The organism is Tenacibaculum sp. AWR4_210 (genome assembly GCF_056160945.1).
Map to the genome: position 1 here is coordinate 1 of NZ_JBSWYF010000011.1, position 57,671 is coordinate 57,671.

55 protein-coding genes and 2 tRNA genes (1 of these 57 running past the window's edge) are annotated in these 57,671 nt (G+C 39.7%); 34 read left to right on the forward strand and 23 right to left on the reverse strand.

All coding sequences use genetic code 11. The features are described 5' to 3' along the window. From ACXAG7_RS17115 to ACXAG7_RS17145, 7 genes are all read right to left on the reverse strand, one after another. On the reverse strand, positions 1-145 hold a 145-nt coding region (locus tag ACXAG7_RS17115; protein WP_476667654.1), incomplete at its 3' end, for a class I lanthipeptide. 51 nt (positions 146-196) lie between these two features. Beyond that, positions 197-367: a class I lanthipeptide gene (locus tag ACXAG7_RS17120; protein WP_476667586.1), complete on the reverse strand. Its 171-nt coding sequence runs from the start codon at positions 365-367 to the stop codon at positions 197-199. 49 nt (positions 368-416) lie between these two features. Then, positions 417-575: a class I lanthipeptide gene (locus ACXAG7_RS17125; RefSeq protein WP_408045128.1), complete on the reverse strand. Its 159-nt coding sequence runs from the start codon at positions 573-575 to the stop codon at positions 417-419. 181 nt (positions 576-756) lie between these two features. Next, a complete protein-coding gene (locus ACXAG7_RS17130; RefSeq protein WP_408045129.1) occupies positions 757-933 on the reverse strand; it encodes a class I lanthipeptide in 177 nt (58 codons plus the stop codon). Between the two features lie 38 nt (positions 934-971). Then, positions 972-1,133, reverse strand: a complete 162-nt coding sequence (locus ACXAG7_RS17135) for a class I lanthipeptide (protein ID WP_408045130.1) — start codon at positions 1,131-1,133, stop codon at positions 972-974. 68 nt (positions 1,134-1,201) lie between these two features. After that, positions 1,202-3,571, reverse strand: a complete 2,370-nt coding sequence (locus tag ACXAG7_RS17140) for a TonB-dependent receptor domain-containing protein (protein WP_408045131.1) — start codon at positions 3,569-3,571, stop codon at positions 1,202-1,204. A gap of 52 nt (positions 3,572-3,623) precedes the next feature. After that, entirely contained in the window at positions 3,624-4,310 is a 687-nt protein-coding gene (locus tag ACXAG7_RS17145; protein ID WP_476667587.1) for a hypothetical protein, read from the reverse strand. A gap of 176 nt (positions 4,311-4,486) precedes the next feature. Here ACXAG7_RS17145 and ACXAG7_RS17150 point away from each other — a divergent pair, with 176 nt between their 5' ends. Continuing rightward, positions 4,487-5,248, forward strand: a complete 762-nt coding sequence (locus ACXAG7_RS17150) for a response regulator transcription factor (RefSeq protein WP_408045133.1) — start codon at positions 4,487-4,489, stop codon at positions 5,246-5,248. Here ACXAG7_RS17150 and ACXAG7_RS17155 read toward each other — a convergent pair. Beyond that, positions 5,245-6,000, reverse strand: coding sequence for a ThiF family adenylyltransferase (locus ACXAG7_RS17155; RefSeq protein ID WP_408045134.1), 756 nt, complete (start codon positions 5,998-6,000; stop codon positions 5,245-5,247). The genes ACXAG7_RS17150 and ACXAG7_RS17155 overlap by 4 nt on opposite strands. A gap of 249 nt (positions 6,001-6,249) precedes the next feature. Here ACXAG7_RS17155 and ACXAG7_RS17160 point away from each other — a divergent pair, with 249 nt between their 5' ends. The 6 genes from ACXAG7_RS17160 to ACXAG7_RS17185 all read left to right on the forward strand — a co-directional run bounded on the left by ACXAG7_RS17160 (position 6,250) and on the right by ACXAG7_RS17185 (position 13,443). Continuing rightward, positions 6,250-7,761: a helix-turn-helix transcriptional regulator gene (locus ACXAG7_RS17160; RefSeq protein WP_476667588.1), complete on the forward strand. Its 1,512-nt coding sequence runs from the start codon at positions 6,250-6,252 to the stop codon at positions 7,759-7,761. A 143-nt stretch (positions 7,762-7,904) separates the two neighbouring features. Beyond that, entirely contained in the window at positions 7,905-10,766 is a 2,862-nt protein-coding gene (locus ACXAG7_RS17165) for a TonB-dependent receptor (protein WP_476667589.1), read from the forward strand. 32 nt (positions 10,767-10,798) lie between these two features. Further along, positions 10,799-11,818, forward strand: coding sequence for a phytase (locus ACXAG7_RS17170; protein ID WP_476667590.1), 1,020 nt, complete (start codon positions 10,799-10,801; stop codon positions 11,816-11,818). A gap of 96 nt (positions 11,819-11,914) precedes the next feature. Beyond that, entirely contained in the window at positions 11,915-12,532 is a 618-nt protein-coding gene (locus ACXAG7_RS17175; protein WP_408045138.1) for a DUF4230 domain-containing protein, read from the forward strand. Then, the gene (locus ACXAG7_RS17180; RefSeq protein WP_476667591.1) at positions 12,529-12,894 is read left to right on the forward strand and encodes an MmcQ/YjbR family DNA-binding protein; all 366 of its coding nucleotides are present in this window, start codon (positions 12,529-12,531) and stop codon (positions 12,892-12,894) included. Before ACXAG7_RS17175 ends, ACXAG7_RS17180 begins: the two co-directional genes overlap by 4 nt. Then, the gene (locus tag ACXAG7_RS17185) at positions 12,895-13,443 is read left to right on the forward strand and encodes a 5-formyltetrahydrofolate cyclo-ligase (RefSeq protein WP_476667592.1); all 549 of its coding nucleotides are present in this window, start codon (positions 12,895-12,897) and stop codon (positions 13,441-13,443) included. A 52-nt stretch (positions 13,444-13,495) separates the two neighbouring features. On the opposite strand, the gene rho is transcribed toward ACXAG7_RS17185, so the two are convergent. Further along, positions 13,496-15,163, reverse strand: a complete 1,668-nt coding sequence (gene rho / locus ACXAG7_RS17190; protein WP_408045141.1) for a transcription termination factor Rho — start codon at positions 15,161-15,163, stop codon at positions 13,496-13,498. 201 nt (positions 15,164-15,364) lie between these two features. Here rho and ACXAG7_RS17195 point away from each other — a divergent pair, with 201 nt between their 5' ends. From ACXAG7_RS17195 to ACXAG7_RS17210, 4 genes are all read left to right on the forward strand, one after another. Next, on the forward strand, positions 15,365-15,802 hold the full coding sequence (locus ACXAG7_RS17195) for a DUF4293 domain-containing protein (protein ID WP_476667593.1): 438 nt from the start codon (positions 15,365-15,367) through the stop codon (positions 15,800-15,802). Between the two features lie 351 nt (positions 15,803-16,153). Continuing rightward, a complete protein-coding gene (locus tag ACXAG7_RS17200) occupies positions 16,154-16,807 on the forward strand; it encodes a response regulator (protein WP_408045143.1) in 654 nt (217 codons plus the stop codon). Positions 16,808-17,082: 275 nt separating this feature from the next. Beyond that, complete coding sequence (locus ACXAG7_RS17205; protein WP_408045144.1) at positions 17,083-17,790, forward strand: hypothetical protein; 708 nt, start codon at positions 17,083-17,085, stop codon at positions 17,788-17,790. Positions 17,791-17,903: 113 nt separating this feature from the next. Next, positions 17,904-19,691, forward strand: a complete 1,788-nt coding sequence (locus ACXAG7_RS17210) for a tetratricopeptide repeat-containing sensor histidine kinase (protein WP_476667594.1) — start codon at positions 17,904-17,906, stop codon at positions 19,689-19,691. Here the strand turns inward: ACXAG7_RS17210 and ACXAG7_RS17215 are convergent. After that, positions 19,678-20,175: a metallophosphoesterase family protein gene (locus tag ACXAG7_RS17215; protein ID WP_408045146.1), complete on the reverse strand. Its 498-nt coding sequence runs from the start codon at positions 20,173-20,175 to the stop codon at positions 19,678-19,680. The genes ACXAG7_RS17210 and ACXAG7_RS17215 overlap by 14 nt on opposite strands. Positions 20,176-20,433: 258 nt before the next feature. On the opposite strand from ACXAG7_RS17215, the gene truA reads away from it, so the two are divergent. From truA to ACXAG7_RS17230, 3 genes are all read left to right on the forward strand, one after another. After that, positions 20,434-21,171 carry a tRNA pseudouridine(38-40) synthase TruA gene (gene truA, locus ACXAG7_RS17220; protein ID WP_408045147.1) on the forward strand — a complete coding sequence of 246 codons (738 nt, stop codon included), beginning with the start codon at positions 20,434-20,436 and terminating at the stop codon, positions 21,169-21,171. A gap of 47 nt (positions 21,172-21,218) precedes the next feature. After that, the gene (locus tag ACXAG7_RS17225) at positions 21,219-22,931 is read left to right on the forward strand and encodes an ABC transporter ATP-binding protein (protein WP_476667595.1); all 1,713 of its coding nucleotides are present in this window, start codon (positions 21,219-21,221) and stop codon (positions 22,929-22,931) included. Between the two features lie 119 nt (positions 22,932-23,050). Beyond that, a complete protein-coding gene (locus ACXAG7_RS17230) occupies positions 23,051-23,521 on the forward strand; it encodes a hypothetical protein (RefSeq protein WP_408045149.1) in 471 nt (156 codons plus the stop codon). A gap of 44 nt (positions 23,522-23,565) precedes the next feature. Here ACXAG7_RS17230 and cdaA read toward each other — a convergent pair whose 3' ends face one another. From cdaA to ACXAG7_RS17250, 4 genes are read right to left on the reverse strand one after another with little or no spacing between them, the layout of a single operon-like run. Then, positions 23,566-24,348 (reverse strand): diadenylate cyclase CdaA, encoded by a 783-nt coding sequence (cdaA, locus tag ACXAG7_RS17235; protein WP_408045150.1) that lies wholly within the window; start codon positions 24,346-24,348, stop codon positions 23,566-23,568. 27 nt (positions 24,349-24,375) lie between these two features. Then, positions 24,376-25,218 carry a metallophosphoesterase gene (locus tag ACXAG7_RS17240; RefSeq protein WP_476667596.1) on the reverse strand — a complete coding sequence of 281 codons (843 nt, stop codon included), beginning with the start codon at positions 25,216-25,218 and terminating at the stop codon, positions 24,376-24,378. 7 nt (positions 25,219-25,225) lie between these two features. After that, entirely contained in the window at positions 25,226-26,047 is an 822-nt protein-coding gene (folP, locus tag ACXAG7_RS17245; protein WP_408045152.1) for a dihydropteroate synthase, read from the reverse strand. Then, positions 26,031-26,636 (reverse strand): LOG family protein, encoded by a 606-nt coding sequence (locus tag ACXAG7_RS17250; RefSeq protein WP_476667597.1) that lies wholly within the window; start codon positions 26,634-26,636, stop codon positions 26,031-26,033. Before ACXAG7_RS17250 ends, folP begins: the two co-directional genes overlap by 17 nt. An 85-nt stretch (positions 26,637-26,721) precedes the next feature. Here ACXAG7_RS17250 and ACXAG7_RS17255 point away from each other — a divergent pair, with 85 nt between their 5' ends. The 4 genes from ACXAG7_RS17255 to ACXAG7_RS17270 all read left to right on the forward strand — a co-directional run bounded on the left by ACXAG7_RS17255 (position 26,722) and on the right by ACXAG7_RS17270 (position 29,401). After that, complete coding sequence (locus ACXAG7_RS17255; RefSeq protein WP_408045154.1) at positions 26,722-27,267, forward strand: DUF1599 domain-containing protein; 546 nt, start codon at positions 26,722-26,724, stop codon at positions 27,265-27,267. 22 nt (positions 27,268-27,289) lie between these two features. Beyond that, positions 27,290-28,255, forward strand: a complete 966-nt coding sequence (locus ACXAG7_RS17260) for a DoxX family protein (RefSeq protein ID WP_408045155.1) — start codon at positions 27,290-27,292, stop codon at positions 28,253-28,255. A gap of 66 nt (positions 28,256-28,321) precedes the next feature. Further along, positions 28,322-28,696 (forward strand): fluoride efflux transporter CrcB, encoded by a 375-nt coding sequence (crcB, locus tag ACXAG7_RS17265; RefSeq protein ID WP_476667598.1) that lies wholly within the window; start codon positions 28,322-28,324, stop codon positions 28,694-28,696. Continuing rightward, the gene (locus ACXAG7_RS17270; protein ID WP_408045157.1) at positions 28,697-29,401 is read left to right on the forward strand and encodes a crotonase/enoyl-CoA hydratase family protein; all 705 of its coding nucleotides are present in this window, start codon (positions 28,697-28,699) and stop codon (positions 29,399-29,401) included. It begins immediately after the preceding gene. Positions 29,402-29,461: 60 nt separating this feature from the next. Here the strand turns inward: ACXAG7_RS17270 and ACXAG7_RS17275 are convergent, their stop codons facing one another. Next, positions 29,462-30,067 carry a DUF1684 domain-containing protein gene (locus ACXAG7_RS17275; RefSeq protein ID WP_408045158.1) on the reverse strand — a complete coding sequence of 202 codons (606 nt, stop codon included), beginning with the start codon at positions 30,065-30,067 and terminating at the stop codon, positions 29,462-29,464. A 406-nt stretch (positions 30,068-30,473) separates the two neighbouring features. On the opposite strand from ACXAG7_RS17275, the gene ACXAG7_RS17280 reads away from it, so the two are divergent. The 4 genes from ACXAG7_RS17280 (at position 30,474) to ACXAG7_RS17295 (ending at position 32,635) form a co-directional block, all read left to right on the forward strand. Continuing rightward, on the forward strand, positions 30,474-30,704 hold the full coding sequence (locus tag ACXAG7_RS17280; protein WP_408045159.1) for a hypothetical protein: 231 nt from the start codon (positions 30,474-30,476) through the stop codon (positions 30,702-30,704). Positions 30,705-30,838: 134 nt separating this feature from the next. Next, a tRNA-Pro gene (locus ACXAG7_RS17285) sits at positions 30,839-30,913 on the forward strand. 121 nt (positions 30,914-31,034) lie between these two features. Then, on the forward strand, positions 31,035-31,595 hold the full coding sequence (locus tag ACXAG7_RS17290) for a TetR/AcrR family transcriptional regulator (protein WP_476667599.1): 561 nt from the start codon (positions 31,035-31,037) through the stop codon (positions 31,593-31,595). An 11-nt stretch (positions 31,596-31,606) separates the two neighbouring features. Continuing rightward, positions 31,607-32,635: an NAD(P)/FAD-dependent oxidoreductase gene (locus tag ACXAG7_RS17295; protein WP_476667600.1), complete on the forward strand. Its 1,029-nt coding sequence runs from the start codon at positions 31,607-31,609 to the stop codon at positions 32,633-32,635. A gap of 80 nt (positions 32,636-32,715) precedes the next feature. On the opposite strand, the gene ACXAG7_RS17300 is transcribed toward ACXAG7_RS17295, so the two are convergent. The 8 genes from ACXAG7_RS17300 to ACXAG7_RS17335 all read right to left on the reverse strand — a co-directional run bounded on the left by ACXAG7_RS17300 (position 32,716) and on the right by ACXAG7_RS17335 (position 46,121). Then, positions 32,716-34,932, reverse strand: a complete 2,217-nt coding sequence (locus tag ACXAG7_RS17300) for a nitric-oxide reductase large subunit (RefSeq protein ID WP_476667601.1) — start codon at positions 34,930-34,932, stop codon at positions 32,716-32,718. Continuing rightward, entirely contained in the window at positions 34,929-35,651 is a 723-nt protein-coding gene (locus ACXAG7_RS17305) for a hemerythrin domain-containing protein (RefSeq protein ID WP_476667602.1), read from the reverse strand. The genes ACXAG7_RS17300 and ACXAG7_RS17305 overlap by 4 nt, the downstream gene beginning before the upstream one ends. 203 nt (positions 35,652-35,854) lie before the next feature. Then, on the reverse strand, positions 35,855-36,292 hold the full coding sequence (locus tag ACXAG7_RS17310; protein ID WP_408045164.1) for an RrF2 family transcriptional regulator: 438 nt from the start codon (positions 36,290-36,292) through the stop codon (positions 35,855-35,857). 69 nt (positions 36,293-36,361) lie between these two features. Next, positions 36,362-37,132: an N-acetylglucosamine kinase gene (locus ACXAG7_RS17315; protein WP_476667603.1), complete on the reverse strand. Its 771-nt coding sequence runs from the start codon at positions 37,130-37,132 to the stop codon at positions 36,362-36,364. A gap of 123 nt (positions 37,133-37,255) precedes the next feature. Continuing rightward, positions 37,256-39,310, reverse strand: a complete 2,055-nt coding sequence (locus ACXAG7_RS17320) for a beta-N-acetylhexosaminidase (RefSeq protein WP_476667604.1) — start codon at positions 39,308-39,310, stop codon at positions 37,256-37,258. A gap of 62 nt (positions 39,311-39,372) precedes the next feature. Then, positions 39,373-41,289, reverse strand: a complete 1,917-nt coding sequence (nagB, locus tag ACXAG7_RS17325; protein WP_476667655.1) for a glucosamine-6-phosphate deaminase — start codon at positions 41,287-41,289, stop codon at positions 39,373-39,375. A 151-nt stretch (positions 41,290-41,440) separates the two neighbouring features. Beyond that, complete coding sequence (locus ACXAG7_RS17330) at positions 41,441-43,033, reverse strand: SusD/RagB family nutrient-binding outer membrane lipoprotein (RefSeq protein ID WP_476667605.1); 1,593 nt, start codon at positions 43,031-43,033, stop codon at positions 41,441-41,443. Positions 43,034-43,037: 4 nt separating this feature from the next. Then, the gene (locus ACXAG7_RS17335) at positions 43,038-46,121 is read right to left on the reverse strand and encodes a SusC/RagA family TonB-linked outer membrane protein (RefSeq protein WP_476667606.1); all 3,084 of its coding nucleotides are present in this window, start codon (positions 46,119-46,121) and stop codon (positions 43,038-43,040) included. 370 nt (positions 46,122-46,491) lie between these two features. Between ACXAG7_RS17335 and ACXAG7_RS17340 the strand changes: the two genes are divergently transcribed. The 12 genes from ACXAG7_RS17340 to ACXAG7_RS17395 form a co-directional block, all read left to right on the forward strand. Further along, a complete protein-coding gene (locus ACXAG7_RS17340; RefSeq protein WP_408045169.1) occupies positions 46,492-47,553 on the forward strand; it encodes a sensor histidine kinase in 1,062 nt (353 codons plus the stop codon). Then, complete coding sequence (locus ACXAG7_RS17345; RefSeq protein WP_408045170.1) at positions 47,550-48,263, forward strand: LytR/AlgR family response regulator transcription factor; 714 nt, start codon at positions 47,550-47,552, stop codon at positions 48,261-48,263. The genes ACXAG7_RS17340 and ACXAG7_RS17345 overlap by 4 nt, the downstream gene beginning before the upstream one ends. Positions 48,264-48,383: 120 nt before the next feature. Then, the gene (locus ACXAG7_RS17350; protein WP_476667607.1) at positions 48,384-50,195 is read left to right on the forward strand and encodes a sodium:solute symporter family protein; all 1,812 of its coding nucleotides are present in this window, start codon (positions 48,384-48,386) and stop codon (positions 50,193-50,195) included. Between the two features lie 2 nt (positions 50,196-50,197). Next, a complete protein-coding gene (locus ACXAG7_RS17355) occupies positions 50,198-51,283 on the forward strand; it encodes an acyltransferase family protein (protein WP_476667608.1) in 1,086 nt (361 codons plus the stop codon). 4 nt (positions 51,284-51,287) lie between these two features. Continuing rightward, the gene (locus tag ACXAG7_RS17360) at positions 51,288-51,635 is read left to right on the forward strand and encodes a hypothetical protein (protein WP_476667609.1); all 348 of its coding nucleotides are present in this window, start codon (positions 51,288-51,290) and stop codon (positions 51,633-51,635) included. 107 nt (positions 51,636-51,742) lie between these two features. Further along, positions 51,743-51,816 (forward strand) — tRNA-Thr (locus tag ACXAG7_RS17365). Positions 51,817-51,915: 99 nt separating this feature from the next. Further along, entirely contained in the window at positions 51,916-52,521 is a 606-nt protein-coding gene (gene udk / locus ACXAG7_RS17370) for a uridine kinase (protein ID WP_476667656.1), read from the forward strand. Positions 52,522-52,523: 2 nt separating this feature from the next. After that, positions 52,524-52,838: an FtsB family cell division protein gene (locus tag ACXAG7_RS17375; RefSeq protein WP_408045175.1), complete on the forward strand. Its 315-nt coding sequence runs from the start codon at positions 52,524-52,526 to the stop codon at positions 52,836-52,838. A 2-nt stretch (positions 52,839-52,840) separates the two neighbouring features. After that, on the forward strand, positions 52,841-54,190 hold the full coding sequence (locus ACXAG7_RS17380; protein WP_476667610.1) for a methylmalonyl-CoA mutase subunit beta: 1,350 nt from the start codon (positions 52,841-52,843) through the stop codon (positions 54,188-54,190). After that, positions 54,183-56,246: a methylmalonyl-CoA mutase gene (gene scpA, locus ACXAG7_RS17385; RefSeq protein ID WP_408045177.1), complete on the forward strand. Its 2,064-nt coding sequence runs from the start codon at positions 54,183-54,185 to the stop codon at positions 56,244-56,246. The genes ACXAG7_RS17380 and scpA overlap by 8 nt, the downstream gene beginning before the upstream one ends. 2 nt (positions 56,247-56,248) lie before the next feature. Then, positions 56,249-57,127, forward strand: a complete 879-nt coding sequence (gene asd / locus ACXAG7_RS17390) for an archaetidylserine decarboxylase (RefSeq protein ID WP_408045178.1) — start codon at positions 56,249-56,251, stop codon at positions 57,125-57,127. A gap of 138 nt (positions 57,128-57,265) precedes the next feature. Beyond that, positions 57,266-57,671, forward strand: partial view of a cytochrome c biogenesis protein gene (locus ACXAG7_RS17395; RefSeq protein WP_476667611.1) — the 5' end (the start) only. The gene runs 2,741 nt beyond the window's last position; the window shows 406 of its 3,147 coding nt (coding positions 1-406); it begins with the start codon at positions 57,266-57,268; the stop codon falls past the right edge of the window.

Sequence of the window (57,671 nt, forward strand, 5' to 3'; positions counted from 1 at the left end):
CTTTGTCACAAGACAATAACAAACAAGATCCTGCTGGTGCCTTTTCTCCAGCTCCTCCTTTTAAGTTTGCCAATTGTGAGTCTTGTAATTTCGTTACGGCCTCTTTGTTTAATTTCAATCCTTTGGTGATGTTGATTTTGTTCATCGTTTCTAGTTTTTTGGTTATTTTATTGTGTGATTTTTTTGGGATGCGTGATTAACGCTCAATTGATTGCTCTGATGCTTTGTCACAAGACAATAACAAACAAGATTTTGCTGGTGCCTTTTCTCCAGCTCCTCCTTTTAAGTTTGCCAATTGTGAATCTTGTAATTTCGTTACAGCTTCTTTGTTTAATTTCAATCCTTTGGTGATGTTGATTTTGTTCATCGTTTCTAGTTTTTTGGTTATTTAATTATTGAATGCTTGATAGTTACTCCTATTTATCGTCCTCCTTCTTACACGAAATAAAGAAGCAAGAGTAGTTGGGTGTTTGATCACCTACACCACCTTTAAGCTTGCTCAACTGGCTTTCTTGTAATTTGGTAATGCGTTCCTTGGTTAATGTAAGGCGTTGCCTGGTGTGAATTTTATTCATAATCTATCGGTGTTTTCTGGTAAAAAAAGTATACCCCCTATACCTCTGAATTCTCCTTACCATGAATTCAGTTAAGCTCCTTGTGAAACAGCTCTCCGAAATTTTATCAATTGGCTCCCCGAGTCCTTTCTTCTCAGTTGCAAAATTTCATTTCGACAGGTTCCACCCGAAAATCCATTCTTTATCGGTTAATTGTATTATCTTCTTCTTGCTGTCCGTCACAGGAGAAAAACAAACATGATGAAGCAGGTGCTGCTCCTTGTTTTCCTCCTCGAATATGCTCCATTTGAGAGTCTTGTAATTTGGTGATGACAGCCTTATTTAATTTTAATCCCTTTTCTAATCTTATTTTTTTCATGATCTTATATGTTTTTAGTTCAGTATTCGTAGTTCGTTTTAGTTTCTTGCTTGCTCTTCATCACACGATAAAAGGAGACACGACGATGCTGGTGCGGCCTTTTGTCGCCCTCCTCGAATGTCCTCCATTTGAGAATCTTGTAATTTGGTGATGACTGCTTTGTTCAATTTTAATCCGTTGGTCAGTTTGATTTTTTTCATGGTGTTCTATTTTTCAGGGTTGTTCTATAATTGTATTGTAATTCAGTACTATGTTACTCACCGGGTAGCTACCTGGCGCGGTTCTGGATATCTTTGTTTCCTGCTCGATTTCTCTTCGTTCGAATTTTATTATTTCCAAAGGTGTAGCGTACACTGAAACTCACCGATCGAGCATCGAAATAATTGTCATAACGGGTACGTACGTTGTTGTAAATGGTAGTTGCCCTCGTTCGATACGTTTTTAAGACATCGTTGAAATTCACAGCCAAATTCAAGTTTCCTTCCATCAGTTTCATTCGAAACGAAAGATCTAAGGGGCCATAACCTTCTATCTCGGCTACGTTTTGTCGGGATGGAAAAATGTAGTAATAGTTAATTCCAAGAGACATTTTATTCTTCGGAGCCAGTTTGATAAAGTTTTGACTTTGTACAAACGCATTCGCTCCTTCTTGTTGTCCGATCGTTTGTGGGATTGATGATTTTATTTTTGAATACCCCACATCAACAGTATTGTACGACGTTAACCAACTCCAAGAATCAAACACATAGGTATCTCTAAATCCAAACGATTGGATGTTGAGGTGGTTGTAGTAAGTGTAATTCACTACTTTGGTTGTCGGATTCACTTCACTCAACTGCTCGTAATCATTTTCGATATCCTTGAAGTAAAACTTTAATTCGTTCTTTTTACTGTTGAAGTTAAATTCGTAGTTGGTGATAAATGCCGGTTGTAAAAAAGGGTTTCCTTGTACCGTTTTAAACGGATTTACCACAATTTTAAACGGATCCAGACTTTCGAATTGAGGCCTGTCTATACGTCTGCTTACATTGAGCCCTATCGAATTGTGCTCACTTAACTTATAGTTTAAGTAGACCGTAGGAAACAACTTGGTGTAGTCGTTGGTGTTGGTCTGATTTCCTGACTTCGAATAGGCTTTGGTCTCAGTACTCTCCATTCGTAGTCCTACTTTTGCACTCAGTTTATCTGTGATGTTTTTAGATGCTGACACGTACAAGGCGTAGATATTTTCATCGTATTGAAACATGTTTGACTGATTCGGATCTAAAACAGGGCTCCCCGAAAAACTATTGTAAAATTTGAAATCATTATTCGTTTTTGACAAGGCTAGTTTTCCACCGGTCTTTAAGGTGATGGCCTCAAGTGGTAAGGTCAGGTCAACTCGTCCGGACCAATTTTCAAAATTGTACTCCACGCCGGTCTGATTTGCAAAGGTCGGTTGCAGTACCCCTGCCGTTTGTCGTTCACCGCTATTGCCGCCGTCTTGAGTAGACCCCGATCTAAAATAATCGACATCTATAGAAAGTTTTTTACCTAAGGTATCCAAGGCGATGGTATTGTTTAAATTCACCGCATGTGTGGTCGCATCCTTAGCGCTATTTCCTCTGGAAATCAATGCGTACTTTAACTGATTATTTAAATCAAATACCTCATCGATATTGCTATTGATCTTTTCAATATCCGTATTGCTTCCGGTATATCCGATACCGAGTTCCCAGGCATCTGTGAGTTCTTGTGATAAAGAGATTCGGTAATTCCAATACTTGTTGGAATAATCTAAAGGACCTTTTCCTTCCCAACGTTCATCGCTGAAGTAATTGGTATTCTGAAATGTATTTCTCTTTTTGTACACCCCATTAGAAGCACTAATGCTCAAATAGGTTTTGTTTTGCTTATAATTAAACGCTAAACTACGAGCATGTGAAAACAAGGTTCTCTGAGTACTCGAGACTCTCGCTACTGCACTCCAAAAGTCATTTCGTTGTTTTTTGAGAACGATGTTGACAATTCCTCCGTTACCTTCTGCCTCGTACTCTGAAGGCGGGATGGTAATTACCTCGATACGTTCGATATTTTCACTGTTGATAGCCGACAAATACCCTCTCAGTTCATCGCCTTGTAACGGCAACATTTTTCCATTGACCATTAAGCGAACAAAACTCTTCCCTAGCATACTCAACTTGTCGTCTCTAATCACGAGGTTCGGTGTTACTCGTAAAACCTCTACGGCCGATCCTAAATCCTGAGCAACGCTCTCCTTTACGTTGAATACCAATCGATCACTGCGCCTTACCAAAGTCTTTTTCTTCTGAGTAATCACAACTTCACTCAAAACGCTGGAATCTTCTTTTAGCTCAACGGTTCCTAAATCAGGAGCTTTGACGGGTACTTTTTGCGTTTGAAATCCCATAAAACTCACCTCTATATACGCGGGTTTTTGCGCTAAGCTCAATCGAAACTCTCCGACCTCATCGGTCACAGCTCCTCCTATGAAATCTGCCGTCTCTGTAAACGCGACAACATTGGCAAAAGGCACCGCTATTTTTTCCGAATCAACAACCTTTCCAGTATAGGTGTTTTGTGCTGTCAGCACGGTAGAAATTAGCGTTAATAAGATGGTGAATATTAGGTTTTTCATGGTTTACTTTTTAATGACAATTCAAAGGTACAGCGGGTTCGTAGCTAAGCTGTTACACTAAAGTGTAGTTGGCGTTTTGTGGAGTAGAAACTACACTTTGGGGTAGTGTGTAAGCTTCGTTTTGGTTCGTTGATGTAGCGGTAGCCACTAAGTGCTTATTGCGCTCGTAAAAAGAAATCAATCCCTCATGGCTCATACATACAGGAATGGTCTCTGAACCTAAATAATCTACGCTTTCTCCTACTACTGTTGCTTTGATTCCCAAAGCGCGTAATACGCGTAAAAGTTTACTATCAATTTCTGCAAAAGCTACAGCGTTCTCTCGGGCGCAAATTGGGGCGATTGCGCAAACCATTAGTTTTTTAAATAATTGTACATCGCTGGCTTCTTTTTTGATCGCAAAACGCCCGATGTGGTAAATGTGCTTCATCGGTGACATCCCGGCAATCTCAATTGGATTAATTCCGAAGATTTTTTGAATAGGCAATACTGATTGGTAATTCCAACGCAAAACGCGAATCGATCCTTCTATTTCTCCTTGAGCTGATTTAGCAACAAAAGTTTGAGAAGCATCAAAAAACTGTAACTCTTCATTGTAAATCTCCTCGACATCAGATCTGAAATTATCAGGTAAATTTCCTGCCGCATGGTGCTTAAAATTCTCTTTTACGATAAATTCTGAAAGTGCTAAGATTTCTGACTTAGATAATTGTTGTAAAGCGTTGTTATTGAATCCCATAATAGTTTGATTTATACTTCAAAACTATCTCCAAGCTGAGCCTCTCTCATTACACGAAAGTGTAGTTAAGTTACACAGTATCAAAAAACTACACAAAAGTGTAGTTTTTTGATTACCTAATAATTAACTTTTTATTAGATTTGTTAAAATTTTAGACAAAAGCAATAAATTTTCACATGGATAAGAATATAAATGACTTCTTTTCTAACAAGAACACCGTAAATGATATTTCTGATTCAGAACGCCTACAAACTTCTGATTATTTAGCCCCTATCAAAGCATTCGCACGGACCACTTATAAGAGCATTTATATCATCGATTATCAGAAAAAAGGTTTTGAGTACGTTTCGGACAACCCTCTTTTCCTCTGCGGACATACAGCCGAAGAGGTCAAAGAAATGGGCTATGCCTTTTATTTTAAATACGTCACGGAGTCGGACCTAGACCTGCTGCTAAAAATCAATACGATCGGCTTTGATTTTTATGAAAAGCTACCTGTTGAAGAGCGCTTGTCTTATACCATTTCGTACGATTTTAACCTCAAAAATCAAGAGAACAAAAAGATCCTAATCAATCAGAAGCTAACACCGCTTTTCTTGAGCAATGACGGTAAGGTTTGGAAAGCTATTTGTATCATTTCAATGTCGACAGAACACAACTCTGGGAACATCAAAATCTACAAGCAAGGTGATAATACCATGCACAAATACGATTTAGAGGGTGATTTTTGGAAGAAAGTGGATAAGATAACCCTAACCACAAGAGAGAAGGAAATACTGCAGTATTCGGCAAGAGGATTCAAAATTAACGAAATTGCTGAAACCATCTTTGTGTCGCCAGATACCGTGAAGTTTCACAGAAAGAAACTCTTCGATAAATTGGAAGTTGCCAATATTACCGAAGCTATTTCTTTTGCGACCAATAACAAGTTGATCTAATGGAGGTCTTCCTCTAGTTTGGTGAGGTAAAATTCTGGAAACTGTTTTACGTTGTTGCCCGTAGCGATATCAATCGCTATATGAGTACTTATTTTCGCGACCAATTGTGAAGCTCTGAGCATTTGCGCTTTGGATATATCCGTACCTGCTCGATATTCACGTGCTGCCTCTTCTATCCAATCTTGAGGTTTTCCCCAAAACTTCATATAACTCGTCACGTATTCAACTACCTTGGAAGCGTTGAGTAACTCTCCTTCCTTTACAATGGTTTCGAGTGATAAACTTTCTGGACTCACCACCACAACTAACGATCCCCACCCTAAATTATAAGGGTGAATCACAGGTATCCCTGCATCGTTGCAAGCCCTATCAAATTGCATAGGGACGTTTGATGCATCATCAAATGCGTTTACCGCCAAGCTTTGACCCGCCAGTACTTCTGAAAAAAGGGATGCTTCCATTGTACCGCGATGCCAGGTAAGCATGGCTTCTGGATTTACTTCTTGTAGTTGGGCTATGTGTTCTTTAACTTGTTCTGGACTGAGTAGTTCTTCTCGAAAATGGTCATTTTCAGGCTCATCAGCCGTTTCTATACCATCGACGATAGTGATGTTTTCAAATCCGTTCTGCAATGCCTGTTTGGCAATTGTCATCCCTAAATTACTCCCTCCGATTAAAAGCCGAGTCCGCTTTATAACCGCAAGGTTATCAGGGGTCATTGATAGGTTGTTTCTGCTATATTTAGGTTCCATAGTAATGGTTTTACTGCAAAAATAACCCGCTGCCAATCAAAACGAACTACACAAAAGGGTAGTTTCTTAATTTTAACACAAAACACTCACTAACAATACATTACCTCAAGCAAACACATAAAAAGGTAAGATTACCCTAACATTTTGGACATATTTCTGGCAAACGTTACCTACAAATTAACCGAGTCCCCTTCTTTTGATAACCTTTACTTAATCCGTTTTCTATTGCGGAGCTATTGCTTTGTAAGTATGGCTAAAATTTACTTCTATTACATTTTTTTTCTGTGTTACGCTGCTGTTCAAACTCTTTCTGCTGCTCCTCGAGAAGAAAACTTCCAACAACCTTCACAAGCAGTTCAACTGTATGAAAAAGCAAAGAACTTTGCTTCGCATAATTTATATGCTCAAGCACTGGAATATTACAATCAAAGCTTGCAGGCCCAACCGGACCACGAGCTATTCACTGCCCTGCAACTCGCCATCAGCGAGCTCTATCTGACCGTAAAAAACATCGCTTTAGCAAAAGAACACGGTCAACTAGCACTGCGCTCAGCCGTCAAATATGAATACCGACCGTTAATAGCCAATGCACATGCTCAACTAGGACAAATCAATGAAAAAGAAGGCAATTACCTAGAAGCCATTGAACACCAACAAAAGAGTTTGCGTTTATTCTGGGAACTAAAGGATACACTAGGACTCGCACAAACCAAGCGCAACCTCGGTAGTATTTATGAAGATTTAAACCAGGTACAAAAATCGTTTCAGTACTTTGAAGAAGCCTATGCCCTCGTTAAAAACTGTCGTTCTACAGCAGCCTGCGACATCCTCAATAATCTCGGTGATACCTACCGAAAAAACAACCAGTTACCACAGGCCTTACATTATACTCAGAAGGCCTTGCAACTAGCCCTCGAGCTCAACGATTCCCATTTGCTTGAAAGTGCCTATAAAGATTTAGCCAAAACCTATGCAGCCTTAGAAAATTACAAAGAGGCCTACCGACATCGGTTACAAGCGGCTCACTACAAAAACCGAAGTCTACAGCAACAAAATACGCGACAAATTAACTTTTTACAAGCCCGGTATAGCCTCGCTCAAAAAAAAGCAGAAATTTCCTTACTCAAAGAAAAAACCAAGGTGAATTCAGGACGACAAAAACTACTTTTATTGGCATTAATCGCAGTGATATCCTATGGGATAATCGCGGGATATCTCGTTAAAAAACGACGAAAATCAGATCGTAAATTACAGCAATATAAAGAGCGAACACTCCAAGCAGAACTCGAACAAAAACAAATACAGGAAACCCTCCTACAACAAACTCTCGAAACTAAAACCGCTTCCCTCTCTACCTACAGCTTGCAACTCTCACAAAAAAACAACCTGCTCCAAGCAATAGCCGAGCGCTTAAAAAAATTGAGCCAACGCAAGAATACGGACCTCTCTTCGGTACTCAAAAAACTCGTTTCAGAAATTGAATTCAATATCAAACAGGATACAGAATGGGAAGATTTCAGTAATTTTTTTAACGAAATTCACCCGAGTTTCAATCAGCAACTAAACGCAATCGCATCCGACAAGCTTTCACCGGCAGAACTCAAACTAGGCATGCTCCTACGCCTCAATTTATCGTCAAAAGAGATTGCTGCCATTCTCAGAGTAACCCCTGACAGCGTCCGAGTAGCTCGCTACCGATTGCGCAAAAAACTGCCCATCGATCCCAAGGAAGAACTGGTTTCTTTTATGCTCAATATCTAAGCATTACCGCGGGGTTACAGCAATGTAAATTTTACCTTAATGTTGCCTTCTTGTTGCCTTTATATGCACACTTTGTTGCCTTCAAAAAAACAGTTAACCTCCTTGTTAATACTAGTTTTGGAACGAAAACAAAATCAACATCAATGACACATTCAAATTTCTTACAACTACTCTTTGTAACGATTATTTCTTTGTTTTTACAGCAAAAAGTCTCCGCCCAAAAAGGAGGACTCAAAGGAATAATCATCGACGAAAGCGGGCTTTATTTACCCGGTGCCAATGTTACTATTAAAAGTATCAACAAAGGAGCTTTTACAGATTTTAACGGTCAGTTTACCTTAGTAAATATCCCCGCAGGTCAGTACGACTTAAGCGTGAGTTTTATCGGTTTTCAGCCCTATACTAAATCGGTTACCATTAGTGCTCATCGAACCCAATTTCTAAAAATCACCTTACTTCCTGACAGCAATGTTTTGGACGAAGTTACCATTGCCACTGCCATTGGGGGTGAAGCGAAAGCACTCAACAAACAACAAGCAAATACCAACATCACCAATGTCATTGCCACGGAGCAAATTGGGAAGTTCCCAGATGCGAATATTGGAGATGCTGTAAAACGCGTTCCCGGAATTACCATGCAAGTAGATCAAGGAGAAGCGCGAAACATTATCATCCGTGGACTAGCACCTCAATTGAATTCAGTGACTTTGAACGGGAGCCGTATCCCCTCAGCCGAAGGAGACAACAGAAATGTTCAAATGGATCTTATTCCTTCTGATATGATTCAATCCATTCAAGTCAACAAGGCTATCACTCCTGATATGGATGGTGATGCTCTCGGTGGGTCGGTAAATTTAGTTACCCGAACAGCACCTCAAAACTTTCGTTTGGCAGCAATGGCTGGATCGGGAATCAGCTTTATTACCAACAAACGAATTCTCAACGGTTCCTTGTTACTCGGGAATCGAACAAAAGACAAAAAGTTTGGATGGATGTTAGCCGGTTCGTGGAACGATACCGATTTCGGATCTGACAATATAGAAGCTGAATGGAGCAATCAATTCGAATTCAACAACGGTAGTACAACAGAAAAAAGAGCTGTTAATCCCTATACCAAAGAATTTGAACAACGCAATTACCTAGTTCAACGCATACGACGAAGTTTCTCTGTAAACCTGGATTACCAAATTGACCCCAACCACAACCTGTATTTAAAAACCATGTACAATTGGCGTGATGATCGCGAAAATAGGTTTCGCTCGAAATACAGTATGTTAGACGGCGAAGACATTGCTATCGGTGACTTCACACTTACCAACAATACTCCTACGCAGTTTCCAGTAAAGGTTAAACGTGAAACTAAAGGAGGAATAAGCAACTCGCGCAATAAAAATAGACGATTGGAGGACCAACGCATGCAAAACTATAGCTTGGGAGGAGATCACTTGTTGGGCGCTCTCAAAATAAACTGGCTCGGATCCTTTTCCAAAGCTTCCGAAGAACGACTCAACGAACGCTATGCCGTATTTAAAAATGAATACCGCGTACACAATGACATTCGAAATTCGAGATTTCCGCTGTATACTCCAGTATCTGCCAGTGACGCAAATACACTGGCTAACTTTGAATACGATGAGATTACGGAAGAAAACAAATACACCGACGAAACCAATTACAATATTGCAACGCATTTTACCCTACCTTCTCCCTTATTTAACAGTCCAAACGGGTTTATCAAATTCGGATTTAGAACGCGTTTAAAGCAAAAGCAACGCACGAATGATTTTTACGAATACGATTTGGAAAGCACCTTTCCAACCATGGCGGCCGTCTCAACAGAAAATTTGAGTTCCGACACCTTCCTTGCAGGTACGCAATATCAGGCAGGTTATTTTGTCAAACCTTCTTGGTTGGGAGCACTTGCCTTAACTGAGCGTACTCCGAGAACTTTAAAATACGACGAATTTTTAGGCGATAATTATCAGGCCCGTGAAAATGTATATGCAGGCTACCTTATGACCGAGCAGCAACTCACCCCTCAACTTACCCTACTAGCAGGTGTGAGAATTGAGCAAACAAGAATTACTGCAACAGGAAATCTAGTTAACTATGATAATGACGGTGATTACGTGAATCATCAAACCATTACTCACAGTCATCAATACACCAACTACTTACCCGGAATCCACCTAAAATACACCCTAAAACCCAATAGCATACTCCGATTTGCCTTCACCAATACACTGGCACGTCCGAACTATGTCGATTTGGTACCTTATAGAAATATATTACGAGAAGATGGGGAAATACAACTCGGAAATCCAAATTTAAAGCCCGCCGAATCCATGAATTTTGACTTTATGGCTGAACATTACTTTTCAAACATCGGAATCCTATCGGCAGGAGCATTTTTCAAAAACATCAGCAACTTTAGTTATACGTATATTTCCAAAGCAAGTGATAACGCGTTGGGAAGCAATACCAAAGGCTACGATGTTAAACGCCCACAAAATGGTGAAGATGCCTACGTATTAGGTGCTGAAGTCTCTTTTCAAAGAAAACTCAGCTTCCTCCCTGGCTTTGCTAAGAATTTTGCCGTAATGACCAACTATACTTTCCTAAAATCGAAAGCAAAAGGGATCAATAATGAAGATGGTGATGAACGTCAAGAAATGACTTTACCAAACACCGCTCCTCATATGTTTAACGGTTCTTTGAGCTACGATGACGGGAGTTTTACCGCCAGAATATCTGCAAACTACTCCGCTGCCTACATCGATGAAATTGGCAAAAGTAACTTCTACGATCGCTATTACGACCAACAGTTTTTTATCGATATCAATGCTGGATATTCTATCAACAAAAACATCCGCGTATACGCAGATCTTACCAATATTACCAATCAACCCCTTCGATATTACCAACAAACAGCGAACAGAACCATGCAAGCTGAATACTACGGAAGTAGGTTCAATATCGGTATCAAATACGACCTATTCCGATAGGTCCATACAATAATATTTAAAGAAAAATCATCATGAAGAACTATATATACAGTTGTTTAATCCTCCTATTAACCCTGGGCTCTAGTTGTAAAACTGGCTCAAAACTTCCTAAAATTACCCCCGCCGTCATTACTGAAAAAACGGGATATGACAGTGATGATCCAGCGATATGGTACAACGAAAAAGCTCCCGAGAAAAGCATCGTATTCGGAACGGACAAATCGAGTGATGGTGCTGTTTACGCCTTTGACCTCTCTGGTAAAATTTTGCCGGAGAAAACACTCAAAAACATCCGTCGTCCCAACAATGTTGACATTGCCTATAAGGTTAAAATTAACGACAGTACTTATTCGGCAGTACTCGCATTTACCGAACGCGAAAAACGCCAAATACGCCTGTATAGTATTCCCGAAATGAAACCTTTAGACAACGGAGGATTTCCCGTATTTAGTGACGAAACTACGGTCGATTTTGACCTCCCAATGGGGATAGCACTTTACCGTCCTTCGAATTCTGAAAAACTCTACGCCATTGTCAGCAGAAAACAAGGCCCGAAAAGCAACTATCTTCACCAATACGAACTAACTGCTAATCAAGGAGTTTTTCAATCAAAACTCGTCAGAAAATTTGGTGCTTTCAGCGGTAAAAAAGAAATTGAAGCCATCGTCGTTGATAATGAACTGGGACATGTGTATTACTCTGATGAACAACACGGGATTCGAAAATACTACGCAGACCCCAAAAAAGGTTCAGAAGAACTCGCTTGTTTCGGAGGTGAGTACTTTGAAGAGGACATCGAAGGTATTGCCTTGATAAAAACTACCGATACCCAAGGCTACCTCATTGTTTCGAATCAGCAAAAAGGAGAATTCAACCTCTTTAACCGTGAGAATAACGCATTTGTTAAAGCTGTAAACCTCGGAACGACTGCCACAGATGGCTGTGATGGATACCACCGCAGTATGGGCCCCTTGTTCCCCAATGGAATTTTCGTCGCTATGAACGATGATAAAAATTTCTATTTCTACGACTTGGCAACCATCATCCCCTAAATCCTTGCGATAATCAATATTAACCAGTATCAACAAAGAGCAGTCGTTCAGCGATTGCTCTTTTTCGTTTACCTACTTTTACTTAACTTCGTCGTTATGGAGTTACTTTTTATGGGCTTGGCTGCAGGTGCCGTGCTTTCGTATTTTATATTTTCAAAATTTGCAACGCGTTCAAAACGACAACGCGCCAACCAGCAATCGATTATTTTGCTCGAAAAAATTAAACGAGTCTCAAAATTGATTAGTGTCGAAGGGGAATTTGCAGAAATTTACCACCATGAAAATACAAAAGAGAAACTTTTAGGACTGATTAGCAGCAAAAAAAAAGCTATTGTTATCATCAATGCCAAAGTACATATAGGCTTTGATTTTACTAAAATCCAAATGGAATCGGACCTCGAAGAAAAATGTATTCGACTCCTGGCTTTTCCCGAACCAGAAATTATCTCGGTTGAGCCTACCTTGCGTTACTACGACATACAAAATGGCTTGCTCAATAAGTTTAACTCTGACGACCTAACCGCGGTGAATGCCGCTGCCAAGGAACACATTATTAACAAAGTGCCAGACAGCAATCTAATTCCTATGGCGAATACCGAAGCGCTACAAGCACTACAAGTATTAAACAACCTTGCCGAAACTATTGGATGGCGATTAGACATCAGTGCTCTCGAACTTCCCAATCACACACAAAAAAAACTCACAACATCATGAATGTCGAACAATTACGAAACTACTGTATTCAAAAAAAAGGAGTCACCGAACATTTTCCGTTCGATGAAGTAACCTTGGTGTTTAAGGTGATGGGAAAGATGTTTGCCCTTACTGGATTAGACAAATGGGAAGCTGGAATTCCCAGCGTCAACCTAAAATGTGATCCTGAATGGTCATTGGAACTTCGCGGAACCTACGATGGTATTAACCCGGGATTTCACATGAATAAAAAGCATTGGAATACCGTAACCATAAACGAAGACGTAGACGATGCCATGCTCAGAGAATTAATCGACCATTCCTACGAAACCGTTGTAAAAGGACTACCTAAAAAAACGCAAGCCTCGTTAAACGAACTATAAATGGACAAAAAAGCACTGCGCCAAGTGTATAAGCAAAAACGAAAACAACTTAGCGCTGATCAAATAATAGCAATAGAAACTTCTATACTGGAACAATTACAAGCCATCAATTTTGATTCGGCTTTGTACTTTCACGTGTTTCTACCGATAAAAAAACAGCTGGAAATAAACACCTACCCTATTATTGACTACTTAAAGCGCCTTGATAAAAAAATCATTATCAGTCGGAGTAATTTTGACGATTTTAGTTTAGAACATTTCATTTATGATAACAATACCCAAATAGCGTTAAACGCTTATGGAATTCCGGAACCCGTTACAGGAACCCCAATAGCTGTCAATAAAATCGATGTCGTGTTGGTACCCTTACTCATCTCCGATCGAGAAAATTACCGAGTGGGATATGGCAAAGGGTTTTACGACCGCTTTTTAGCCGACTGCCGTCAAGACATCCAAACGATAGGAATCAACTATTTTGCTCCTATCGATAAAATTACCGATCGAGACGCATACGACATAGCTCTAGATAGGGTAATTTATCCCAAATAAAAAAGCCTGTAGAACAACTACAGGCTTTTTTATTTATTTATTTTTCAGGCTCTTAACCATTCATTGAAATCAAAAATTCTTCATTATTGAGCGAAGTCTTTATGCGTTGCTGAATAAATTCCATCGCTTCAATAGGATTCATATCTGCTAGGTATTTACGCAACACCCACATGCGTTGTACGGTTTTCTCGTCTAAGAGTAAATCGTCGCGACGCGTACTTGACTTGATCAAATCGATAGCAGGATAAATTCTTCTATTTGCAATATTACGCTCTAACTGAAGTTCCATGTTACCCGTACCTTTAAATTCTTCAAAGATTACCTCGTCCATTTTAGATCCAGTTTCAGTTAATGCTGTAGCAATAATTGTCAATGACCCTCCATTTTCGATATTTCTGGCCGCTCCAAAGAAACGCTTTGGCTTGTGCAATGCATTGGCGTCGATACCTCCTGATAATATTTTACCTGATGCCGGAGCTACTGTATTGTAAGCTCTTGCCAAACGCGTGATAGAATCTAATAAGATGACCACATCATGTCCACACTCTACCAATCGCTTCGCTTTTTCCAAAACGATGTTGGCAACACGAACGTGCTTGTCTGCAGGCTCATCAAAAGTAGAAGCAACTACTTCACCACGTACACTTCGTTGCATATCCGTAACTTCTTCCGGACGTTCATCGATGAGTAATACAATTTGATATACTTCAGGGTGATTTGCAGCAATGGCATTGGCCACATCTTTCAACAACATGGTTTTACCCGTTTTAGGTTGTGCTACAATCATCCCACGCTGTCCTTTTCCGATCGGTGAAAACAAATCAATAATTCTCGTCGACAACGAACTTCCTTTTTGTGCTAAATTGAAACGTTCATTCGCAAACAAAGGAGTAAGGTGCTCAAAAGACACGCGATCACGTACAATGTTCGGATTCAATCCGTTGATTTTCGAAACGCGGATCAGCGGAAAATACTTTTCTCCTTCTTTAGGAGGACGCACATTTCCACGAACCGTATCACCGGTTTTTAAGCCGAATAACTTGATCTGTGATTGAGAAACGTAAATATCATCAGGTGAAGACAAATAATTATAATCAGAAGAACGCAAAAATCCATAACCATCAGGCATCATTTCTAACACCCCTTCACTTTCGATAATTCCGTCGAATTCAAAATCAGGATCGCGGTATTTGTTACCACTTTTGTGGTGTTGCTTCCCTTTATTTTGGTTGTTATGATGTTGTTTTCCTTTGTTTTGGTTTTGGTTATTGCGTTGACGATTGTTGTTCTGGTTCGTATTTTGATTTGACTGACCTTGCTTTTTATCGTCGTTCCCACTGCGCTTAGTTTCATCTTCACGCTTCTCCTCTTTCTGATTTTGAACCGTTTTTGAGCGCGCTGGGGCTTTGGGTTTATCTTGAGCTGCCACCTCCTTTTTTGCAGGAGCTGGTTTGGTACTTTTCTTTTCCGTAGCTTGTTCAACCTTAGACTCTTTAGGAGCTTCTGCCTTTTTAGAAATACGTTTTCTCTTAGGCTTTTCTTTGACCTCCTTTACTTCTGCTGGCTTCTCTTCTTTATTTGAAGATTCTGCCTGCGCGTCTAAAATTTTATACACTAAATCTAACTTCTTTAACTGACTAATTCTAGTCAAACCAATGCCTTTCGCAATGGCCTGTAAATCCGTAAGTTTTTTAGCTTTTAATTCCGAAATTTCGAACATTCGTAAAAAATATTAGGTTAAATAATTCTGTTGTGACTGAAGAATTAAATATTTATTATTTGTTTCCTGATTGCTTAGCTATATATGAGGTATATAACTGTAAAGTGCGGTTACTTATATCGCAAATATATACAAATAATTTAACTTCTAATATTTCTTTTTAAAAAAAGAAGTGTTATTTTTGCTACCCAAATTCAGAAAATGATACAGAGAATACAAAGCATATATTTGTTGATAGCTAGCTTACTAGCGGGTGTTTTAGCACCAAACGTAAGTTTGTGGACACAAGAATCAGCTGACGCTTCCGTGTTTATTACGGACTTGTTAAGCAGTGACCAGATTGCTTTAAAAGGAATTCCTGTACTGTTTTTTGCCTCGGCCCTAGTAGCTTTAACAGCTATCTTTTTGTTTAAAAATAGACAGTTGCAATTTGTGCTTGGTCGAGTAGTAATCTTGATTAATCTTTTTTTAGTAGGATTATTGATTTATTTGTCACTAACATTATCTGGAGAAACTGCGGTTTCTGAGAAAGGTATTGGGATGCTCGTTCCTATTTTTGTTATCTTGTTAGTAGTTCTAGCAAACAAAGCCATTAGAAAGGACGAAGATCTTGTAAAATCTGTTGACAGATTGCGATAAGCCTAACATCTTAGTATATTTAGTGCGACAAAGCCGAGTATGAACTCGGCTTTTTTTTTGCCTTTTCCCCTTCTTCATCCCTTTGAATTTAAAAACAAGCACTTATAAAATTGTCTCGTTTTTATAGCTAAATATTCTTAAAATTATTTTAGTTTTATATTCGGAAAAAAGAAACCACCCCCACAAAAAATATATTTAAAAAACTGACATTCAGTGTTTTGGTAAGTTTTATTAACAAAAAAACTAGGGTTAACCCTGATACCGTAAGTAGAAACCCTTAAAAACCGTTTAGGGATTCTGAGTATTGTACAAAACACAGTTGTCACATAAATTTGTAAACGTAAACAACAAATGAGTTACAAGATTAAAGTTCATATAGCCGACGATCACAAAATTCTAATTGAAGGAGTGATGGCTCTTATAAATATCGAAGATGACATTGAAGTTGAAGGCTTCTCTTTAACAGGAAAAGAAGTTGTAAACTGGTCAAGCACCAATACTGCCGATGTATTAGTATTAGACATCAACATGCCAGAAATGGATGGAATTGACGTTTTAAAAGTTTTCAAACAACGAGACGTACAAATAAAAACCATCATTCTTTCTAGTTTGAGTGATCCTAAGCTAGTTCAGGAAATGATCGCTTTAGGCGCAAATGGGTTCTTGGAAAAGAGCTGTGCCAGCGAACATATCGTGGAAGCCATCAGAGCAGTGCACAAAGGGTTGCAATACTTTAATGAAGACATTAAAAGTAAATTGTTCAACTTGTATGTGGCGAGTACCAAAAACGAAAACAACAAGGAAGAATCTCACAAAGATTTGACAGAAAGAGAAATTGAAGTCCTCAAATTAATAGCTCAAGAAAAAAGTTCATCTGAAATCGCAGATATGCTTCGCATCAGTGTAAAAACCGTTGAATCGTATCGAAGAAACCTATATAAAAAATTGAAAGTAAAAAATGTAGTAGGTTTAGCGATGTACGCAGTTAGGAATAAGATAGTATAATCCTTTCATTCTATTTTTCTTTGCCCCCAAAGAAAATACTCCCCCCATCCTATAATTCCTGATGAAATACATCGCTAAGAACTACAGCTAAGATATATACATGGCGATGTGCGCTGTTATTAAAACATAACATAGTTTAGAAAACCCCTTCATTTTGTTTTCTTTATCCCCTAACTTTTGAGAACGTCCCCCGTATCTCCATCTGTCTATACTAAGTGCATCGCCTTTGTAATTTTATTAACGAAATTCCTTAAATTAAAAAAAAATCAAAAACCATGAAAAAATTTACCGTTCTTTTCTCAGCATTAAGTATTGCCTTTTTAAGCTCTTGCTCTAACAACGACACCGACCCACAATTATCTCACGATTTAAGACAGCCAACGAGCTATTTAAAGTCGTATACCTTAAAGAAGAATACCAGTGGAAGCTATTATATTGATTTTGATCTAGAAGAAAACAGTAAAGTAGATAGCTACAAAAATACAGACTTGTCAAACGACTTAGTGATTAGCGAAGGTAGCAATACCGCAGCTCGCTCAAACAGTACAGCTCTTGAGTTAAACGACGATGTTTTAAAGGTAAATATCTTGGAAACAAACAATGGTAAAAAGACGAGAATCATCGTTGAAGACGACGAAGTGACTAAAGCTCGTGGTATTACTGAATTCTTAAACAACTACAGCATCAGTAAGAACGAAGATGACTCGTACAATTTAAAGTTTCAAGTAAATACGAATGTTCAAACGGAATTCATTTTTAATGAAGATACCAACACTCATGAAATTCACTTATCTTTGGGAACAGCAACCGTTCAGAATTTCTCTAGAGATTTAAAAATGACTAACGGACGCTTAGAAATTGGATTTATCAATCACAAAGAGGACGGAGCTTCGAATGCAGCCAACCGCGCCAACAGAAGTCTTGAAAAACCAAACAAGCCAAAAATTGTAATTTTCTATGACGGAAGTAGTTCTGTAGAATAAAAGTAAAAAAACATATGAGATACATTGTTATACTGACGATTCTTTTCTTTGCAAGTATATCATTATCTTACGCTAATAACCATTCACCCAAGTTTGATCAATCACGAACAAACTTGGGTGAATTAGTAGTAAGTAAAAAAGATTCGCTCACCTACGTACAGTACCAGAAAATTGTTGTCAAACACGAAAAAGGGAATTACAGAGATGCCTTAAAAGAAGCCTTGGTACTACTTGAACAGTGTAACAAAACGAATAATACAACGCTCAAATCAGCTGTTGCTGAACTCATTGCTGATATCTATCGCGAAATTGGGGAAATCGCCATATCAACCGAATACTACAAAAGAAGCTTACAGGATTTACACGCCTTTAACCATGATCAAACAGCCTTATCAAACGATACTATCGCTAATATTAAGGCTCGTATGTTTTTAAAAATCGGAGGGAATTTTCAACGTACCTTCACCCGTCAGAAATTCCGATTAAACAAGTTTTACAGTCGTGAAGACAAAGATTTTGACGCGATAAATGCACTTAAAGAAATCACTGCTCAAAATAGAGATAGTGCCATTTACTACTACGATCAGCTCGAACAAATTCAAACCTTAAACACGAATATACAACACCAAAGAGCTAAAGGATATATCAACATCGCCGGAATCTATCAAATGGATTCTACCTTTACCAAAGCTGAACATTACATTTTAAAATCAATTGAGATCAACAAAACAAATAATGATTCAATAGTGCTCGCAGGTGCCTATTGTAATTTGGGCAATGTTTTTCTAATGCAAAACAAGTTTGAGTTAGCAAAGAAAAACTATTTTGAAGGTATCAATTACGTCCACGATATCAAGAGTCCAAAAGCCATACGAATCAGCGCTAAACTATATTACAACCTGGCTTGGGCGATGCGCAATTTAAATGAAGTAAAAGCCTACGACAACCTTGAAACTTCGTACGAATTTGAAGAAGATTTACGAAAAAGAGACTTAAAGAAGATCATTAAACAGATTGAAACGGATCACAATGCAACGCTCAAGAAGCTCGAAAACGAAAAGGAAATCAATATCGCTAAACTGAAAAAGAAAAACACGACGTATTTATTTGCTGCACTCACTGCATTGATTTTAATTGCCTCGGCAGTTGTCATCTATAATATTCGATTGAGACAACGCAACTTACAACTAAAACTCAAACAAAATAAGTTATTAGAAAAACAGAATATTGATCGTCTAAAATCAGAATCGCAAATAAAAATACTAAACGCAACCATTGACGGAAAGGAAACAGAACGGAAACAAATTGCCGAAACACTGCACGACAGTGTCAGCGCCCTACTCTCTTCAGCGAACATGCACCTCAGTGCCACCAAAAAGCAGTTCGACGGAGAACCTCCGGTTGAATTGGAAAAAACACGTGAAATTATCTTAGAAGCTTCACAAAAAGTACGCGACCTATCGCACAACCTCGTGTCGTCTATCTTATTAAAATTTGGACTGGAGTACGCCCTGAAAGACATCACTAAAAAATATTCTAACACCGAACTTAGTTTTCATTCTGAGTTCAATAATATCAACAGGTACAATCAGGAATTTGAAATCAAGATCTACAATGTTATTCACGAGCTAATCAACAATATTATCAAACACAGTTTAGCCAGCAATGCCTATATTGTTTTGGAAGAACAAAACGAGTTTTTATCCATTTTAATCGAAGATGATGGCGTTGGATTTAATTACCGCAAAAGCACGACGAAATCAGGACTTGGACTCAATCAAATTGAAGCGAGGATACAAATGATGAACGGAAATTTCTTAATTGAAACCGCTACTAACAAAGGTACCAAAATAACGATTTCGGTCCCCGCTCCTAAAAAAACTGCCGTTAGCCTCGTGTAGCGAGCTCTATAACCTCCAAATCGCCAATTTCTCCTTGGTCGAGCACAAAGCGCAACATCGTACGCACTTTGTGAAAACCGTGATTTCCGGCAGCTCCTGGGTTCAGATGTAATAATTGATGCGTCGCGTCAAATTGCACCTTTAAAATATGCGAATGCCCGCAAATAAAGAGCTTTGGGCGTTCTTTTTTAATGAACGCTTGCACTTTGGGTTTATAACGGCCTGGGTAGCCTCCAATATGCGTAATGTATACCTTTACCCCCTCTACGACAAATAAATTGTTTAGAGGGAATTCCAAACGAGCATCCTTATCATCAATATTTCCGTACACCGCTCGCAGTGGCTTTAGTGCTTTAATAGCGTCTGTAACCGATAAATCACCAATATCTCCTGCATGCCATACCTCATCTGCTTGACGTACAAACTTGAGTATTTGCTCGTCGAGATAACTGTGTGTATCCGATAACAACAAAATTTTCTTCATTTCATTTTCCTATTGGTCAGGCAATATCAAAAAAATAAACTCGCAATCAAAATTACGAGTTTATCTTCTGAAGGATAGACATGCGGGGGGACTATTCAATACCTACCTATAAGATACTAAAAAACAAACCAATACTCCTTATACTATGTTAAGCAACTACTACGACAGCCAAAATTCTCATAGCCTAAACTCCACAAAATTTTATACGATAATAACCAGTAAAATTCCATAATTTAGCTGTCTAAAATTTTTACTTTTTTGAGATATTTTTTAGAGTTAGCATACCACGGAAAACACTATCATGGATGGCAAGTACAACCCGATGCCATTAGTGTTCAAGAAAAAATCAGCACCGCGATGAGCACCATCATGAGAGAACCCATCACTATAGTTGGTGCAGGACGCACGGACGCAGGTGTTCACGCTTCACAGATGTTCGCTCATTTTGATACGGAAAAATTACTCGATGAGAATTTCACATATAAATTGAACGCTATACTACCCAATGATATCGTCATTTATAGAACCCTCCCTGTAGCGGACGATGCACATGCGCGTTTTGATGCCACTAGCAGGAGTTATGAGTATAAAATACAGTTAGGCAGAAACCCTTTTTCACTGGATACTACGTGGCAATTACACCATACGAATATTGATATCGCCGCGATGAATGAAGCTGCTAAGGTTTTGTATGACTACAGAGATTTTGAATGTTTTTCAAAAGTAAAAACGGATGTAAACACTTTTTTTTGCGAAATTAGTCATGCCGAATGGCGATTGGATGGTCAAGAACTCACTTTTTATATCAGTGCCGATCGATTTTTGAGAAACATGGTACGCGCCATCGTGGGCACCTTACTCGAAGTGGGACTGGGCAAAAAAACGCGTTCCGATTTTATCGCCGTGATTGAAAGTAAAAACAGAGGAAAAGCAGGTGTTTCAGTGCCTGCAAAAGGATTATTTTTAACGAACGTAGCATACCCATATATATCGTGAGTAAAACAACAGGAAAAGCATTTGATCTAAAAATATTTGCAAGGCTCATGAGCTTTGCAAAAAATTACAAGTTAAAATTTAGTATTGCCGTTATCGCTACGGTTTTACTTGCTGTAGCGGCCGCGGCAGATCCGTATATACTAATGTATACTATCAACGAATTTACGGCCTCAAAAGACATCAATCAACTGCTGGACAATACCCTGCTGTTAATTGCCGTACTCTTGTTGCAAGTACTACTTCAATTTGCCTTTATCTATTACGCAAATTGGGTAGGTCAGCATATTATACGAGATATTAGAGCCAAGACCTTTCGAAAAATCATGGGCTTTAAAATGGCATATTTCGATACGACTTCCGTGGGTAAATTAGTAACCCGCGTGGTTTCGGATATAGAAACCATTGCCAACTTTTTCACTCAAGGTGTATTTATGATCGTAAGTGACATTTTAAAAATGCTCGTCGTTGCGGTCTTGATGGTAGTCATCAACTGGAAATTGGCCCTGATCAGCTTGGCAGTACTCCCTATATTGATCTACGCTACCAAGTTGTTTCAAATTGCGATTAAAGCTACCTTTCAAGACGTGCGTAATCAGGTAGCAAACCTCAACGGTTTTGTACAGGAACGCGTTACGGGAATGAAAATCGTCCAACTGTTTAACAGAGAGAAAATCGAATATGACAATTTCGTCGCTATCAACGATAAACACAAAAAAGCCCACGTCAAAACCGTTTGGTATTATTCCATCTTTTTTCCAATTGCTGAAATTTTATCTTCTATTGCTATCGGACTCATTGTTTGGTATGGAGGGCTGCAAGTAGTGACGGATAATGCCGTAACCGTTGGAGCAATTATCGGATTTATAAAAATGGCGCAAATGCTATTCCGTCCCCTACGTCAGATAGCGGATAAGTTTAACCAATTACAAATGGGAATCGTGTCGGGAGAACGTGTTTTTGCCGTACTCGATACCGAAAGCAGTATTGCTCAAAAAGGCAATCAGCCCGCCACAGCCCTTGAGGGCAGCATTAAATTCGATCAAGTTCGTTTTAGCTACATTCCTGGAGAAGAAGTTTTGAAAGGCATTAGTTTCAATGTTGAAAAAGGACAGACCATCGCCATCGTCGGGGCTACTGGAGCAGGAAAATCTACCATTATCAATCTTATAAATCGCTTTTATGAAATTGACAGTGGTACCATTACCGTCGATGGAATCAACGTCGAAAATTTTGACATCAGCTCACTACGCCATCAAATTGCTGTAGTACTACAGGACGTCTTTTTGTTTTCGGATAGCATACTCAATAATATCACCTTAAAAAATGAGGCTATTTCCTTAGAAGAAGTTCAAGAGGCCGCTAAAAAAATCGGTATTCACGACTTTATCATGAGTCTCCCTGACAATTACCACTACAACGTCAAAGAACGAGGAAGTATGCTTTCGTCAGGACAGCGTCAGCTAATTGCATTTTTAAGAGCCTATGTCAGTAATCCTAGTATTTTAATTCTGGATGAAGCAACCTCATCGGTTGACTCCTACGCAGAACAAATGATTCAATATGCTACGGACCAACTCACAGAAGGAAGGACCTCTATTGTTATTGCCCACCGACTGGCAACCATCAAGAAGGCCGACCGTATTATCGTTATGGATAAAGGAACCATTGTGGAACAAGGAAACCACCAAGAACTCCTACAAATCGCTAATGGTTACTACAAAAACCTCTATGAGGTACAATTTCAAGAGGCGCAGTCCTAAGCGGCTAGCTTTCTGAATTGCAGAGAATTTACACCAATTAAAACTGTGTTGTATTTGGAAAATTCATTCGTTTTGTTACATTTGTTACTCAATCTATTAAAACTAAAAATCATAATACGATGAAAAAAGTAATCTTATCTGCCTTAGTAGTTGGTGCTTTAGTAGCAACTTCATGTAAAAACACGAAAGAGGAAACTACCAAAGCCGCAGAAGCAGCCGTAGAAGCGACAGAAAAAGCAACTGAAAAGGCAGCAGAAGCAGCTACCGAAGCAGCGACAAAAGTTGTAGAAGCAACAGAAGAAGCAGCGACAAAAACTACCGAAGCTGTTGCATCGGCTTTAGAAGGTGTAAGCATCCCTCATTTTGACAACGAAAAAGTTGAGGAATACCTTAAAGAGTACGCTGCTCATGCAAAAGAATACATCGCTGCGAAAGGAGATGTAGTAAAAAATTCAGCATTAGCCGTTAAAGGAACTGAATTAGCTAAAAAAGGAGAAGAGTTAGTTAAAACCTTAGACGAAGAAGGAGTTAAAAAATTCAAAAGCGTAATGAGCGCTATCCAATCTAAAATGGCTCCTGCCACTAAATAATATTTTTCTAAAAAAAAAGCTCTTCTTTATTGAAGAGCTTTTTTTTATGTCATAACATCTGCGTGCAATTTCTTTCGCAGTACGTCTACGGAATCGTAGAGTTCAAACCCACCATCCTTTATATAAGATATCTCACCTGTTTCTTCTGAAACCAATAAGCACAAGGCATCCGTACGTTCTGAAACTCCAATAGCAGCGCGATGTCGCAGCCCAAAACGCGCCGGAATCTGCGGATTGTCAGAAATTGGCAATACCACTCGTGTAGCAATGATACTATTGTCGCGAATCAGTGTAGCTCCGTCGTGAAGCGGACTATTTTTATAAAAGATACTCTCCAAAATAGCTTCATTTACCACGGCATTCATCGCATCACCTGTACCCGCTAAAAAATCGAGGTTATTGGTACGTTCTACAACGATAAGTGCACCCGTTTTGGTTTTAGCCAAATTAATACAGGCGTCTAAAATGGTATCGGTATCCACCTCGGCATTCATTTCTGACTGCAAAAATTTTAGTTGATTTAAAAAATTTCGTTTCGACGAGAAGTTGGTAGTTCCAATCATCAATAAAAACTTTCGTATTTCCTGCTGAAAAACGATAATTAAAGCGATGACTCCTCCCGACAACAAATACCCTAAAATTCCACTCAGCATTTCCATATTCAGAGCCTGCGTAATTTTCCATATCACGAAGATTACCGCTATTCCTACAACAATATTAATGGCTACTGTACCTCGCAACAACTTATAGATATAATACAACAAGACTGCCACCAATATGATATCTAAGATATCCAATACGGAAAAATCAATAAAATTCAAATTCATACCTCTCAGTTCTATCCCCTTTAATTACTAGGCTCGTTGTAACTCAAACACTGTAATCTCAGGACGCACATTAAATCGGACCTGCCATAAATGTCCTAGCGCTCTGTTTATATATAATTTTCGCCCGTCGTTCAGGTCTATCTCTCCTTGATCATAGGCTTTATTTTTCACTGGTAACATCGGTGCTGGCAGAAAAGGAGGTTTGCACTGTCCTCCATGCGTATGTCCCGATAAAATCCAGCTGTTATAATCTTTCCACACCGGTAAATCACAAACGTCTGGATTGTGACACAGCGCAATATTGGCGCGATCATTTTTAAAATCTAGCATCGCCAATTCCGGGTTAAAATTGATTCCCCAATAATCGTCAAAACCTATAAAATTAAGACCTTCATACTCCTGCTGTTCATTTCTGAGGACCGTGATCCCTGCATTTTGAAGAATACTACAAATAGCATCAGCTACTTCGTGTTGTGACCAATTTTCTCCGTAATCGTGATTTCCCAACACTCCTAAGGTAGCAATCTTACCCAATACTGCGTATTCTGCTACTTCCTTAAGCTGTTCCAACTGCCGCACACTGTTGTAATTTACAAAATCACCGGTGTATACTACAAAGTCGGGTTGGTATACTGCCGCCTCCTTAAAGCTCTCAATAAGGTAGCTATAATCGAAACGATCCCCGACGTGAATATCGCTTATTTGCATCAACGTTTTCCCCTCTAAGGCCTTCGGTAAATTTTTTACCGGCATGGTGCGTTCGACAAACTCTAGCCAAAAAGGCTCTACTTGCCAAGCATAGCCCCCGAGTACTCCTCCCATTGCAAGAGACCCCAAAGTGATATTTTTAATAAACTTCCTCCTTTTCATTCAATTTCTATTTCAATTGTGTATAAATGGTGACAGCTTCCATTGCCTCTTTTACATCATGAACTCTTAAAATTTGTGTTCCCTTCATCAGAGCAATCGTATTGGCAACAGTTGTTGCATTCAATGCCTGCTCCGGAGTACTGTCGAGCAACTTGTACAACATCGACTTTCTAGACACTCCTGTCAAAATAGGAGCGTCGAGTTTTTGAAACAAGTTCAAATTATTTAATAACTCGTAATTGTCCTGAATGGTTTTTCCAAACCCAAATCCTACATCCAAAATCACGTCGTGTACTTTTAGCGCTCTCAATTGCGTTAATTGCGCTGCAAAAAAAGAAACGAGTTCTGTCACTATATCTTCATAAACCGGTTTGTCTTGCATGGTTTGAGGAGTTCCTTGCATGTGCATCAAAATATAAGGCACTTGCAGTTCGGCTACCAACGGAAACATCGCTGCATCCATACTTCCACCCGAGATATCATTGATCATGGCCGCCCCCTTTGCTACAGCAGCTCTTGCCACCTCACTCCTAAAAGTATCTACTGAAATTAGAATCCCATCAAACTCCTTAGTCAACAGTTCGATGACCGGAACTACCCGCTGTAGCTCTTCATCAACACTGATGTGTTTTGCTCCTGGGCGGGAAGAATATCCTCCAACATCAATGAAGGTCGCTCCTTCCTCGAGCATCCTGGCCACTTGTTGCACTATGGCAGCGCCATCGCTGTATTTTCCTCCATCATAAAACGAATCAGGCGTCAGGTTTAAAATCCCCATCACCTTGGGTATCGACAAATCGATGAGCTCACCTTTACAGTTTATCGTCATTTTTCTTTACAACTTTATTAATAATTGCTTCTACTTTTGGTGCGGTATAATTTCTCAATTGATCCATAAGTTCTGGAACCGTTGCTGCCACAAGCAACAACGCTCTATTTTCGGGCTTTAAAAAACCTTCTTTAACCATCCTATCAAGCTGTTCCAATACCGGATCGAAAAAGCCGTCAACGTTTAACAATCCTACAGGTTTTTGCTCAATGTGGAGTTGTTGCAAGGTCAAGGCCTCAAACAATTCATCGAGCGTTCCAAACCCGCCGGGCATGGTTACATACGCATCGATCATCTTACTCATCACTACTTTTCGCTCACTCATCGTTTCAGTAACCACCATCTCTGTCAGTGCATTGTGCATCACTTCTTCCTCCTTTAACAAACCGGGAATCACACCAATTGCTGTTCCATTTTTCTCCAAAACAGCATCGGCAGTTACACCCATCAGGCCTACTTTTCCTCCTCCATACACCAATGAAATACCATTTTCAGCAAAATAGTGCCCCAATGCTTTGGCAGCGGTCTGATACTTTTCTCCAAATCCCATGCTCGATCCACAAAATACAACTACGTTCTCTAACTTCATTTTATACGTATAATTTATTTACGTAAAAATAAAGGAAAACCTAATTCATTTCTTATTTTTACCTAATTATTTCAGAATTGACAAAATGCAAGATACCTCAAAGCAATACGACGAAATCGTTGAAAGATGCCGTAGCTTATTTATAAAAAAAATGACGGATTACGGAAGTGCCTGGAGAATACTAAGACTACCTTCCCTTACCGACCAGATTTTCATCAAAGCACAGCGCATCAGACAATTGCAAGAAAACGAAGTACGCAAAGTTGATGAAGGAGAAGTTTCTGAATTTATTGGAATTATCAATTACTGTATCATGGCCTTAGTCCAGTTAGATCTCGGGGTGGTAGAACAACCTGACCTAGACACTCCGGAAGCCACCGTTCAGTACGACAAACAAATTGGAGTTACCAAGCAATTAATGGAATCAAAAAATCACGATTACGGTGAGGCATGGCGAGAAATGCGCATCTCTTCGTTAACCGATTTAATACTCCAAAAACTACTGCGTGTAAAACAAATAGAAAACAATAAAGGAAAAACGCTCGTTTCAGAAGGAATTGATGCAAATTATCAAGATATGATAAATTATGCTATTTTTGCTTTAATTCACTTCTCAGAATTAGAACGTTAACTATTAAAAACAACCCTTGATTATGATGTTAAAATTAGCCACTCAAATCTCCCGAGTACTAGTAGGACTCTTATTCGTCTATTCAGGTTTTGTGAAATTGGTTGATCCAATTGGTTCACAATTCAAATTTGAAGAATACTTTAGTGAAAGTGTTTTAAACATGGAATTCTTAATTCCATTTGCACTGCCTTTCTCTATCCTACTCATCGTTGCGGAACTCGCATTAGGTATTATGTTACTCGTTGGTTACAAACCTAAACTAACTGTTTGGAGCCTATTCGGACTCAACCTTATTTTCTTATTCTTAACTTGGTATTCGTATACCTATAACAAAGTTACAGACTGTGGTTGCTTTGGAGATGCTATTAAATTAACACCGAAAGAGACCTTCTATAAAAATGTCATTTTTATGGTATTTATCGGAGTTTTATTGGCTGGTGTAAAGCACATCAAACCGCTAATTTCTGAGAAAATAGCAAGTCTTACGAGCTTGGCTTCTATTTTGATTTCGCTAGGAATTGTATACCACGTACTCAACCACTTGCCTATCGTTGATTTTAGGGCGTACGCCATTGGTAACAACATCGCGGAAGGTATGAGTTACGAATTACACGAGGAGCCTCCTATTCACGATTTCAGCATCGATACTGACGAAGGAGATAAACTGGAAGAGGCTTTGACCAAAGACAAGGTAATGCTTATCTTTTTGTACAATTTTGACAAAACAGAAAAGGAAGGACTTGCTTCTATTTCAAAAGCGGCTAAAAAAGCCAAGGAAAACGGTTACGAAATTTACGTGTTAACAGCTTCTTATATTGAAGATTTGGCGGCGACACAAAAAGAATTTGACCTGCCTTATACCTTTGCTTTTTGCGATGAAACAGCACTAAAAACTGCCATCCGCGCCAATCCTGGAATTATGACTATTAAAAAAGGAGTGATCGCTGGAAAATGGAATTGGGTTGATGTTGAAGACATCGATTTTTAACAAATACCCGATCAATAATAACTCAAAACCCCACAAAATTGTGGGGTTTTCTTATATTCGCATAGCATGAAACAGCTACTATTAATTTTTATTGGAGGAGGTTCAGGAAGTATCTTGAGATACCTTCTGGGGAAGTGGTTGAACAACGGAACTACTGGAATTCCTTTCGGAACTTTTGCTGCAAACATACTCGGGAGCCTGCTTATTGGCTTCATACTCGGATTGGCTGCTAAACACGAAAGCCTAGGGCCGAACCACACCCTATTATTAGCTACTGGTTTTTGCGGTGGATTCACCACGTTTTCCACCTTTGCCTACGAAAATCACGTGTTTCTAAAATCAGGAGACTTCCTAAGCTTTGCACTCTATACGATTACGAGTTTTGTTTTGGGCTTTCTCGCTGTTTTTGGAGGCATTCACCTTATAAAACTTATATCATAAATGACCGAATTAGTTCAATACACCGATCGAGAAACCCATGCGATTATCACGCTTAACAACGGAAAGGTAAACGCCATTTCTCACGAAGTAATCGAAGCCTTAAACTCACATCTAGACCGAGCTGAACAAGACCAAAAAGTAGTTGTTATTACAGGACAACCAGGGATTCTATCAGGTGGTTACGACCTCAAAAGCATGACTGCATCACCGGCTTCTGCTCTTGAATTGGTAACCAAAGGATCACAACTTGCGTTGCGCATGCTATCATTTCCGTTACCCATCATCATTGCTTGTCCCGGACACGCGATTGCCAAGGGAGCTTTTTTATTACTCGCAGCGGATTACCGCTTAGGAACAGAAGGTCCTTTTAAAATAGGACTCAATGAAGTTCAAATTGGAATGACAATGCACGAGGCGGGAATTGAAATCGCCAAGTCAAGATTGAGCCCAGTATTTCTTCAACGAAGTGTAAACAACGCAGAAATTTACGATCCTGAAACGGCTATTCAAGCAGGTTTCCTCGATAAAATTGTACCCGCTGAACACTTGCTCCCTACCGCTGAAAAAATAGCGCAGATGTTTACTCAGCTCAATTTAAAAGCGCATGCGGCCACCAAAGTAAAAGTTCGTAGAGAAGCATTGGCTGCCTTAGAGAAAGCCATACAAACAGACCTTGAACAAGGACTTACTCCTCCTTCAAAATAAAAAAAGCCCCCAAGGTGCTAGACAGCATTTGGGGGCTTTTTCTTTTTAGACGAATCGTTGCTACTTTTTATAGGCCATAACTCCAGCCTCTACCGCTAAATCCAATGCATTTTCACTAGGTGTTATTGGGCAAGAATACCTATTACTATAGGCACAGTACGGATTGTAGGCCTTGTTAAAATCGATGATTACCGTCCCATCTTTTTGAATGTCTGTGGTCATGACATCAATAAAACGCCCACCTTTATACGAACTCACGCCATTGGTTTTATCTAAAAACGGCAAAAACAAATGCTCTTTATAGGCTTCTTGGGGATATTTATTTTTATAGATGAGGAGTTGGCATTCCTGATTTTTAATTTTAAATGTCAAGGTACCATATACCTGATATACAGCGACACGCTCTGTAGTCGTCGGCACCTCTATAATGCGTTCTGTTGGCGCCTTCGCTAGCGTCGCCTTTACTCGATACGTACTATCTACCGGAAAAAACGCCAAGCCATCAAACTTCTTTAATCCGCGACGCGTTAAAGGTGAAGTAGAAGCGTCTTTAAATTGAGCATTCATTTCTCTTTGAAATTCCGTCTCTCCTTTTATCGATCTCTTTTGCTGAGAGTTACAAGAAACCACCCCTAAAATGGCGATTAATAAAACAATTTTTTTCATGTAGTTTAATTTATACGGCAAAGATACATTAATTTGCCCCAGCATAGCTCCCCACAGCTTACAAACGAAACGCATCATATTACACAATACAGGGGTTTTCCCCTACAAAATTAGCTCAATTCACTTGACTTCGATTAAAACATTTGTTATATTTGAGAGAAGGCCTTCAAAAAACAATCAGCATAAAAACCTGATTATCAAAGCAAATAGAAAAATTTTATAAAAATATAACATATTTTGATTGTTTTTTAACATAAAAATACGTAGATAACCCTATATTTGACCCCCATTTTTGTCATAGTCATATGGCATAAAGAATGTCTCGTGTAGAGAACCTGTGAATTATGGCTTTTTGCGTTTAAGGTAATGCAAAAAGGAAGTTATTAATTTAAACGAAAGCACTTATATGAATTCAGAATTAATTGGTAAAGCGGAGGAGTTTGAAAACAGAAAATTCAAATTTGTAACCACTAGCGATCGAATTTTAGCATCAAGAGAAGCTAAGTCGTTAATCTTAGAAATAAATGAAGTGTATAAGCAAAGTAAAGATACCCACCTTATGGACCTCATGAAGCGTTTAACCATCATCAAACAACGTATTGACAAACGCTTAAAAGGAAAACCTTTAACTGCTTAATACTATTTTAAGTTTTTTAACGTTACAAGTAAGAGCTTATTAATGAACAGCTTAATAAACTCTTTAAAAATAAAATTTATTCTTGATAAAAAATCTAGGCTCGTTCCTAGATTTTTTTTTTAGATTTGTCTCAGCGGGATGTAGCTTAGTCCGGTTAAAGTGCTGGTCTGGGGGACCAGAGATCGAAGGTTCGAATCCTTTCATCCCGACTGCTAAAACACAGGTATTGATATACTTGTGTTTTTTTTTGCTCTCAATTTAAAATTTACCCACAAAAAAGTCACACCAATGTGACATAGTTTTGTATTTTTGTCACTCTAATGTGACAAAATGAATTCAACAAAAGAAAAAATAATCCTTGCCGCGATCAACTGTCTCGGAAAATCTGCGGCGGCTTCCTTAGAAGAAATCGCCACTTCTATACAGCTAAGTAGGCGTACTATCCATCGCCATTTCCCTAGTAAAACGGCTCTTATTGATCAGATCACTAGCTATGCGAGTGCCCATTGCTTAAACACCACTAAAGCTGCCTTAACACACTCAAAAATACCTAAAGAACAGCTGCATCAAATGTTTAGGAGTGATGTTCAAAGCGGTATGCAGTTTCGATTCTTATACCAATTAGGAGGCAATATGGAGACTGTGGAAGAGCAATCCGACGATTTCAAAACCATGATGTTATTATTTCGAGAAGTACTCAACACCTTAAAGCTAAAAGGCGATTTACTACCGGAAGTGACCCTTCCATGGATTGAGCAATTTTACCTAGCCACGATAGATGCCGCCATTGCTATGCAAATGCGTCCTGAAACTACTACCACTGGCCAAGAAATTACCACTATGGCTTGGTCGAGCTTTGCACGGGCCGTGTTTCTAAATCCTGACACCTAACTCCTACTCGTATGAATAGGAGATCTTTTATCCAATTTGGAAGTTCCACTACGTTGGGGATTTTACTAAGCCCATCCCCTATACTTAACACTATTAACCACCTAAACACTATGCATTACCCCGTTATCATCATCGGAGGAGGTCCGGCTGGCATGAGCGCCGCCTTAGTGCTCGGAAGAAGCACTATCAACACACTCCTTATCAACAGTGAAAACGCCCGAAACAAGGTCACCACCCATTCACATGGCTTTCTTACTCAAGATGGAAAACATCCAAAAGAAATTTTCAATACTGCTCGGGAACAACTCTCTAAATACCCCAGTGTCCATTACAGAAAAGACAGCGTTATTGACGTGAAAAAACAAGAACGAAGCTATCTTGTCCGTACGGCAAAAGAACAGTTTACAGCCGATAGAATTCTCCTTGCTACAGGTCATCGAGATCAAATTGAAAAGATTAACATTCCAGGGCTCACCGAGGTATACGGTACATCAATATACCCATGCCCCTTTTGTGACGGATTTGAACTAAGTAATAAAGCTCTGGCCGTTATAGGTGATGCAGATATGGCTCCCATGTTTGCCAAAACTATATTTCACTGGTCAAATGACCTTCATGTTTTCACTAATGGAGCTCCAATTAAAAATTCTTCCCTAAAAAAAGCACTGGAAGTCAACGGTGTACAGTATTTTGAACAAAAAATTAGCAAACTACATGCGATTGAAGGGAAACTAACCGCTATAGAACTGGCAGATGGTCAGCACATTCCAAGAGAAGGAGGTTTTTTACCCGATACCCTTGCCATTGAAAGTAGCCCGTTTGCAAAAGCATTAGGACTCCCTACAGAAACAGGTGTTTTTGGAATGGAATATTACCAAACCGACGAACACTTTGAGAGTCCGTTACCGGGATGCTTTATCATAGGAGATGCTCAAAATGGATGGAGCGGAATTGCGGGTGCTGTCGCCGCAGGAAGTACGGCTGCTGCTGCCATTACTCATCAAATAATTGACGAAAACTGGATTGCTGTTTCCGATTAATTTATCCCCTAAACACAAGGCAACCCCCAACGAGTACACACTCATCAGGGGTTGCCAACCAATATAGCACAATTGATATTTTACCTTGATCGGAGGGCGTTGTAAGTAGTTTTCACAACAAACCAACAGTAGTATACTATTCCTAATGAAAACACTATATCACCTATCATACGTAACCATTTTAACACCTGTACCTCATCACTGTACAGCAAACTTGCGTCACGGGCATGGGCATATCCTTCATGAATGGAAACATAAGTCTGTATGATACCTATCGGTAACAAGCTTAACAAGACCATCAATAACAACCCGATATTCAACAACCAAAACGCTCGTTTTACCAACTTTTCATTCCAAACGTCTCGTGAATACAGACGTAAACAGATCAGAATAAATCCCATTCCCAGCATTCCATAAACTCCAAAAAGAGCTGTATGCGCATGCACTGCGGTAGTATTTAATCCTTGGATATAATACAAAGCGATGGGCGGATTGATTAAGAAACCAAAAACACCTGCCCCGAGCATATTCCAAAAGGCGACTGCCATAAAAAAGAAAATAGGCCATTTGTAACGCTGAATCCAAGCATTGCTTTTCAACACTTGCCAATGCTCACGAATTTCAAAACCCATCAGTGTCAAAGGCACTACTTCAAGTGCGCTAAAAGTTGCCCCCAATGCTATGGCTTGCACCGGTGTTCCTGAATAATACAAATGATGTAAGGTTCCTATAATTCCTCCTGCCAAAAAAATCGTTGCTGAGGCTATTGCAGTCTTCCCTGCAGTCTTTACCGATACTATTTTCATTCTTGAAAACAAGTACGCAATAACCACCGTTGCAAACACCTCAAAAAATCCTTCCACCCATAAATGTACTAACCACCATCGCCAGTAATTTATTACGGGCAACGAACTATTTTCACCATACATCAATCCTGAAAAGAAAAACATTCCAATGGCCATTACAGCAATCAACAATATAGTCAGTAGGTGTTTGTCATCGTTCTTTTTACGAATTGCAAAAACTATATGTCTTCCAACCATGAGCATCCATAGAACGAGTCCTACTGCTAGTAAAATCTGCCAGAAACGCCCCAAATCCATATACTCAAACCCTTGGTGCCCAAAAAAGAAATTGGTTGTAGCATCAAAAAATTGATGTATTCCTAACCACTCTCCCAACATAGAGCCCAATACAATTACTAACAGGGCCACAAATAAAAAATTGATTCCTAACACCTGATACTTCATTTCTCGCTCACTAATCATAGGAGCTAAAAACAAGCCTGTTGCGAGCCAGGTAGCCGCTATCCAAAATACAGCCAACTGAGTATGCCAAGTTCTTGAAACCGAATAGGGTAAATACTCGGCCAATTCAAATCCGAAAAATGCTTGCCCCTCTACCGTATAATGAACCGTAATGATTCCTAAAACTATTTGTAAAAAAATCAACAAAGAAATCACTACGAAATACTTCAGTACCGCACGTTGTGAAGGATGCAATTTCAAAGAAGACAACGGATCCGTTTCTCGTTTTAACAAAGCTTCTCCTTTCTCGTGATTTTTAAGGTAGTAATACACGAGAATAGCGATGAACAACAGCAGTAACACTACCGAAAATCCAGACCATAATTGTGCATCAGGTGTAATGGTGTTTTCAATCAATGGTTCGTGCGGCCAATTAGATGTATACGTATATGCTTTATCTGGGCGATTGGTACTAGCTGCCCAAGACGTCCAAAACAAAAACGCATTTAGTTTTCTCAACTTTTCACGATCGGTCAATGCTCCTTCAGGAATGGCGTATTGTTCATGTCCTTTTGAAAACAGGGCTGAATAATACGCTGTATTCTTCGCAATTGCCAAGGCACGATCTTTTGAGAGCCATAACACTCTTGTTTTTGGATCAAAGGTATTGGTCCGTATAGCAGCGACCAACCGAGCTTGCAAGCCCCCCTTATTTTCAATCCCCAGTGAATCGAAGCTCATTTTATAAGCACGCTCCGCCCAGTGATTCAAAAGAAACTCAGCTTCTCTGTGTATCCAATCGGCGGTCCAATCTGGGGCCACATAACTTCCGTGACCCCAAATAGAACCAACCTCCATCCCCCCGATGGACTCCCATACATTTTGTCCTTGTTCTATCGTTGTTTTGTCAAATAGCGCCTCACCCGTTTCACGGATTAGTACACGGTCGGGTATTGGTGGTTGCTTTTGATAAATTTCAGTTCCTACCCATATCAATGCCGCAAATGATGCGAGCACAACGGCTGCAAAGCCGATCCAAAGTTTTCTCATGATTTGTTGTGTTTTTGAAGTATTTTACGCTCCAAGTAAATTGCCTCGTTAAAAAGTATGTCGTTTTCAAGACGCATGTGTTCGTGCAAATTCGCATCAAAATCACGCAGTAATTTATAGGTTCGCCCATAGCTTCCGCAAGCTTCCTCTGGAACGCTATAGTTCAAAGTGAGTTTCCGTAGTTGCTCCACCACAAATTCTTCGGCCGAGTGTTCTTCATGAAGTCTGACGACCAAGCTTTCGATACTCCCATATTTTTCAAGGTAATTGAGCTTTCCTGCTTCCAACTGTTTAATTCTCGGAAAAAGCAGCAGTTCTTCCCGTTTCATATGCATTGCCAAAGCAGCACTCAATTCAGAAAAACAGCTATGAACAGCATACAACTCAGGATGTTCAACTCCGTGCAAACTGCATAGTTTTACCAACCCCGCTTTAATGAAAGGGCTTTGTTGTTCAACGTATAGATGGTGGTGTTTATAAATGTGATCTATCAATGCAACCAAAGATGCTGGCTGTACAATTAATCGCTCTATCTTTTCGCGAACCCTGCTGAGGAGCATCGATGCACTTTCAACTGTCAAGATTCTTGCTGCGACTAACTCGTCTAAATTTCGATCTCCCACACAACTAATATCAATATGAAGTTCCTCCAACGCTGACTCCAATGAAGGATCCTGCTCTAATAGGACGGCTATGCTCGTCGTTTCGTTTACATTCATGTACTTTTAAAATTTTCGACCGCTCCACTATCCTCCTAAGTACTTACCTCTCGTTAAACGAGAAAAAGCAGTAGTAATAGTCTACTCATTCTTTCGAAACGACTATGTACTACACATCTCCCAGCATACTCTAAGCATAGTGAGAAAAGAACCTAATAAATTTTATAACGGATATTTTTGTCTTTTATTAATTTAAATTTTTTTTAGCGTTTCAGCCATAAAAAATTTTTCTCCTTGTCGGTATAGAGAATACTATGTAAGGTATTTTCTTCCAACATTTCCTTCAATTGATTTCTAATTGCTACAAATTTGTGATGTAACGGACATGGACTTTTAGCATTGCACTGCGCCAAACCGAGGCCACAGCCTGTATAAATAGCATCGCCATCAAGTACTTTAACAATATCACTTAATCGCAATTCTTTTAACCGATACGGCTCTATCACAAATCCACCATAGGGCCCTTTGATAGATGTAATAATTCCGTTTTTGGTCAAATTTTGCAATATCTTTCCTGTAAATGCCTCCGGAGAGCCGATTGCCTCAGCAATGGCCTTCACACCTACTCTAAGATTCAAAGTGGATTGTTCTGCTACAAATATGGCAGCTCGTAATCCGTATTCACAAGATTTTGAAAACATACATTCTAATTCTGATACAAAGGTAGCTGTTTTTCATAAAAGACAAAAACATCTTTTATAAAAATTAACTCAGGATGCAATTGCGTCGAGTAAGGTCACATCGTTTAGCACCCCTTGTACAAAAACATCGAGTGGCCTTCGAATAAAGGTCGTCTTTACTCGAATTCGTTTTTCTAAGAGTAACTCTTTTAAAACTTTTCTTGCATAGTAGCCTACAGAACCGATGATAAACAAAGGATGATCTTTCAATTCCTCTTTGTAAACTAACAGTTGATTTTCAACAAATTCGCGCATACAATGCTGTACCAATTGCTTGGCATAAGGATGCTCTAGATGCTCTATCAAAAATCGACCAATACTCGCCAAATAGGCACTCGGTCTATTTCCGCTGTACAAACCGGTTATCAGTTCTGACTCTTGCAAACTGTACACACGTTCAAAATCAATTTTTAAATCAGTGGGGAGTTTTCCGTAAAAGTAACTTCTCAACAGTTCTTTTCCCAGGTGATTTCCACTTCCTTCATCCATCAGCAAATACCCCATTGCTCGTACGCGGTGCTCCACGTCGAGTCCGTTAAAAAAGCAGCAATTAGAACCGGTTCCTAAAATACCCACCACGCCAGCACAAGAAGAAGTTGCGTGAATGGCAATCATCAAATCTTCCTGTACAACACAGGTTTCCATCATCGGAAACAACTCTGCAAAAAGAGAATTCAATACGGCAACCGCCTTTGCGTTGTTGCATCCTGCTCCAAAGAAGTAAATTGCCTTAACGCGCTCTTTACACTCTAAGACATATTCACTACAATTCAAAACCGCAAACATTTCACTCTTTTTCATGGTAGATGGATTCAAGCCCACAGTACGAAAAGAGCGTCTCCTTCCCGAGTTATTTTTTGTTAGAAGGACCCAATCACACTTTGTCGATCCGCTATCAGCTATTAAAATCATCGTCTAAATTATTTACGATTTTTTTCCTCCTTCGGCTAGCGCTACTCCCAAGTGTCCAAACAACTGTTTTAGGCTAGGTAATACCATAAACTCCGTATCTACCAAGGGAGTCTCCAATTTTTTTATGGCAGTTCGCAATGCCACATCATCGCGAAGAGCAACTGTATTGGACAAGGCTTTTTCCAAACGCTCCCCAATGAGCGCCATGGCTTTGTAATGTTCCGTCAAACATACCAGGTTCGGATTGGGTGCTAAGCTATTGAATGCCTGATATCCCCGTTGCCAACGCTTCAGTATCACTATAATTTCTTTCTTAGTTCTTTCTTTACCAAACTTCAAATACTCGTCAATCAAGGTGTTCAATTCCAAAGCTCCGTAAGCATCGGCTGTGCAAGCATCAGCAAACAAGGTAAAAGGCGAAAAGGACTTGTACTCTACTCCATCCTTATTCCGCTCGTAAATTTTGAGTGGTTCGAAATACTCCGTTAACAATTGAACACTTGCAACTTTACTTGACTTGGTGATATTCCTTAAAATTTGATCTTTGTTTTTTCTATGAGTAATCCCCATTTGGTCTAAATACAAATCCATCGTTTTTAAGCGACTTATAAAATTAGGATCATCTACAACCTCAGCTTTCGACCAAAACAACTCTGCAATTCCAGCTGTTCTTGGCCATATTCTAGAATCTATAGTTAATGAGGTTACCAACTCACTCCACATGGTCACTTCTCCTCCTAGCACTAGCGCTTCCTGTGCCGCGGTTAGGGCGCCATTTTTCAAGGGATCAAACTTTCGGTGATGCAATACAGACTGCATTCTATCAATGTAATAATCATTTGACAATACTACCTGATACCCTTTTTTTACAGCTTCAATGAGTGTACCGTTTGGAAACCCTTCATTACGGCCTCTCCACGAATGTATGATAGCCGAAGTAGGCATGTCTTTGGTCATGATTTCATCCCACCCCATGAGTTTTTTTCCATAGGATTTCAAGATAGCTTCTAACTGTATATTAAAATACGTTTGTACCTCGTGATTCGTAGTCCAGCCATGTTTCTTTTTGAGTTGTTGAATTTCCACATTTTGATCCCAGTGTTTTCCTTCATTCTCATCGCCTCCGATATGAAAATAAGGATCAGGGAAAAGACTACTCACTTCTTTAAATAGGGTCGCTAAAAAAGAATAGACCTCTGGATTCGCTGGGTTTAAGGTAGGATCAAAGACACCCGCATATCGTTCTATGGTATACGATTCTCCTTTTTTACTACCGTATTCCGGATACGCTGTCAGGATGGCTGTTGCATGCCCTGGGACATCAATTTCTGGGACTACGCGAATTCCTAAACTCCCTGCATAAGCAACGAGTTCTTTCACTTCTCGTTGGGTGTAATACTGACCATCTGAAGCGAGCTCTTGTAATTTAGGGAATACTTTTGAAGCTACGCGAAATCCCTGATCATCGGACAAATGCCAGTGAAAAACATTCATTTTTAATGCGGCCATTGCTCTTAAATTCCTCTTCAAAACAGCCATCGGTTGAAAATGACGAGCAACATCAATCATTAATCCACGCCAGGCAAACCTAGGCGCATCCTTAATACGAATCCCTGGAATATAAAATGAGTGTTCATCAAACTGAAGTAATTGCAATAAGGTTTCCATTCCGTGGAGTGCTCCCACATCTGTTTTTGCCTTAATAATCGCCCCAGCGGTACTGACAGATAATTCGTAAGATTCATCTATTTTTTCCCCCAAGACTGCTACCTCATCAAATTGTATCGTTACCGTTGATGATTGCTGAATACGAGGAAAACCTCGGTTGACAAACACTCCTGTTCTATCGGTGATGCTGCGAATCAGATTGACCGCTTTTTGATACACTCTACCCTTTTTGCTCGACACGCTTACCGAGAAACTGCTGTCAATTACCAATTTCCCTGGTGCTTTGCGCACCTCTTGTGGCCAAGGCATTAACGACAATGTACGAGACGTATATTCCTGTGCTAGTAAACACTGACCACATAAGAGCAGTGCTACTAGCAGATGTATGGTTCTTTTCATTTTGTTATGATACTTAAATTATCCCTCAGTGGAAATTGCCTGCAAGCTCCGCGTTCACAGCGCTAAAAATAATAACGCTTGAAGGCCTCTATTGCAGCGTATTCCGCCATCCCCAAGGCTCTGTATTTTTCAGCAGTTAACCTATTTCGGTCCTCTGCTCTTACCCAAAATTCACGTGCGTCATTACCTTGAAACATCACGTTGTCTTTTTGGGATTGATGATAAAAAATTGCTTTTCTCTTTTTAACTACTTGATCTGGACTCATGGGTACTGCCATATCTATCTCGTGCGGTTGCCATTCAAACCAAGCTCCGCGGTAGAGCCAAACCCAACAATCCTTCATAAATGGAGCCCGCTTTAAAGCCCCAACCGCTTCGAAAACAGCATCCAAACAAACTTTGTGTGTTCCGTGTGGATCAGCCAAATCACCAGCTGCGTATATTTGATGTGGTTGTACTGATTCGATTAGGTCTTTCATTATCTGTACATCGCGCTCACTTAGATTGTCTTTTTTAACCTTTCCGGTTTCATAAAAAGGCAAATTCAAAAAGTGTACTTTAGCGTCTGGTACTTCAAAATAACGGGTAGCTCCTAGAGATTCTGCTTTTCGAATCTCTCCTTTTAACTTGCGAACAGCCAGGGTATCTAATTCGTTAGTCCCTTTGCTTACCAAGGTCTGGATCACTTCTTTGATATTCTGTGCCTCTGGATTCAAAGACAAGGCGACTTCAGCAAAACGCAGAGCATCTTGGTCAGACACGGCTATATTTCCTGAAGTTTGATAGGCAATATGTACTTCATGACCTTGCTCCACCAATCTATTAAAAGTTCCTCCCATAGAAATCACATCGTCATCGGGATGAGGACTAAAAATAATAACGCGTTTACGCTCAGGTGTGCTTCGTTCGGGTCTGGTACTATCATCTGCATTGGGTTTCCCTCCAGGCCATCCAGTAATGGTATGCTGTAAAGCATTAAACATCTTTATATTCAGCTCATAGGCACTTCCTTCTTCGACCAATAAACTTCCCATGCCGTACTCGTTATACTCTTTGTCCGTGAGCTTCAAAATGGGCTTCTTTAGCTGTTCACTCAACCAAAAAATAGCTTTTTTCTTTAATTCATCGGTCCATACACAAGCGCGGACCAGCCAAGGAGTTTTTATCCGAGTCAAAGCGTCTGAGGCTTCTCTATCGAGTACAAACGTAGTGTTCTCATGCTCTTGCAAATACGTAGCAGGAACTTGTGAACTCACCCCACCTTCTATGGTTTCCTGTACAATTTCAGCTTTGCTGATTCCCCATGCCAGCAACACAATACGCTTTGCCTTTCTAATCGTACTGATTCCCATGGTTATCGCTTTTTTAGGAACGTTTTCCAAACCTAAAAAACTCGGTGCAGCATCTTCCCTAGTCAGGTGATCTAAGGTAATACTTCGCGTACTTGAATTAATATGTGATCCGGGTTCATTAAACCCAATGTGTCCCGTTCTTCCAATCCCTAATAATTGAAAATCCAAACCACCTACCTCTTTTATTTTCAATTCGTAATCAACACAATACTGGTATACTTCTTCAGGAGCAATGGTTCCGTCAGGAATGTGAATATTCTCTGGAAGTATATCTACATGGTGAAACAAATGTTCATGCATAAAATGGTTGTAGCTCTGTAAATCATCGGGCTGCATCGGCCAGTATTCATCCAAGTTAAACGTAATAACATTCGAAAAACTCAGTCCTTCTTCTCGGTGCAACCTCACGAGTTCTTCATATACCTTAATCGGTGATGATCCGGTAGCTAAGCCTAAAACACAGGTCGTATTTTGCTGTGCTTTTTCTTTGATTAACTGCGCGATTTCTGCCGCAACTACCTTAGAGGCATCCAAAGAACTATTAAAAATTACATTGTGTATTTTTTCACAGCGGGTCTCTTCAAACTGACCTGCTGGCTTGTATTCAATTTCTTTATATTGTAGCATTGTCATAGAATATGGCTTTAATTAGAACTTTTATAAAGGTACTTTGCAAGCGAGGGCTTCGCTATTTTTTTCGACTAAGAACCTCAAAACAACTACAAAAAACAACCGAGGAAATTTTTCAACTTCCCCAGTTGTCATGGAAAATAAATGCTTAAAAGTTGGCTGCGCCAGTATCCCACCACAAACGGGTTCCTCCCGTGTCTGGTCCTTTTAAGAAACTGACCGCAGTGGTTACATTTGCTGCGTTGGTATTGCGTTCGCTGGCAACAAAATTGATTCGTCTGATTTGAATATTGGTATCGATAGCTCCACCGCTATTGTTGATGACTACAGGATACAATCTGGGATACCCCGTTCTTCGAAACTCACTCCAAGCTTCTTGACCATCCGGATACATCGCAATCCATTTTTGAGTTATGATTTGTTCTAATTGCTCTTCGCGTGTCCCTGAGGCCTTATACGCAATCGTCACATTGCTTCCGTAAGCGCTATTATTCGCTGCATTTTTGGCATCAACAAAAGCATTAGGTGTACTTACCCCGTCCGCCAAATAGGCATCAACCCCAGCAACTGCGTGTTGTTGAAAAGAAGCTTTTACTCCGTTTTCGTAATGAATCTTGGCATCTCCTGCTCCTGTCCACCCTCTGAGTGCTGCTTCGGCCTTTAAAAAATACACCTCCGCTTTGGTAAACCACGTTTTTCTCGTGGCATTCATAACAGTTTCTCCAAGTAAAGAGTGACTTCCGTATTCCGATTTAGCTGTAATGGCAATACCTTGACGTACGCCTTTATAACTCCCCAAACTCGCATCGGCTGGTGCTGCAAAATACTTAGCTATTCTCCCGTCTTTAAATCCTTCTAAAATAGACTCCATTTCAGCACTCATACACACGTCACCCCAGGTACCACTTATAGTGGCCAACGGATGTGGAAACCCTCCCATGTCAACGGTAATATCATCGGTTATAAATCCGGTTGCGCTAGCCAGTGCCTTTTCTCCTTCTGTCTTCGCTAGCACGGGAGCCACCTTTGACACTCTGATTGCTAAACGCAGACGCACAGTATTCGCAAAAGCGCGCCACCCAGCGATATTTCCTCCTAAATTAGACTCGTCAAAAGGCACAAATTGCTGATCGCCTTCGTATTGCTGTAAGCCTTGAATTGCCTCGTCTAAGTCTGCAAAAAATGCACGATATACTGTTTCTTGCGAGTCGTATTGCCCAGAAGAACTGTAATCGTTGTATTTCGTGTAACGTATAGGGCCAAACACATCGGACACGCGATGCATTGCCATAACTTTAATAATATTGGCCAAGAAAATGAATTTCTCTCCTCCTTGAGAATTAGACAGGGTTACCTGATCTTTAATTTCCCTCGCATAAGGCATCACCCCATTTCCATTGTTCGCATCATAGGCATCGTTCCAAATAAAATTGTTCCACCCGTCTATTAAACTATAGGTTTGGTTATTAATATTTCCTGCGAATGGCGTAGGTGCGGTCATATATCCCGAAAACACATCTGCATTTAAATTCTGCTGCAACTGATAGTTCCAAGCAGGCTCTGCTCTGATAATATTCGCGAACATCGGAGAAAACCGAGACCCGATATGATTATTTTGTTGTGTTAAACTCCCTTGGGATATTCCGTGCGGATCCGTATTGATATTTTTAAAATCCTCCGTACAAGCATTTAAAAAAACGGCCACAAAAACTGCTGATATACTTCTTATTACTATTTTCATTTCTTTAAAAGTTAAGGTTGACATTAATACCGAAACTACGCGTTGTCGGTTGGTTATAAATATCTACGCCCTGTAGTCCAAGTCCTGTACTTGCCGCAATATTCGGATCGAAAGGTGCTTCTTTGTACAAGAAAAACAAGTTGTTGGCAATGAGTGACAATTTGATACTCCTAAAAAAATCAGACGCTATGGGCAGCTTATACCCAATCGCCAATTCTCTCAAGGAAACATTTGTCGCATCGTACACGTATTCTCCTAACATTCCATCACGTCCACCAATCGCATTGTAGTAACTCTGTGCTGTAATTTGAGAGCTCACGCCACTTTCATTGACAACATCAATCATTCCTCCATTTCTATTTCGAGCATCTGCAGTTGCCTGTGATACTCCGTATTTGTCATTCACTGCTTCGGTAACACTAACGACCTCTCCTCCAAATTTTCCATCGATCAAGAAACTCACTGTAACATCTTTAAACGTAAAGCTATTATTCCACCCTAACGTAAAATCAGGCAAGGCATTAGCCACCGTTTTAAAATCAGTAGATTTGAGTGCTCCTGAAGTATTAATCACAGGTGTACCATTGGCATCTCGAACTAGTGATCGGGCTTTGATACTTCCGAAATCCTCTCCCTCTACCAAGGCGTACTCATACCCATTTACACCGCGTGCTGTAATAATAGCTTCGCCGTTTTGTAGCGATGGATGAACTGATACTACACGGTTTTTATTACGTGCAAAATTCACTGTTGAATCCCAAGTAAAATTATCGTTTCGCACAGGCTTCCCATTCAATACCACCTCAATTCCGCTGTTGGTTATTTCTCCTGCGTTTACGATATTTTGTGAATATCCATTAGGATTTGGCGCTGCTTGAATAAAGAAAATTTGATTGAGTGTTTTTGTATGGTAATAGGTAAACTCTAGCCCTAAGCGATTGCCAAACAAACGCCATTCCGTTCCTACTTCGAAAGACTTTTGACGTTCAGGCTCTAAGGTTTCACCCGCTATAGGAGCGAAAGGAACCGTGCTAATTCCTGTATTGGTCGGATTTATTCTGTTTAGAGGAATGGTAGCATATACAGGGATGTCTTTTCCTACCTCAGCATATGACAAACGCAGCTTTGCAAAATTCACTGCCTCTGGCAGTTCAAACATTTCTGAAAGCACTCCTGTTAACCCTACCGACGGATAGAAAAAAGAAGTAGAATTGGTATTCACTAAAGTAGACGACCAATCTGCTCTTCCGGTTAGATCCAAAAACAACATATTGTCATACCCTATATTCATAGAGCCAAAAACCGATTGCACTTCGCGATTTCCTACTGTTTGTCGAATATTATTCGTCGTTTCAAAATTCGCTAACGTAAATACATTCGGGTAAATCAACCCTTTTCCATCTCTTCCTGAGTCTAAAAATAATTGGTCACCAATACTGTATTTTGTCAAACTCGTCCCTAAAATCCCGGTAAAGGATACTTTCTCTGAAAAGTCTCGCGTATAATTGGCTATCAAATCGATATACTGCTGCGTATTTTCTGTTTTCTCAAGTATATAACGTCCATTACTTCCTGAATTTACAGGGTCTGTACCTGCGTATTGTCGTTTGTCGTAAGTAAAAAAGGACTTATCAAAACTACCACGTGTTTGCAATGACAAGGCATCGTTAATTTGATAGTTTAGCGAAAGGTTTGCCAATACGCGTTGTGCTACATCTTTACTCGGGTTTCGGTATATTAGCCAATACGGGTTCTGCTGAATATTTTCATCAAAAGACGTCGCGTATTGATCCATCATGTTCAATGTTTGATTAAAGTACTCAAACTTCTCTTTATAGGTGGTTCTATCGATCCCTACTGGATGTAAATACATCCCTGTCAGCGGATTTGCATACAATCCGTTGGTGGGTCTGTTCCAAATGCGTTGATCAGATAAATTAACACTGGCGGATACTTTTATTTTATCATTTAAAAAACTTGCGTTTTCGCGAAGTGTCACATTATTTCTGACCAATTTGTTTTGAGGAATCACCCCTTCTGCCAAGGTATTGGCAAAAGAAAAATAGGTTTGCACCTTTGAGGTTCCTGAAGTTAAGGCCACCGAATTAATAGCTGTATACCCAGAGTTAAAAAAGTCTTTTGGATTATTAGACAACCCAGAAGCCTTAGCTCCCCATGACTTTGGGTCGCTTACCCTACCATTTTCAGCAATTGGATTTCCTACAGATGCCGATTGGTATTCCGATTGTAACTTGGGAAGTGACATAACCTGATCAACAGTAAAACTCGAAGATACATTGACCGATAAACGTCCTTCTTTCCCTTTTTTAGTCGTTACTAAAATAACACCATTCGCCCCTTGGCTTCCGTACAAAGCAGAGGCTGAAGCTCCTTTAAGAACCGTAATTGAGGCTATATCATCAGGGTTTAAAAGCGACATCGCATCACCCCCATCTCTGTTTCCTGTTTGACTACCGAAAATATCCGTTCCCGGCTCAGAACCATTTGAGCCATTTCCACTATTCAACATCGGTACTCCGTCAATTACGTACAGAGGATCGTTGTTTGAGGTAGATGAATTTCCCCTAAGTATTACCTTAGCAGCACCACCAAGTCCTGACGAACTTCTGGTCACATTGATTCCGGCAGACTTTCCAGAAAGACTGTTTAGTGGATTGGTCTGTTTTACCTTAGTCAATTCTTCCCCATTTACTTCCTGAGCAGAATAGGTCAGTGCTTTCTTCTCTTTTTTGATCCCCAAAGCAGTAACCACGACTTCGTCCAACACATTAGCTTCTTCCAGTACTATCTTTATTTGCGTACTTGTCCCCAATACAATAGATTGGGTTTTCATACCGACGAAACTAAACTCCAAAACAGCGCCTACTGGTGCTTGAATTTGAAACTTACCGTCGAAATCGGTTTCGACTCCCTTTAAGGTTCCTTTGATTATTACTCCCACCCCTGGAAGTGGTTCCCCATCTGATTTAGCGACTACCGTTCCGGACACAGTTCTCTCTTGAGCAACTGCGAATTGTGCAAACCACAGGACACAGAATAACAGTAGTAACAGTTTATTATTTTTCATGAATAAGTTAATTAATTGTTTGTTTAAAGTTAGCGACTATTAAAAATCCTAAAAAAAAATTATATACAAACAACACAAAACAACACATGAATAACTCAATTTTAAAGACTTAACTTTCTGTCATACCAAAACAACAATTCCTTTACTTTTATCTATTTTTTTTGATGAAAAACGGGCAAATACGGATGAAAGCGGATTGGTGTTTCCTTTTCTCACAAAAAAATTAAATCTACCAATGACTCTCAAAACACAACTAACAACACCCCAGCATAGCTGAATTACCTCGGAGGTCCATTTCAACGAGCAGTGGTTTTTGCTTTGAAAGAAAAAACATTATAAATTACACGCAACAAACAACACACAGTTCACCTTGAATCAGAAGAAAACGACGCATAATACGCGAACCATACCCAGAAAATATCACATCGTATTTTGGTTGGGATATTTTAGCTTTAACGTCCTTCGTTGGGGAAGTTACTTTGACGACTATTGGTATTCGTTAAAGTCTAACCTCGTAGAATTCCCCTTACACATCCTCTTGGTCTATGCCAACCTGTACTATTTTATTCCTAAATTTCTAATACAAAAAAAGTACAAGCGTTATATTGTATCCATTGTTGGTTCCCTAACAGCACTGTACATAGTGCGAACGGCCCTTACCTATTTATTGGTCACCAAAAACATTTGGCCAGAAGCCGCAGCAGGACAGGAAGCTTTTAGTCTGAATCATATTATTGCAGTAACCCTCGGTGAATTTTATGTTTTGGCTGTAGCCACAGCCATCAAGCTCACCATTGATTGGGTTCAGCAGCGTCAACGTATAGAGAACTTGAAGAAAGAACAGCTAAAAAGCGAATTAAACTTTTTAAAAGCACAGATCCAACCGCATTTCTTTTTCAACACGCTTAACAACCTCTACGCCTTAACCCTAGAAAAATCGAATCAAGCGCCTTCGGTGGTCTTAAAATTATCCGACATCATGCAATACGTCATTTACGACATTGCCGCTCCGAAAGTTCCCTTACTAAAAGAAATTGAATACCTTCAAAACTATATAGACTTGGAACGATTTCGCTGTCATGAAAATGCCACCATTGAGTGTAGCATAGACGGAGACGTTACAGGTGTAGAAGTTCCTCCAATGATTTTCTTACCGTATTTAGAAAATAGTTTTAAACACGGAAATAAATACAGTGACGATTTTTATATCTATATTAGTTTCGAAAAAACATCCGAAAAACAACTAGTCTTCCGAATAACAAACTCGCTTCATCCTTCTGATCACAGCAGTACAGCTGGAATAGGCAATAACAATACACAACGAAGACTAGATTTGCTATACGGAAACGAGCATACACTCACGATAAACAGCAGTACTAACTCGTTCGAAGTATCATTAAAACTACCACTAACCCTAAACGACACAAAGTGAAAATACAATGTATTATCATAGATGATGAGCCCTTGGCAATCAAGGTTATCCAAAATCACCTCAACGAATTCCCTAACATTGCGGTGATTGACACGTTTAACAATCCATTAGAAGCCATTCAAACCTTGGAGCAGGAGAACATCGATGTTCTGTTCCTAGATATCAACACACCTAAAATGAATGGATTGGATTTTCTAAAAAACATTCCTGTTAAACCGCAGGTCATAATCACCACAGCCTACCGCGAATTCGCAGCAGAGAGCTATGACCTAGACGTATTGGATTACTTGGTCAAACCCATCCCTTTTCCAAGATTTCTAAAATCAATTAATAAGCTCACTCAGCAATTACACCTCAAACACCCGCACCCAAACGCAACACCAACCGAAGGTTCCTATATCTTTTTAAAGGTCGATAAGAAACTCGTCAAGGTTAAGTTTGAGGATATACTTTATATAGAAAGTCTTAAAGACTACATCAAAGTATGTACTCGTCAAGGAAATTACATAGTTCACAAATCTCTCACGAGCATCACCGAAGAACTCCCGAGTACTAACTTTTTACGAACACATAGATCGTATACCATTGCCATTGACAAAGTCAATTCTATTGAAGGCAATTCATTAGAAATCCAAGACAAGCGCATCCCTATTGGAAGAAAGTACCTAAATATAACCAAGCAAATAATTTTAAAAAATCAAAATCTTTAACCAGAAATACCGCTACTGACTTGATTTTAGGTTTGTTTAGCAAACAAACAATGTCGTTGGTAGATTTTTTTTCCGGTCTTTCTATAAGATTCCTAGTTTTCAATTCTAAAAAATCAATTAATGATTAACTTAACTACCCTAGACTACTGTATCATAGCCTGTTTCTTTGCTATTGTCTTAGCCATTGGAATCATCGTTTCAAAACAGTCAGGAAAAAACTCGAATGAGTATTTTTTATCCGGACGTAACATGCCCTGGTGGTTGTTAGGACTCTCCATGGTAGCTACGACATTTTCAACAGACACGCCAAACCTCGTAACAGATATAGTCCGCAACAACGGAGTTGCTGGTAACTGGGTATGGTGGGCTTTTTTAGTAACTGGCCTGCTCACGGTTTTTGTGTATGCAAAACTCTGGCGCAAGTCAAATGTCACCACAGATATTGAATTTTACGAACTCCGTTACGGAGGCAAACCTGCACGTTTTCTAAGACAACTCAGAGCCGTTTATTTAGGAATCGTATTCAATATTATGGCAATGGCTGCAGTGACACTGGCCGCCATAAAAATTGGAGAAATCATGCTAGGACTCACCCCTGAAGAAACCATCATATACGCCGGAACAATCACAGTATTATTCAGTGCTATTGGAGGTTTTAAAGGTGTTGTATACACAGACTTCCTCCTCTTTTTTGTCGCTATGGCAGGTGCCATCGGTGCTGCCTGGTACCTCGTAAATTTACCAGAAGTTGGAGGCCTAGAGCGTTTGGTTAACCATGAAGCCATAGTTGACAAACTGGCCATCTTACCCGACTTTAGCGATACTGAAGCACTTATAAGTCTCTTAATTATTCCTTTTGCCGTTCAGTGGTGGAGTGCCTGGTACCCAGGTGCCGAACCTGGAGGTGGTGGGTATATTGCCCAGCGTATGCTAGCCGCTAAAGATGAAAATCACGCCATCGGCGCTACCTTCTTTTTCAACATCATGCACTACGCTTTACGTCCGTGGCCTTGGATTTTAGTTGCTTTGGCTTCTCTTATCGTATATCCAGACTTAGCGAGTATTCAGGAAGCTTTCCCGAACGTATCTCCAGATAAACTCGGACATGACTCCGCATATTCAGCAATGCTAACAAAACTCCCTAGTGGATTGTTGGGAATTGTTTTAGCGTCACTTGTAGCCGCTTATATGAGTACCATTTCTACCCACCTTAATTGGGGAGCCTCATACATTGTAAACGATTTATACAAACGCTACCTCAACCCAGAGGCCAATGAAAAAAAGCTGGTAGGTGTTGGACGAATTTCTACCGTAATCTTAATGATTTTTAGCGCTTATTTTGCTCTAAAACTCCAGAATGCTATTCAGCTATTCAATATTATTTTGATGTTTGGAGCGGGTACTGGACTCATTTTTATTTTGCGTTGGTTTTGGTGGCGTATCAATGCATGGAGTGAAATTTCAGCAATGTTTGTATCCGGAATCATTTCGTTACTTATCAATTTCACTTCTGTAGGAACGCTTTTGTTCCAACCAGAAACGGGTATTTTCCCGGGGTGGATGAAATTTCCCTTGATCGTTTTAATCACGACCATCGCATGGATCGTTGTTACTTTCTTAACCCAACCAGAATCCAAAGAAACCCTGTATGCTTTCTATCAAAGAATTCAACCTGGTAAAAGAGGTTGGTCTCCGATACTAACCCAAGCACAAGAAGAGAATATCAACATCGTCACTGAAAAGGGCACCTCTCTACCTCAGGGGATATTAGCAATGTTACTCGGTATTGCCGTAATCTATTTTTGCATGTTCGCCACAGGAAATTGGCTTTATGGCAATTATGGCCTCGCCTCATTACTTACTGGAGGCGCTGTTATTTCGGGGTGGTTATTGACGAGTGTTTGGAAAAAAATCAGTAAAACCATTTTGTAAACATGAAACGATTAGCGTCTGTTGACAACTTGAGAGGACTTACAATTATTGCCATGATACTGGTTAACAACCCCGGTTCTTGGAACGATGTCTACTCCCCACTCCTACACAAACCCTGGAATGGTCTCAGCCCAACAGACTTAATCTTTCCTTTTTTCTTGTTTGTTGTAGGCATTGCTATTAGTCTTGCCTATACTGACAAGGTCATCACCCAACAAACCTATAAAAAAATACTACTGCGCAGTGCCAAACTCATAGGGCTCGGACTCTTGATCAACCTCTTTACTCCGTATTTCCCTTTTTTCCAAGACTTAGATACGGTTCGCATTCCAGGAGTATTGCAACGAATTGGTGTCGTGTTTTGTATCGGGGCACTATTATTTTTAAACGCAAATTCACTGACCTTGCTCGGTACTGCCATGGGGGTATTACTCGTGCATTATTGCCTACTCACGCAAGTTAACTTACCCAACGGATTGGCGCCAACGCTTGAGAATACAAACAACAACTGGAATAACCTTATTGACCAGGCCGTTTTCGGGTCGCATCTTTGGCAAAAAAATTTTGACCCAGAGGGGATATTGGGCACCCTTTCAGCAATTGCCACCTGTTTGTTTGGCATTTTAACAGGAAAACTGATACACCGTGCAAAACAACAAAAATTACGAATCTTACTTTTAGCTGGAATCGGATTAATTCTTTTAGGTCACTTACTTGATCCGTATTATCCCATCAACAAAAGTTTATGGACAGCGAGTTTTACATTCGTTACCAGTGGTTGGGCGTTGTTAGTATTCAGCCTTTTCTACTACCTCAACGACATTAAAAACATTGCTTTTCCATCGATATTGACTGCCGTTAGCAAAAATGCCATCGGTATTTATGTACTCTCCATGCTCCTTTCCAAAAGTTTCTATCTCATTAAAGTCAACTCGAATGAAAATCTTCATAGCTTTTTATTTAAGCAACTACTCACTGTTTCTACCGATACCAAATTGCTCTCTTTGATTTACGCTCTTGTAGTGGTGAGTTTTTATGTATTCGTAAGCTATTACTTACGTAGAAAAAACCTTTACTTTAAAGTTTAACAGCATGATATCTTTATGTACTTCTCCCGCTGCCTCCAACCTCGAAAAAGACACCCGTTTTTTTCAGGCTCCACCCTATTATTGTTTTCAATACCAATCAAACCTGTCCTTAGAAGCGTACCATACCTTCATTAACTGGACCTATGGTGTATTTGACCTGTTCTTAAAAGACTCCCAAAACGAATATCATTATATTTATTTTCCTAACGGAATCATCGAAATTTCACCTTTCACTAATGGGATGGTCGTAGTACTTATAAAAAGTAAAACCAGTGAAAAAGGACAATTTTTCTTAAGAGAACTCTTTTCACTCTTAAAAAACTCAAAAAAAAATAAAACCATAACATTCTGATAACGTGACAACAAAACAAACCACCTTAAAAAACACAAAAAAAAGTGTGAAAAAAATTTTTCCAGTACGCAAAAAGCTCATATCTTTGCCACGCTTTTAAGGCAGACGCCGATATAGCTCAGCTGGCTAGAGCAGCTGATTTGTAATCAGCAGGTCGTGGGTTCGAGTCCCTCTATCGGCTCAAAACAAAAAGTGCTAACAGAAATGTTAGCACTTTTTTTATGCACTATTTTTTCTATAAATTTGTTAACTCAATATCACAAGAAATTAAATGAAGAATATTTTTGTAATCGGCATTGCAGGAGGAACGGGAAGTGGAAAAACCACCGTGGTAAACCAAATCATCAACGAACTCCCGGCAGATGAAGTTTGTGTTATCTCTCAAGACTCTTACTACAAAGAAACTGATAACCTAACTTACGAAGAACGCACTAAAATCAACTTTGACCATCCGAGAGCCATCGATTTTGACTTATTAGTAAATCACCTGAAAGGCTTAAAAAACGGAGAGATCATTGAACAACCGATCTACTCTTTTGTCGCGCACAACCGTACCAAAGACACCATTAAAACACACCCGAGAAAAGTGATTATTGTCGAAGGTATTCTCATTTTTAACAGCAAAGAACTTCGCGACTTATGCGACATCAAAGTATTTGTACACGCCGATGCTGACGAGCGCCTTATCAGAAGAGTTCGCAGAGATATTAAAGAACGCGGAAGAGATGTTAATGAAGTACTGAGCAGGTACCAAGACACACTGAAACCGATGCATCAGCAATTTATCGAACCTACTAAAAATTACGCGGACATTATTATTCCAGGTGGAGGACACAACAAAGTAGCCATCGATATTGTGAGAACAGTAATTAACGATCGCTTATAGTCATGGAAAAACAAACACCAAAAAAGAAAAAATACGTTGGAATTTTCGCCAATCGATACCTATTAATTTTAGGGGTGTTTGTTATATGGATGGTATTCCTCGACAGAAATTCTTACCTTACACACAAGGAGTTCAACAAGGAGATTGAAGAACTAGAAACTTGGATTGACATCCACAAAAAAATCATAGAAAAAGACAAGGAAACGATCAAAAAATTGGAAAACAGCAAGGAACTAGAACGCTATGCGCGGGAAAAGTACTTGATGAAAAAGAAAAACGAAGACATCTATATTATAGAATTTGACACCCTAAAGTAATAATGGATAATTATTTATTTGACGAATTTGAAAAAGTAAGCCCACAGGCCTGGAAAAATAAAATCCAAGTAGACCTCAAAGGCGCCGATTACAATGAAACCTTATTGTGGGACAACAACGAAGGAATTCGAGTAAAACCTTTTTACACCAAAGAAGACCGCGCTAGCTTTGACATAAAGCTACCATCTTCCAATTTCAATATTTGTCAAAAAATACAGGTTGACAACGAAGTTTCAGCGAACCAAAAGGCCAAAGACGCACTACAAAGAGGAGCCGATGCCATTGAGTTTATCTGTGTAAAAAGCATAGACCCTGTGATATTGCTCAAAGAAATAGATGTTAAACACACACACTTCTATTTTCGATTGAATACACCGAATGAGGAACTTGTCAATCACATTCGAGAGTCCGTAAAACAGGCTACGATCTTTTTCAATATAGACCCTATAGGTACGCTTGTAAAAACAGGGAACTGGCACCGTAACTACAAAGCGGATACAGCACTCTTAAACAAGCTGTCAACGATTCAAAATTCACTACTCGTAGATGCCAGTACGTATCAGAATGCAGGGGCTAACTGCAGTCAACAACTCGCCTATGCGCTTGCACATACGCACGAATACATCGCACAATTAGGGCCCAATTGTGTCCCTAACCTACACTTTCGCTTTGCCGTTGGTTCCAACTACTTTTTTGAAATTGCCAAATTGAGAGCCTTCCGAGTTTTACTGGCAGAACTTATGAGTTTTTTAGACCTCCCAACAACGAAGGCCGCCCATATTTTTGCAGAGCCAAGCACGCGAAATAAAACCTTGTACGATTACAACGTAAATATGCTGAGAAGCACTTCGGAAAGCATGAGTGCTGTGCTCGGTGGAGCGAACACTGTGGCCAACATTCCCTATGACGATTTGTTTCACGAAGCAAATGAGTTTGGTGATCGCATTTCGAGAAACCAACTGTTGATTCTCAAAGAAGAATGCGAAATGGAAACACCTCATACCATCGCAAACGGAGTCTATTATATCGAAGCACTCACACAACAGCTCGTACAAAAAGCACTGGAAATATTTAAACAAATAGAAAAAGGAGGAGGCCTTCTTAAACAATTAAAAGAAGGTACTATTCAACGTAAAATAAACGAGTCAGCACAGCGTGAACAAGCAGATTTTGACCGCGGAGAGCTGGTACTTTTGGGTACTAACAAAATCCAAAATGACAACGATCGGATGAAAGGAGAACTTCAAAAATCACCGTTTTTAAAAGAACGCAAAGAAAAAACCTTATTACAGCCGATATTACCTAAACGCCTAGCAGAAAAACTAGAACAAAAACGCTTAGAAAATGAGTAGAAAAGACTTTTCCAATTTCACCATTAAAAATCAGGTAACAGAAACGACGAGCCTATTACACGAAGATTTTGTAGCCGGAATTGCACCTAATTTACGAGGCCCCTACTCTACTATGTACGTGAGAAGGCCTTGGACCATTCGACAGTACGCCGGTTTTTCGACTGCAGAAGAGAGTAACGCTTTTTACAGAAGAAACTTGGCCGCAGGACAAAAAGGACTGTCGGTAGCTTTCGATTTAGCCACTCACAGAGGGTACGACTCCGACCACGAACGCGTTCAGGGTGATGTTGGAAAAGCAGGAGTAGCCATTGATTCTGTAGAGGACATGAAAGTACTGTTCGATCAGATTCCACTGGATAAAATGTCTGTTTCCATGACGATGAATGGTGCTGTTTTACCCATTCTCGCATTCTATATCATTGCAGCAGAAGAACAAGGCGTTGCACAGCATTTACTTTCGGGGACGATTCAAAATGACATCCTCAAAGAATTTATGGTACGTAACACCTACATCTACCCTCCGACTCCTTCTATGAAAATTATTGCTGACATTTTCAAATACACGAGTCAGAACATGCCTAAATTCAATTCAATCTCTATTTCGGGTTACCACATGCAAGAAGCGGGTGCCACTCCTGAGATTGAATTAGCTTACACCTTAGCGGATGGACTTGAATACATCCGAAAGGGAATTGAGGCCGGAATGGACATCGATAGCTTTGCACCTCGACTGTCTTTTTTCTGGGCGATTGGAATGAACCACTTTACAGAAATTGCCAAAATGAGAGCTGGAAGAATGCTCTGGGCTAAAATTGTAAAGCAATTCAACCCAAAAAACCCAAAATCACTTGCTTTAAGAACACACAGTCAAACAAGTGGATGGAGTTTAACAGAACAAGATCCATTTAACAATGTGGCCAGAACCACTATAGAGGCCATGGCGGCGGCTTTTGGAGGTACGCAAAGCCTGCACACCAATGCCTTAGACGAAGCCATTGCCTTACCTACAGACTTTTCTGCGAGAATTGCGAGAAACACGCAAATTTACTTACAGCAGGAAACGCATATTACCAAAACGGTAGACCCTTGGGCTGGAAGCTATCACGTAGAACAAAAAACAGAGGAAATCGCAGCAAGAGCTTGGGAATTGATTCAAGAGGTAGAAAACCTTGGAGGAATGACCAAAGCCATTGAAAAGGGAATTCCTAAAATGCGAATTGAAGAGGCAGCAGCCATCAAACAAGCCAAAATTGACAGTGCACAGGACGTCATTGTCGGTGTTAACAAATACCAACTTGAACAGGAAGATCCCTTACATATTTTAGAAGTAGATAATCAAGCCGTTCGCCAATCGCAAATTGAACGCCTTAACACTCTAAAAGAGGAACGCAATCCAGAAACGGTAAAAGCGGCACTGGCTGAATTAGAACAGTGTGCAAAAACCGGAAACGGAAACTTACTTGATTTAGCCGTAAAAGCAGCTCGACAACGAGCGACACTCGGTGAAATCTCAGATGCCTTAGAACGTGAATTCGGACGACACAAAGCCGTTCACAAAACCATATCAGGAGTGTATAGTAAAGAAATCAAAGACGATGCCCTATTCCAAAAAGCATCACTACTCGCCGATGAATTTGCAGAAATTGAAGGACGACGTCCTCGAATTATGATTGCCAAACTCGGACAGGACGGTCACGATCGCGGGGCCAAAGTAGTTGCTACCGGATATGCTGATCTCGGTTTTGACGTGGATATAGGACCGCTGTTCCAAACTCCACAAGAAGCCACCAAACAAGCCATCGAAAACGACGTTCATATACTTGGAATTTCTTCGCTGGCCGCTGGTCACAAAACGCTCGTGCCTCAAGTAATCGCCGAACTAAAAAAATACGGTCGTGAAGACATCATGGTCATCGTAGGTGGTGTAATCCCTGCACAAGACTACGACTACCTTTTTGAAGCCGGAGCAGTAGGAGTCTTTGGACCAGGAACAAAAATTGCACAAGCTGCCATAGATATGCTTGAAATACTAATCGAAAGCAGTGAAGACGAATAACTATGAACATTCAATTTATCAATAGAACCACAGGAAAGACAGAACAGGAAACACCTCCTGGAGAAGGCTTTTTAAAATTTATTTACGAAAACCCTATCGGAAAGCTAACATTGCTACCGTTGGTGAAACGAAAACTCATTACGAGTATCTATGGTACTATGATGGACAAACCATCTTCTGTAAAAAAAATTCCTTCTTTTGTCCAACAATTAGGTATTGATTTATCTGAAGCTGCAAAAAAACTAGAAGAATTCACCTCTTTTAACGATTTCTTTTACAGAAAACTAAAACCCGGCGCTCGTCCTATCGGTTCGGATGTCGTTTCTCCTGGAGACGGAAAGCTCTTAGCTTTTCAATCTGTAGCACAGGTACATAATTTCTTCGTAAAAGGTAGGAAATTCACGGTAAGCGAATTTTTAGGGGACGCTCAACTAGCTAGTAAATACGAAAAAGGAAGCATGCTTATTTTGCGATTAGCTCCCAACGATTATCACCGTTATCACTTTCCGTATGCCGGACTACCCAGCAAGAGTACCTTAATCAAAGGGAATTACCTCTCGGTATCTCCTTATGCTTTAGCGAGTAACTTTACACGTGTATTTTGTGAAAACAAACGCGAAATATGCAGCTTACACACACCGGATAAAGGTACGATACTATTACTTCCTGTAGGAGCTACCATGGTAGGAAGCATTATCAGTACTTACACTGCTGATCAACCGGTAAACAAAGGAGATGAAATGGGCTATTTTGCCTTCGGGGGGTCAACGGTTGTCATGCTTTTCGAAGAAGGTCAAATTACCATCGACGAAGATTTACTCAACAATACTGCCAACGGAATGGAAACCTTTATAAAAATGGGAGAGCGCATTGGAAAATAGCGCTCTTTTTTTCACTTCTCTACTCCCTACTACCCATTTTTTATAATCAGTTTTAATAACAAATTAAGAAACGATTCATCAGGTCATTAAAGCTTTAATGCGTAAATTTGCAAAGTTTTATTCTTATCAAATTTACCGATGAAAAAAATCCTAAATATACTCTACTCAACAAAACTGATGGCCGTTTTATTTTTGGTATACGCTGCTGCAATGGGGATTGCAACGTTTATTGAAAATGACTACGGAACTCAAACTTCTAAAGCCCTCGTTTACAACACCTGGTGGTTTGAAGTTATCATGATATTCTTTGTAATTAACTTTTTCGGAAATATTTTTAGATACCGCCTCTATAAAAAAGAAAAGTGGGCTGTATTTCTATTTCACATTGCCTTCCTTTTCATCTTAATTGGTGCAGGAATCACTAGGTACATCAGTTATGAAGGAATCATGATTATTGATGAAGGAGAGGCTACTGACACTTTTTACTCAGACACGAACTACTTGAACGTGATTATTGATAATAGTAAATTTCAAAAAGCGACGG

Coding starts and splice junctions, on each gene's coding strand:
- ACXAG7_RS17120 (WP_476667586.1), bottom strand. CDS start 367: ATGAACAAAATCAACATCACCAAAGGATTGAAATTAAACAAAGAAGCT.
- ACXAG7_RS17125 (WP_408045128.1), bottom strand. CDS start 575: ATGAATAAAATTCACACCAGGCAACGCCTTACATTAACCAAGGAACGC.
- ACXAG7_RS17130 (WP_408045129.1), bottom strand. CDS start 933: ATGAAAAAAATAAGATTAGAAAAGGGATTAAAATTAAATAAGGCTGTC.
- ACXAG7_RS17135 (WP_408045130.1), bottom strand. CDS start 1,133: ATGAAAAAAATCAAACTGACCAACGGATTAAAATTGAACAAAGCAGTC.
- ACXAG7_RS17140 (WP_408045131.1), bottom strand. CDS start 3,571: ATGAAAAACCTAATATTCACCATCTTATTAACGCTAATTTCTACCGTG.
- ACXAG7_RS17145 (WP_476667587.1), bottom strand. CDS start 4,310: ATGGGATTCAATAACAACGCTTTACAACAATTATCTAAGTCAGAAATC.
- ACXAG7_RS17150 (WP_408045133.1), top strand. CDS start 4,487: ATGGATAAGAATATAAATGACTTCTTTTCTAACAAGAACACCGTAAAT.
- ACXAG7_RS17155 (WP_408045134.1), bottom strand. CDS start 6,000: ATGGAACCTAAATATAGCAGAAACAACCTATCAATGACCCCTGATAAC.
- ACXAG7_RS17160 (WP_476667588.1), top strand. CDS start 6,250: ATGGCTAAAATTTACTTCTATTACATTTTTTTTCTGTGTTACGCTGCT.
- ACXAG7_RS17165 (WP_476667589.1), top strand. CDS start 7,905: ATGACACATTCAAATTTCTTACAACTACTCTTTGTAACGATTATTTCT.
- ACXAG7_RS17170 (WP_476667590.1), top strand. CDS start 10,799: ATGAAGAACTATATATACAGTTGTTTAATCCTCCTATTAACCCTGGGC.
- ACXAG7_RS17175 (WP_408045138.1), top strand. CDS start 11,915: ATGGAGTTACTTTTTATGGGCTTGGCTGCAGGTGCCGTGCTTTCGTAT.
- ACXAG7_RS17180 (WP_476667591.1), top strand. CDS start 12,529: ATGAATGTCGAACAATTACGAAACTACTGTATTCAAAAAAAAGGAGTC.
- ACXAG7_RS17185 (WP_476667592.1), top strand. CDS start 12,895: ATGGACAAAAAAGCACTGCGCCAAGTGTATAAGCAAAAACGAAAACAA.
- rho (WP_408045141.1), bottom strand. CDS start 15,163: ATGTTCGAAATTTCGGAATTAAAAGCTAAAAAACTTACGGATTTACAG.
- ACXAG7_RS17195 (WP_476667593.1), top strand. CDS start 15,365: ATGATACAGAGAATACAAAGCATATATTTGTTGATAGCTAGCTTACTA.
- ACXAG7_RS17200 (WP_408045143.1), top strand. CDS start 16,154: ATGAGTTACAAGATTAAAGTTCATATAGCCGACGATCACAAAATTCTA.
- ACXAG7_RS17205 (WP_408045144.1), top strand. CDS start 17,083: ATGAAAAAATTTACCGTTCTTTTCTCAGCATTAAGTATTGCCTTTTTA.
- ACXAG7_RS17215 (WP_408045146.1), bottom strand. CDS start 20,175: ATGAAGAAAATTTTGTTGTTATCGGATACACACAGTTATCTCGACGAG.
- ACXAG7_RS17225 (WP_476667595.1), top strand. CDS start 21,219: ATGAGCTTTGCAAAAAATTACAAGTTAAAATTTAGTATTGCCGTTATC.
- ACXAG7_RS17230 (WP_408045149.1), top strand. CDS start 23,051: ATGAAAAAAGTAATCTTATCTGCCTTAGTAGTTGGTGCTTTAGTAGCA.
- cdaA (WP_408045150.1), bottom strand. CDS start 24,348: ATGAATTTGAATTTTATTGATTTTTCCGTATTGGATATCTTAGATATC.
- ACXAG7_RS17240 (WP_476667596.1), bottom strand. CDS start 25,218: ATGAAAAGGAGGAAGTTTATTAAAAATATCACTTTGGGGTCTCTTGCA.
- folP (WP_408045152.1), bottom strand. CDS start 26,047: ATGACGATAAACTGTAAAGGTGAGCTCATCGATTTGTCGATACCCAAG.
- ACXAG7_RS17250 (WP_476667597.1), bottom strand. CDS start 26,636: ATGAAGTTAGAGAACGTAGTTGTATTTTGTGGATCGAGCATGGGATTT.
- ACXAG7_RS17255 (WP_408045154.1), top strand. CDS start 26,722: ATGCAAGATACCTCAAAGCAATACGACGAAATCGTTGAAAGATGCCGT.
- ACXAG7_RS17260 (WP_408045155.1), top strand. CDS start 27,290: ATGATGTTAAAATTAGCCACTCAAATCTCCCGAGTACTAGTAGGACTC.
- crcB (WP_476667598.1), top strand. CDS start 28,322: ATGAAACAGCTACTATTAATTTTTATTGGAGGAGGTTCAGGAAGTATC.
- ACXAG7_RS17270 (WP_408045157.1), top strand. CDS start 28,697: ATGACCGAATTAGTTCAATACACCGATCGAGAAACCCATGCGATTATC.
- ACXAG7_RS17275 (WP_408045158.1), bottom strand. CDS start 30,067: ATGAAAAAAATTGTTTTATTAATCGCCATTTTAGGGGTGGTTTCTTGT.
- ACXAG7_RS17280 (WP_408045159.1), top strand. CDS start 30,474: ATGAATTCAGAATTAATTGGTAAAGCGGAGGAGTTTGAAAACAGAAAA.
- ACXAG7_RS17290 (WP_476667599.1), top strand. CDS start 31,035: ATGAATTCAACAAAAGAAAAAATAATCCTTGCCGCGATCAACTGTCTC.
- ACXAG7_RS17295 (WP_476667600.1), top strand. CDS start 31,607: ATGAATAGGAGATCTTTTATCCAATTTGGAAGTTCCACTACGTTGGGG.
- ACXAG7_RS17300 (WP_476667601.1), bottom strand. CDS start 34,932: ATGAGAAAACTTTGGATCGGCTTTGCAGCCGTTGTGCTCGCATCATTT.
- ACXAG7_RS17305 (WP_476667602.1), bottom strand. CDS start 35,651: ATGAATGTAAACGAAACGACGAGCATAGCCGTCCTATTAGAGCAGGAT.
- ACXAG7_RS17310 (WP_408045164.1), bottom strand. CDS start 36,292: ATGTTTTCAAAATCTTGTGAATACGGATTACGAGCTGCCATATTTGTA.
- ACXAG7_RS17315 (WP_476667603.1), bottom strand. CDS start 37,132: ATGAAAAAGAGTGAAATGTTTGCGGTTTTGAATTGTAGTGAATATGTC.
- ACXAG7_RS17320 (WP_476667604.1), bottom strand. CDS start 39,310: ATGAAAAGAACCATACATCTGCTAGTAGCACTGCTCTTATGTGGTCAG.
- nagB (WP_476667655.1), bottom strand. CDS start 41,289: ATGCTACAATATAAAGAAATTGAATACAAGCCAGCAGGTCAGTTTGAA.
- ACXAG7_RS17330 (WP_476667605.1), bottom strand. CDS start 43,033: ATGAAAATAGTAATAAGAAGTATATCAGCAGTTTTTGTGGCCGTTTTT.
- ACXAG7_RS17335 (WP_476667606.1), bottom strand. CDS start 46,121: ATGAAAAATAATAAACTGTTACTACTGTTATTCTGTGTCCTGTGGTTT.
- ACXAG7_RS17350 (WP_476667607.1), top strand. CDS start 48,384: ATGATTAACTTAACTACCCTAGACTACTGTATCATAGCCTGTTTCTTT.
- ACXAG7_RS17355 (WP_476667608.1), top strand. CDS start 50,198: ATGAAACGATTAGCGTCTGTTGACAACTTGAGAGGACTTACAATTATT.
- ACXAG7_RS17360 (WP_476667609.1), top strand. CDS start 51,288: ATGATATCTTTATGTACTTCTCCCGCTGCCTCCAACCTCGAAAAAGAC.
- ACXAG7_RS17375 (WP_408045175.1), top strand. CDS start 52,524: ATGGAAAAACAAACACCAAAAAAGAAAAAATACGTTGGAATTTTCGCC.
- ACXAG7_RS17380 (WP_476667610.1), top strand. CDS start 52,841: ATGGATAATTATTTATTTGACGAATTTGAAAAAGTAAGCCCACAGGCC.
- scpA (WP_408045177.1), top strand. CDS start 54,183: ATGAGTAGAAAAGACTTTTCCAATTTCACCATTAAAAATCAGGTAACA.
- asd (WP_408045178.1), top strand. CDS start 56,249: ATGAACATTCAATTTATCAATAGAACCACAGGAAAGACAGAACAGGAA.